Here is a 56,831-nt window from a genome sequence, read left to right as displayed (position 1 = left end):
GGCTTGATGAGGGTGAACCATGTGGGCGAAATTTGTGCACAAGCGCTTTATCAAGCGCAGTCGCTGGCCAGCAATGACCCTGAGAAGAAAGCCTTGTTCGACCACGCGGCCAAAGAAGAGGCAGACCACCTGGCCTGGACTCAGGAACGGCTTGACCAGTTGGGGGCACGGCCCAGCCTGCTGAACCCGTTTTGGTACGGCGGAGCTTTTGCGCTTGGCTTTGTAGCAGGCACGTTGGGCGACAAGGTCAGCCTGGGCTTTATGGCGGAAACTGAAAAGCAGGTGGAAAAGCACTTGAACGACCACTTGGGCCGTTTGCCGGCGGGCGATGTGCAGTCGCGCGCCATTCTGGAGCAGATGCGACAAGACGAAATCGAGCACGGGCAAACCGCCATTGAACAAGGCGCGAATGTACTGCCCATGCCCGTGAAACTGGCCATGACCGCCATGTCGAAGGTCATGACCACGCTGGCACAGAAAATTTAGTCTTCAATAATTTCGTGGGTGAACACCAGCTCAGCCGTTTTGCCCAGCATCGCAGAAGCTGAACAATACTTTTCATGCGACAGCTTGATGGCCCGGTCGACAAGATTGGGCTTCAAGCCACGGCCAATGACCTGAAAATGGAAATTGATTTTGGTGAACACTTTGGGTGCCTCTTCGGCCCGCTCTGCACTCATTTTTACCTTGCAATCGCGAATATCCTGGCCGCTTTTGCGCAAAATCAACACCACATCGTAGGCTGTGCAAGCACCCGTGCCTGCCAACACCACTTCCATGGGACGAGGGGCAAGATTATTGCCACCACCATCGGGTGCGCCATCCATACAAAGCATGTGCCCGCTACCCGTGGTGGCAACAAACGACATCCCGGGTAACCCGGACCAGCTAACTTCCGCTTCCATATCACTCCTCATTTATGATTAACCGCTCATTATGCAGTGCACAATAATTATCAGATCGAACTTGAAAATTTACTCTATTTTGGTTAAATCATTTAACAAATAACCAGTCAGTCACTTTTAAATTTAACAACATATTGTTTTTAAACAATATTTTAAAACCTTTTTAAAATTGTGGAATAAGTTGCTATTTTCGGACAACAGAACCACACTCTTGCGCCGCAACAGAAAACTCTCTAGAATTTGAATTGTAGTCACATGGATGAACCACAAACACACTGTTTCAGAGCTTCTTCCACTGTGCAAAGTTGTCTCCTCCACCCTCCTCCTTTGGTGGATTAAACCCAAGCGCCTCACAGTGCTTGGGTTTTTTTTATTCTGAAGACCAAAAAGTTTAACCGAAAGCATAAAACTTTGCTAAAATCGCGGGTTACCTGTTGGGAGAGCCCTTCGGCTGCCGACCTGCAAATTAATTGTGGGCTGCATGTACAAGTGGGGAGACAGGTAAAAAAGCACTTTTTTATCTTTAAGGAAAAATCATGAAAACCTACTCAGCGAAACCCGGTGAGGTTAAACAAGAGTGGTTTGTGATCGACGGCACCGACAAGGTGTTGGGACGTGTAGCCAGTGAAGTTGCACGCCGCCTCCGTGGAAAACACAAACCTGAGTTCACACCGCACACCGATACAGGCGACTTCATTGTTGTTGTTAATGCCGGTAAATTGCGCGTTACAGGCACCAAAGGCCTGAACAAAAAGTATTTCCGCCACTCTGGTTACCCAGGCGGTATTTACGAAACGAACTTTGACAAGATGCAAGAACGCTTCCCCGGCCGCGCGCTGGAGAAGGCAGTGAAAGGCATGTTGCCAAAAGGTCCTCTGGGCTACGCGATGATCAAGAAATTGAAGATCTACGCTGAAGCAGAGCACCCGCATTCCGCACAACAACCCAAGCCACTTGATATCTGAGGTGAACCATGATTGGTGAATACAATTACGGAACCGGTCGCCGCAAAAGCTCAGTGGCCCGTGTTTTTATTAAGAAAGGTACCGGCCAGTTCATCGTGAACGGCAAACCTTTGACTGAATACTTCGCTCGTGAAACTGGCCAGATGGTTGCTCGTCAACCTTTGGTACTGACCGAAAACGTTGAAACTTTTGACATCAAAGTCAACGTGCGCGGCGGCGGCGAAACTGGTCAGGCTGGCGCAGTTCGTCACGGATTGACACGTGCCTTGATCGACTTCGACGCTGAGCTGAAGCCAACTCTGTCCAAAGCAGGTTTGGTTACGCGTGACGCTCGTGAAGTTGAACGTAAGAAAGTGGGTCTGCGTGGCGCGCGTCGTCGCAAGCAGTTCTCAAAGCGTTAATCAACAAATTACGCTTACACCCAGCAGCCCTCCCAGCTGGGTTACAATCGAAAGCCGCACAAATGTGCGGCTTTTTTTCTTTCCAGCACAAGGATTACACATGATCAAGGTAGGCATTGTCGGCGGAACCGGTTACACAGGCTCTGAACTTCTTCGCCTGTTGGCTCTGCACCCACAGGCTGAACTGAAGGCAATTACATCGCGTGGTGAAGTAGGCCAACCAGTGGCTGACATGTTTCCGGCGCTGCGCAAACGTGTGAATATTGCTTTTAGCGAACCCACATTTGAATCATTAAAAAACTGCGACGTGGTGTTTTTTGCAACACCCCATGGCGTGGCCATGGCCCAATCTGCAGAACTGGTAAAAGCAGGTATTCGTGTTGTGGACCTGGGAGCTGATTTCCGACTAAAGAACACAACCGAATTTGAAAGATGGTACGGCATGCCCCATTCGGAGCCTGAATTGCTTGGCCAAGCCTGTTACGGTCTGGTTGAATCGGCTCGAGAAGAATTAAAAAAAGCAAAGCTGGTGGGCTTGGCCGGTTGCTACCCCACGGCGGTTCAATTGGCACTGAAACCACTGATTAGCCTGACAGCCCCACTGATTGATGAAAGCAATATTATTGCGGACTGCAAATCGGGTGTTTCAGGCGCAGGTCGCAAGGCTGCTGTGGGCTCATTGTTTTCAGAGGCGGCTGAAAGCTTCAAAGCTTATGGTGTTAGCGGCCACCGCCATTTGCCTGAAATTGAGCAAGGGCTGGAATTGATTTCAGGCCGGAAAATGCAAATTACTTTCACACCGCATTTGGTGCCTATGGTGCGCGGCATTCTGGCCACCACCTATGTGAAACTAAGCGAACTGGGCAAGAACACTGACATTCAGGCCCTTTACGAGAAGCACTATGCCGATGAATATTTTGTGGATGTAATGCCTATGGGGTCACTACCAGAAACAAAGTCTGTGCGTGGATCCAACTTTGTACGGATTGCATTGCACCGCCCGCAAGGTCGCGACACATTGGTGATTGTTTCTGTCATCGACAACTTGGTGAAAGGTGCCGCAGGGCAAGCGGTTCAAGCCATGAATGCGATGTTTGATCTACCCGAAAACATGGGGCTTGAACAATTGCCCGTTTCACCTTAATAAAATAGGGACATTAAAGTTTGAACCCGAAGAAAACCCATCATTCACGCCGAACGCTGCTACCGGGAGTTCAACGCTCCTCCCGGTTTGCATTTGTCTACGGCCTATTGCTCGGGTTGATGCTGTTGGCCGCAAGCGCTGCATTTGCCATGTGGGGACCAGAAGACAATTTCATTCAAAAGCTTTTCTCCACCCAAGAAATAGCAGTGTTGAATGATCAACTGACCGAATTGCAAGCTACAACACGTGAATTGCAGGATGAAATTGCGCGCACCAACGAACTGGTAAAACTTGACAAAGAAGCGCTTGCAAAACTCAGCCTGTTGATTACCAACCTTGAATCTGAAAATGCAAGGTTAAAAGAAGACTTGGCTTTTTTTGAAGGATTTATTCCGGGAAGCTTGCAAGGCGCCATATCCTTGAAACGGTTACAGGTCAATAAAGACACCGTTCCAGACCAATACCGCTACAAAGCCCTTGTAATTCAGGGCAGCCAACGTCCGGAAATTACCCTGAATGTGCAGGTTCTGATTAAATTGTTGAACAAAGAGGGAAGCGATGTCATAGTTTTACCGAACGCTGACTCGTCTAACGACCCCCAATACAAAATCAAGCTAACCCGGTTTTCAAGGGTGTCGGGAACATTTTCCCTGCCGGAAGGCAGCAAATTGCTTAGCGTGGAAATGAGAATTTTGGATGCAGGCGCGATACGAGCTCAATCCACCATCAAACTTTGAAGGGGTTTAATCATGTTTTCTAAGAAGAACACCAAACGGCTTTTGCCCATACAGAGTTTGGTTGGAGCAGACATGCAACTCAAGGGCGACCTTCGCTTCAAGGGCGGTTTGCGAATTGATGGCGAAGTAGACGGCAATGTGATTGCGGATGAAAGTGCACAATCATTGCTGGTCATATCAGAAACAGGAAAGGTTCGGGGCAGCGTGCGTGTTGGGCATGTGGTAGTAAGTGGATTGATTGAAGGCCCTATTGAAGCAAATCAGCTTCTTGAACTGCACCCTTCCGCAAACGTCTCAGGTGACGTAAGATATAGGGCATTGGAGATGCATCCAGGTGCTGTTGTAGATGGTACATTGCATCACGAGAGCGAAGAAGTGATGCCGGGTAAGCTGGCGCTGGCATCAAGCAAGTAAATCCAGCAAATAGGCAGGACAAGATGGACGTAACGACAGAACAACCCAGCGTATTGGTTTTCACTGACGCAGCCGCAGGCAAAGTGCGCGACCTGATTAGCGAAGAAGGCAATCCGAACCTAAAACTGCGCGTGTTCGTGCAGGGAGGCGGATGCTCTGGTTTCCAGTACGGCTTTACTTTTGACGAAGACGTGAACGAAGACGACACAGCCTTGGACAAAGGCGGCGTGACACTTCTGATCGACTCGATGAGCTACCAGTACCTGACTGGCGCTGAAATCGATTACAAGGAAGACATCAACGGTGCGCAGTTTGTGATCAAAAATCCAAATGCTACGACGACATGTGGTTGCGGCTCATCGTTCTCGGTTTAATTTGAAACCGGGTAGAGCCTGATCGACAAAACCCACCTTCGGGTGGGTTTTTTTATTGACACAACGAATAACACCTAAAGTGTCTCCACTTCTACTTTTCCCCGACTTTGCCATCATTGCGCTGGGCTACCTGCTGCGACGCTTCTGGATGGCTCCTGCCGCTTGGGTCACCATCGAAAAACTGGTGTATTTCGTACTGTTCCCTTGTTTGTTGTTTTTCTCGGTGGTATCCAGTAATTTCAACGTGAACACTGTGGGTGCTTTTGCACTGGGTGGGCCAACAATCATCGCGGTGGCATTTCTGTTCGGTTGGCTAGGCTTGCTGGTCAGCAAAATGGGGCGGGTGGATTTTGCCTCGGGACTTCAAACAGCTTATCGGTTTAATTCTTACATTGGGCTTGCTTTGGCCAGCCGCCTGGGCGGGCAATCGGCAGTGGCCAACCTGGCCATCCTGTTGGCGCTGGGTGTGCCACTGTGCAACGTGCTAGCCGTGGGCACAATGAGCAAAAGTGGCCGGCTGGGTGCTTTTCTCGACATTCTGAAGAACCCCTTGATCATTGGCACCAGTTTGGGAATTGTGGCCAAGTTGATGGGCTTTCAGGTTCCTGAGCCCGTGATGTTGACGCTGGAACGGCTGGCTCAGGCTGCGGTGTCGCTCGGCCTGTTGGCGGTGGGTGCGGGATTGGTGTTTTCAGGCTTGAAGGGCAACTGGGCCGTGTCGGTTTGGTGGTTAAGTATCAAGTTGCTGGTTTCGCCTTTGGTGGCGGTGATGTATGCACACTTCACGGGTTTGCCTTCGGAACAAGCCATGGTGCTGTTGGTGTTCTCGGCCATACCATCGGCTTCGAGTGCTTATATTTTGGCAGCGCGAATGGGCGGCAATGCGCCGCTGGTTGCTTGCCTGATTTCCATGTCGACTGTGGGGGCGGCGATTACCCTGCCCTTGGTGTTTGCGGCTGTGCAGCGATTTCCGCTTTGACCTGTGAAATGAAACCATGGCGGTTAAGCCAACCCGTCTTGGATTGCCAGTTCCGCACTGAAAACCGCTTCATCCCTTTTTGAACGAGGACATTCAATTCACCCAAGCCCGACAAAAAAGATGGTCGGGTCTTGGGTGTCGCCTGTAGGCGAGCATTGAAGCCTTCATTCAAACGGGGCGGTTTTCTTGAAGTGCGAAACAAGCAAACCCACTGCCGAGTTGGTTGAACCAACGGTAGCGAATCAACGCCGTGTGCGCCAATCGCGCGTGCGTGATCAATCACCGACGAATTTTCAGCGCAGATGTTAGCCCAATCGGCAGCGAGATCCCAATCGCTTCGCCATAAAGAAAACCTGCCCGTTTGACTCAGCGCCCTGCGTGTGCCCGCAGGGCAACACCGAAGCTCGGCCATTATTTTTGCCGAGTTCGGTGAGCAGTGCGATGAGATCAATAAGGGATCAACAGATTTTCAGGCGAAGTATTGGGACTCGCGCCGATTGGGTGTTTAACTCGCATCGATTTAGGCAGTCAGCCAAGCCGCAGAACTATCTTGGCAACAACAAGTCCATTTGCCGCTGAATCCACGGTTTCGCAGACACCAACCAATCCGTCTGAAGAGGGTCAACGACTTCTTTATTTGCAGTGGAACGCAACCAGGTTATTTGCCGTTTGGCCAATTGCCGGGTGGCTGCAACGCCCCGGTCAATCATTTCCGTGCGCGTGCTTTGCCCATGCAAATGCTCCCACACCTGCCGATAGCCCACACACCGCATGGAAGGCATGGTTTCGTCCAACACATAGTTGTGGCGCAGCTCGATCACCTCATCAATCAAACCTTGCTCTAGCATATTGAGGAAGCGATCTTCGATGCGCTTGTGCAACACCGCGCGGTCAGAGGGCTCAATGGCCAAAGTCGGAATAACCGCATCGGCTTGCTGGCTTCGCTGATGAAAGCTCGACAATGGTTTTCCGGTAATTTGAAAAACTTCAAGTGCGCGTTGCAAGCGCTGGGAATCATTGGGCTTCAAGCGCTCTGCTGTCACAGGGTCAACCGCAGCAAGCTGCGCATGAATGGCTGGCCACCCTTCCTGCAAGGCCTGCTGCTCAATGGCTTGGCGTATTTCTGCATTGGCTGTGGGCAAATCATCAATACCGCTCACCAGGGTTTTGTAATACATCAAGGTGCCGCCCAGAATCACGGGTACTTTGCCACGGGCACGAATGTCAATAATTAACGCATGGCATGCGGTAACAAATTCGGCGGCGCTGAAAGTGTCGCTTGGGCTGATGATGTCGATCAAGTGGTGCGGCACCACGGCCAATTCTTGTGGCGTGGGTTTTGCAGTGCCGATGTTCATGTCGCGAAAAACCAGCGCGGAATCTAGGCTGATAATTTCAATCGGAAAACCTTGGTCGGCCATCCACAATCCCAATGCAGACTTGCCCGATGCAGTGGGCCCCAACACAGCAAGTGCCGGAATGTTTATGCATTCCTGTTCAGCCACACATTCCCCCTACTGACCGCGCAAAAACCACTTGTCCATCTCAGACATACTGAAATGCCGCCAAGTAGGCCTGCCATGGTTGCATTGGTCTGAACGCTCGGTACGCTCCATGGAACGCAGCAAGGCATTCATTTCAGGAATGGTCAGTTTGCGATTGGCGCGCACTGCGGTGTGGCATGCAAGCCCGGCCAGCCATTCATTTCGTTGGCGTTCCAGTACATGGGCAACACCATACTGGTGAAGGTCTTCCAGCCATTGCTGAAGCAGCGCCGAGAGGTCTTGACCCGCCAGCATGGTGGGCACTGCACGCACCGCAATTTCTTGCGTGGAAATTAAACTCAACCTGAAGCCCAGCTTTTCCCAAAGGTGCTGCCCGTTGTCCACCTCGCTGGCCAGCCGCGGGTCAATTTGAACCAGCAAAGGGACCAGCAGTTCTTGAGACGAAATGGTTTCCTGAGTATCCAGTGCATTCTTGAATTGTTCATACAACACACGCTCGTGTGCAGCGTGCATGTCGACCACCACCATGCCATCGGGCCGCAAGGCCAGAATATACACGCCATGCACCTGGGCAATGGCTTGTCCCAAATACTCAGATTCCTCGGCTGAACTGGGTTGCGGCTCAGCAAAAGCTGTTTTGGGCTGCGCGGTAATTTGTGTAGGCCGAGGTGCGGCTTCCAGCGGTCTGTAGGCCTGAATGTAATCAGCCAGTTCTTCGCGTAGAAACGGCAAAGCTGCGCTTTTGGGCTGCACTTGAACCGCTTGTTGGTAAGCACTGCTTGAGGCACGCCAAGTGTTGCCTACATTGCTTGAATTTTCAGCCACTGGCTGTGCTCCAGCCACTGGTTCGCTCAATGGCGCCACAGCCCGAGAAGGTGCAAGGCTGGCCTGAATGGAATGACGCACCCACTGGTGCACTGCACGCGCATTGCGAAAACGCACCTCCGTTTTGGCGGGGTGCACATTCACATCCACTTCAGTGGCCGGCAAATTCAAAAACAACACAAAGGCTGGAAATTTGTCACCGTGCAGCACATCTTCATAGGCGGAACGCACAGCGTGGTTGATCAGCTTGTCTTTCACAAACCGGCCATTCACATAGAAATATTGCATGTCGCCCTTGCCCCGGGCTGCATCGGGCAGGCCGATTGCACCATGCAACTGCATATCGGCCACTTGTACATCAATCGGTTTGGACGCACCGTTGGCCATCGCTTCCAGAATGCTGAACACCCGGGCGCTCCAGCTGCTTTCCTGAAAACGGCTTTGTAGTTTTCCATCGCGGTACACCAGCCAGTTCACTGCCGGGTTGGCCAAGGCCATGCGCTTGACTACATCCAGACAATGAAAGAATTCCGTTTGTTCAGTTTTTAGGAACTTGCGGCGGGCTGGTGTGCTGAAGTACAAGGATTGAACATCGATCGTGGTGCCAGGGCTGGCCGGTGATGGCTCGATTTGCCAAGCGCCGCTGTGGTTGCTGATGCTGTAGGCGCATTCCTGCCCTTGCGGGTAGCTGCTTAAAGTGAACTGGCTGACCGACGCGATTGAAGCAAGCGCCTCGCCGCGAAAGCCAAGGCTCATCACGCTTTCAAGTTCATTCAAAGATTGAATTTTTGAGGTTGCGTGCCGCGTTACTGCCAATTCAAGTTCGTCTTTGGGAATACCTTTGCCGTTGTCTTGAATGCAAATGCGCTGAATGCCACCACCGTCGATGCGAATGGTAATTTCAGTGGCACCCGCATCAAGCGAATTCTCAAGAAGCTCTTTTACAACAGACGCAGGGCGATCAACCACCTCGCCAGCGGCAATCTGGCTGATCAGTACATCGGGTAACAGGGAAATTGGGCGCTGGTTCATCCGCCCATTATAAGTGGCTGAACGCCGCTTTTAGGTTAGCGGGGTGCGGGCCACAGGCGGGTTCTTGGCGAAGTAGTTCGCAATGCCTTTGGCAATGGCTTCCGCAAGCTTTTGTTGATGCGCGGCATTGGTTAACTGCTTTTCTTCGGCCGGGTTACTAATGAACGCTGTTTCAATCAATATTGACGGAATATCCGGTGCCCTTAGCACAGCAAAGCCTGCCTGCTCCACACGGGGTTTGTGCAAGCGGTTTACCTTGCCCAAATTGCCCAACACGGCGTCGCCCAGCTTCAAGCTGTCGTTAATTTGTGCGGTGGTGGAAAGGTCGAGCAACACCTTGGCCAGTTGTGCATCGGTGCCTTTGATGTTCACGCCACCGATCAGATCCGACGCATTTTCCTTGTTGGCAATCCACTTGGCCGCGGTGCTGGTTGCTCCACGTTCGGACAACACGTAGACCGAAGATCCACCGGCGGTGGGGCGTATGAAGGCATCTGCATGAACAGACACAAACAAATCAGCATTCACGCTGCGGGCTTTCTTGACACGTGTGTTCAGAGGCACAAAAAAATCACCATTGCGGGTTAGCATTGCCCTCATGCCTGGCATCTTGTCGATTTCTGTTTTCAGGCGTTTGCTGATGGCCAGCACCACATTCTTCTCGTAAGTACCACCCTTCCCAATTGCGCCGGGGTCTTCACCGCCATGACCCGGATCAATCGCCACGGTAATCATGCGCCTTACTTCGAACTTGGGCTTGGAATTGACGGGTGCATTGGGTTCAGTTTTCGCTACTTCAGTGTTAGGCGCACTGCCAGCTGAGCCGCTTTCCAACTTCAATGTGCCATTGGTTTCGGCTTCAGCCAAACGCAAGGCGCGTGAAATCTCGTCCTCGCGCAGCATCGGGTCTTCTTTTTGCAGCAAGGCAAGCAATGGGTCGTTCGGGTACTTGGGATAAAAATCAACTACGAATCGGTTCTTGTATTCAGCAATGGGTTCTATCGTGAAAATTTCGGGTTTCACTTCGGTTTTCAGGTCGAACACCAAACGCACAGTGTTGGCGTCGTACTGCGCCACTCGAATTTGCTGAACGAATGGGTCATCTGCCTGCAAGCGGCTTGTAAGGTCTTTCAGCGTGGTGTCCAGGCGCATGTCGAGCAGGTCGATCACCATGCGCCACGGGTTTTCAATCAGAAAATGTTTGTACTTGATGGCGCCAGCATGTTCCAGCGTAACGCGAGTGTATTCATCGGCGGGCCACAGGCGAACGTCCACAAACTTCACCAGATCGGCGGCAAAGGCACCCACAGGGATCAGCTTCAGGAGCATTCCTGCTCCAACAGTTTTCAACAAGTCGCGACGCGAATTCATAGGCTATTGTTGTTCGTTCAGTTGTTCTACCAATGTTTGCCCTTTCACAGAAAGGGCGCTTACTTTAATGCGCCGCCCTGTTGATTCAGGGTTGGCCTGCGGGCCTGGTTCAAGCTTATAACTCAAACTAATTTCAAGATCTGCATCGGGAAGTAAACCACCCGCTTTCTCCGGCCACTCGACCAAGCAGATGGCATTTTCCTCAAAGTAATCCCGAAAACCCGACTCTTCCCACTCATTCTGATCGAAGAATCGATAAAAATCAAAGTGATACACAGAATAATTCGAGAAATTGTAAGGTTCTACCAACGTGTAGCTTGGACTCTTTATTGCGCCTTGTACACCCAAAGTGCGCAAAAAAGCCCTTACCAGCGCTGTTTTTCCTGCGCCCAAGGGACCGGAAAGGTAGATGCGAAGCGGGGCTTGGGCCAGTTTGGCCAACTTTTCCCCTACACTGTGAGTTGCGGCGTCATCGGGTAAATAGCGGGTATAACTTTTCATGCAGGCTCATCAAGAACAAGAGAACTGGGCGTTGTTGCAAAGTGTAGCCCAAGCACAGGGCTTGGACTGCATGGGGGTCAGCGACACCAATTTACAAGCCTGCAAGCCCCATTTAAAAGCATGGCTTGACCAGGGCATGCACGGCGAAATGGCTTATATGGAGCGCCATGGACTCAATCGCCTGAATGCTGAGACGGTGTTTCCCGGTGCGATTCGAATCGTATCACTGCGAATACCTTACGTACCTGTAGAAACGTTGAACCAACCTGATGCGGCGACATTCACCGAGAAAACCCTGAGTGAAATCGAATCACGCAAGAAACCCTATGTAAGTTTGTACGCCAGGGGGCGCGATTACCACAAGGTGATTCGCCAGCGCTTGAAACGGTTTGCCGATGCCGTGAATGCCGAAGTGGCGGGGTTTGGGTTTCGCGTGACTGTAGACAGCGCACCCACTGCCGAGGTGGAAATTGCACGCAAGGCTGGGCTGGGTTGGCGTGGCAAACACACCTTGTTGATTCACCCTGATGAAGGTTCGCTGTTTTTCTTGGGCGAAGTGTTTACCAACATGCCTTTGCCAGTCAGCAATTCATTTGAGAAAAACCACTGCGGCACCTGCAACAGCTGCATGACCGCCTGCCCCACCCATGCAATTGTGAAACCCTACCAAGTGGATGCACGGCTTTGTATTTCATATTTAACAATTGAACATGACAGTGAAATACCTGTTGAACTGCGCCCACTTGTGGGCACCCGCATTTACGGTTGCGACGACTGCCAATTGGCCTGCCCGTGGAACAAGTTTGCCAAACCGGCGCAATATGCTGACTTCAATCCACGCAAAGAATTTAATCAGCCTGACTGGTTTGCGATGATGCGCTGGACCGAAGACGAGTTTTTGAAACTGACCGAAGGCAGTGCCATTCGGCGAATTGGTTACAAGCGTTTCAGACGTAATTTGGCAGTGGCCGCAGGCAACAGCGCAGGCGTTGCTGGGATGCAGGAAGCTTTGTTGAAAATGCGTGAAAGCGCAGATGCTTTTTTGGCTGAGCACATTGATTGGGCACTGGGTCGGGTGAATTGAGCAGTTGAATTGAGCTCGAAGTGGTAATACTCATTCAAACCTGAACCCAGTCCAATTCGCTTGGCATCAAGGTTTGGCCCACCGTTCGGCCTGCGAAGAAATGGATTGGCCTGAAAGGCCCCGAAAGCCGCCATTGCGGTTCCGGAATCCATTTCAAGCGGGGTAAGAACGGGTGTTTTAGGGCGAACCAGCCAAGCAAGTTGGGCTGGTTCAGGTTTGAACTGGTGCTACATCAACGAGCAATTTGCTACGTCAATACGCGTTTATTTAGCAGGATTAACGATCGTATGCGCTTCACCATCTACACGTGGGCGAACCACGCCAACTTGGTAAACCTTCTCGCCTGCCGCACTCAACAAATCCATGGCCGCCTTCGCTTGTTCTGCGGGCAGCACCACAATCATGCCAATGCCGCAATTGAACACGCGGTTCATTTCATCGAACGGTACTTGCCCGTTTTGTTGCAGCCACTTGAACAATTCTGTTTCGGGCCAGGTACCACGGTCTAGCTCCGCCACCAAATTGTCGGGCAACACGCGGGGAATGTTTTCTACCAAACCACCGCCTGTGATATGCGCCAAAGCATGCACGGGCACTTTCTTGATCAGCTCCAGCACAGGTTTTACATACATGCGCGTGGGGGCCATGATGGCTTCGCGGAGTGGCATGCCATCGCACAGCTGGGTCAAATCTGGCTTGGCACGTTCCAGAATTTTGCGCACCAGCGAAAAACCATTGGAATGAATACCGTTGGAGGCCAAACCTAAAATTACATCGCCTGCTTTTACTTTGCTGGCATCCAGAATTTCAGACTTTTCAACAATGCCCACTGCAAAACCAGCCAAATCGTATTCACCATCGGGGTACATGCCGGGCATTTCAGCAGTTTCACCGCCAATCAACGCGCAACCAGCCTGTTCACAGCCGTAAGCAATACCACCCACCACGCTGGCGGCCGTTTTTACGTCCAGCTTGCCGCAGGCGAAATAATCAAGAAAATAAAGAGGCTCAGCACCCTGCACCAGAATGTCGTTGGCGCTCATTGCCACTAAATCAATGCCCACGGTGTTGTGAATGTTCCATTCAAACGCCAAACGCAGCTTGGTGCCCACGCCATCGGTGCCGGACACCAGCACAGGCTCTTTAAAGCCCTTGGGCACTTCAAACATGGCGCCAAATCCGCCAATACCTGCCAAAACGCCAGGGCGCATGGTGCGTTTGGCCAAGGGTTTGATGGCATCTACCAAATCGTCACCAGCTTGCATGTCGACGCCGGCGTCTTTGTAGGTCAAGGGAGAATTCATTGAAATTCAATCCGAAAAATAGTGGGGCTGGTTGCTTGCTTCAGGTTTTCAACCGCAAGCGCGAGTAGCCGTATTTTAACCGAGACGAGGCTTTAAAAGTGCCATTCAGGGGTATTATTGAGGGCTGCTTGATTCCCCTCCGCCTTGGCAATGCCCATGCAACAGTTGCTTCTCGATGTGTTCACGCCGCCAAGGCCCACGCTGTCCAATTTTTTGGTGGGTCAGAATGGTCAGCTTGTGCATGAACTGCAGCTGATGTTGAACAAGCAGGGTACAAGTCCTTTCATGTTTATTTATGGCCCGAAGGGCTGTGGCAAAAGCCACTTGCTGCGGGGTGTGGCAACCCAGTTGGGCGTAACAGTAACAGCAGGCAGCAACCGCTTTGTGTTTAAACAGGGCGAGCAGGCCTTGGTGATCGACAACATCGACCTGCTCACTCCCTATTCCCAGGTTCAGCTGTTCAATGCCTTTAATTCAAGCCTGGCAGAGAACAAACCCGGTAAAATCATTTTGGCCAGTGAGTTTCCAACACCTGATTTAAAGCTGCGTGACGACTTGCGCACGCGCATTGAAGCGGGCCTTTGCCTGCGGGTGCAACCACTTAGTGATCAGGAAAAACACGAAGCCTTGCAAGCCGTTGCGAGATCGCGCGGCCTGCAACTTAGCGAAGAAGTGATTGAATACGCCTTGCGCTACTTTCAACGGGACATGGGTTCCCTGATGGCGGTAATGGATGGTTTGGATCGCTTTTCCCTTGAACAACAAAAACCAGTCAGCGTGCATTTGCTGCGACACTGGATGAAACGACGAGAAAGTCTGGTAATTCGAGAATATGAAACTCGCACTGTTTGACCTGGACAACACCCTGTTGCCCATTGATTCTGACCATGGATGGTCGCAATTCCTGATCAACAAAGGAGTGCTGGACCGCGCTGAATTTGAAGCCCGCAACGACCAGTTTTTCGCGGACTACAAAGCGGGCACGCTCAATATCAATGAATTCTTAGACTTCCAGTTGCGCCCGCTGCGCGACAACAAACGTTCGCAACTGGCTGTTTGGCACAATGAGTTCATGGCAGAAGTGATTCGCCCCAACATCAAAGCCAGTGCGCTTGAATTGGTTAAACAGCACCAAGCTGAAAATGCAGTCTGCGTGATCATTACCGCCACCAACAGCTTCATTACCCAGCCCATTGCCAACGCCTTTGGCATTGAAGCCTTGATTGCTACTGAACCCGAACAAATTGACGGCGAATACACCGGAAAGGTGGTGGGCATACCCAGTTTTCGTGAGGGTAAAGTAGCGCGACTGAACGATTGGCTGGCCGAGAAAAACTGGACCATGGACAGCTTCGAAAGCAGCCATTTTTACAGTGACTCCATCAACGACTTACCGCTGCTTGAATGCGTAACACACCCAGTGGCCGCAAACCCCGACAACAAACTGACCGAGATCGCGAATGCCCGCGGCTGGCCAGTACTCGAATTGTTCAAATGATCAAAAAACTATTCAAGCGCATGTTTGCCAAGCCCGCCACGCTGGGGCGTGAGGCACCAAAACCCGCGGCCCACTTGAACATGGGTGAAACCAGAAAAGTGAAAGCCAGCTACGGTGTGCACAAACCCAAGGTGTGGGGCGTTGCTGAACACAAAATTGACCGCCATTTGGTTAGCCACAATGCCATTCGCGTGTGCGAAACTCTGCAAAGCAAGGGCTACAAGGCGTTTGTGGTCGGTGGAGCGGTGCGCGACCTGTTGCTGGGCATGCGCCCGAAAGATTTCGATGTGGCCACCGACGCCAGCCCTGAACAAACGCAACGCCTGTTTCGCCGCGCGCGGGTAATTGGGCGGCGCTTTCAGATTGTGCATGTCATGTTCGGCCCGGAAACCATTGAAACATCGACCTTCCGTGCGCTGGCCAGTGCCAGTAACGAGAAAGACGAACACGGCCGTGTGCTGCGCGACAATGAATTCGGCCGGCAAGATGAAGATGCGTCCCGCCGAGATTTCACTGTCAATGCAATGTACTACGACCCCAGTACTGAAACAGTTTGGGACTACCACCACGGCATGGAAGACCTGCGCGCCCACACCCTTCGCATGATTGGCGAGCCCAGCCTGCGATACCGCGAAGACCCTGTGCGAATGCTGCGCGTGGTTCGTTTTGCAGCCAAGCTGAATTTTTCAATTGAACCCGCCACTTACGCGCCGATTGCCGAGCTTTCAGGCCTGCTGCGCAATGTACCGGCTTCCCGCCTGTTCGATGAAATGCTAAAACTGCTGATGAGCGGTTCCGCCATGGCCTGCCTGAAAGGCCTTCGCGAAGCGGGTTTGCACCATGGCGTGTTCCCCTTGCTTGATGCCATTTTGGAACACCAACGCGGCGAGCCCTTCCTTACCGAGGCATTGGCCCGAACCGACAAACGCGTGAAAGACGGTAAACCACTAAGCCCCGGTTTCCTGTTTGCCTGCTTGCTGTGGCATTTGGTCCTTGAAAGCTGGGAAGAAAAACTGGAGCAAGGCGAATTGAAATTCCCCGCCCTGTTTGCCGCCATGGACGATGTATTGGCCGAGCAAGCCGAGCGCACTGCAATTCCGCGTCGCCTGACTGGTGACATGCGTGAAATTTGGGCATTTCAGCCCAGGTTTGAGAAACGCGCTGGCAAAGCCCCGTTTCGCATGCTGGAACAGCAAAAATTCCGCGCATCACTTGATTTTTATGAATTGCGCGCCATGGTTGGCGACATTGATGCCGACACCGAGCTTGCCGAGTGGTGGCGTGAATTCAGTGATGGGGACGTGAACAATCGCCAAAACATGCTGGACGCGCTGCGGGGCACACCCGCCGGTACAGATGGCGCAGCCAAGAAAAAACGACGACGCAGAAAACCAAAAAGCGCACAGGGCGAAAGTCAACGCACACCCGCTGAGCAAGGGCAGCAAGGCGAGTGAACTGTACTGACCAGCAAACCGTTTGTTACCTGGGTTTGGGTGGCAATTTGGGCCACCCCATGGCCTTGTTCGATGAAGTGGTGGAAAATTTCCGGCTGCATCCCTTGGCTGCCGGGGTAAAGGAATCACCACGCTATCGAAGTGCTCCGGTGGACGCCACCGGACCTGACTATGTCAATTCCGTGCTTGAAGTGTATTGGCTGGGAAATGCCGAAGAGCTGTTGCAAGCGTGCCTTGGTCTGGAGGCACAACTTGGCCGGGTAAGAACCACGCGCAATGCCCCCCGCCCCATTGATGTGGATGTGCTCTTGGTGGGCATACAAACCGTTAATACCGAAAGCCTGACAGTGCCGCACCCGCGCATGCACCTACGCCGCTTTGTGCTTGAACCCTTGTTGAAATTAAACCCAACCGCACAAATACCGGGCAAAGGTTTCGCAGAGGGTTTTTTGCCAGCTACACAGGACCAGATCGTCACGGCAATTTGAGCTATTTTTCCAATACCCGCTTCACCCGTGCGCTACACTGAGGCCGCGCGCAAGCCATCGACCGGAGAATTAATTTGTTGTCTGAAAAGTATCGCCACATTGTGATTGAAGGCCCGATTGGCGTGGGGAAAACCTCACTGGCCCGATTGATCGCCCAGCGATTCCAGGCTGAACTGCTGCTTGAAAAACCGGAAGACAACCCCTTTCTAGAAAAGTTTTACCAGGAACCGGCCCGCTACGCCCTGCCCACGCAATTGTTTTTCCTGTTTCAACGCATTGGCCAGTTGCGTGATTTAACCCAGCGCGACTTTTTCGAGAACATGGTGATCAGTGATTTTTTGCTGGAAAAAGACCGTATGTTCGCCAGCCTGACGCTGGACGAAGAAGAACTTAAACTGTACCAACAAATTTACCAACACCAAAGCCCGCAAACCAGCGTGCCCGATTTAGTGATTTACCTGCAAGCCTCGCCACAGGCCTTAATCGAGCGCGTTCAAAAGCGGGCGACACCTTTTGAGGCCAACATCACCGAGGCGTATTTGTCGCAACTCAGCGATGCTTACAGCCGCTTTTTCTACCACTACGACGACGCGCCGCTGTTGATCGTGAACACAGAACACCTGAACCCGGTTGACCATTCTGAAGACTTCGAATTGCTGTTGAATCAAATCGATGGCATGAAAGGCCGTCGCGAATTTTTCAACTGGTCCGAATAAACACCCTGAGAGAATCACCATGAGCGCACAGCCCCAAGCCTCAGCAACAAATGCCCGCAAGGCCATTACCTTGCCCGCACTGCTTGAGATGAAGAAGAATCAGGAAAAGATTGCCATGCTGACCTGCTACGACGCCTGCTTCGCAAGCGTATTGGATGCCAGCGGTGTCGATATTTTACTGATTGGCGATTCACTAGGTATGGTGCTTGCCGGCATGCCCAGTACCCTGCCGGTGACCATGGACATGATGGAATATCATACCCGTTGCGTGGCGGCGGGCAGCAAGAATGCGTTTGTGGTGGCTGACATGCCATTTGGCAGCTACCAGGAAAGCGTTGAGCAAGCGTATAAAAACGCTGCACGACTGATGGCCGCAGGCGCGAACATGGTGAAACTGGAAGGAACTGCCTGGCTTGCACCCACAGTGGAATACCTGACCACCCGCGACATTCCGGTGTGTGCACACTTGGGCTTGACACCGCAATCGGTCAGCGCACTGGGCGGCTACCGTGTACAGGGCCGCGACGCCAAGGCTGCAAAAATATTGAAAGTGAATGCCAAAGCCATGCAGGAAGCAGGCGCGCAACTGGTGTTGTTTGAATTGATACCGGGCAAACTGGCTGCCGATATTTCTAAAAGCCTGACCGTGCCCACCATTGGTATTGGCGCCGGGGTTGATTGTGACGGACAAGTTTTGGTGCTTCACGACATGTTGAATGTGTTCCCAGGCAAGAAACCCAAGTTTGTACGTAATTTCATGGATAATCAGCCCTCGATTCAAGCCGCCGTGCAGGCCTATGTGTCTGCGGTGAAAGACAAGACTTTCCCGACGGTCGAACACACATTCTGAGCAATTAATGAGACAGATTTCTTCCATTACCGAGCTGCGCGATCAGTTGCGTGGCCAAAACCGGGTGGCCTTTGTGCCCACCATGGGCAATTTGCATGAAGGGCACATGTCGCTGATGCGCATTGCCGCCAAACATGGCGACCCCGTGGTGGCCAGCGTATTCGTTAACCGCCTGCAGTTTGGCCCCAATGAGGACTTCGACAAATACCCGCGCACCATGCAAGAAGATGCGGAGAAGCTGGAAAAAGAACAGGTGTACGTGATGTTCGCGCCCACCGAGCGCGACCTGTACCCTGAACCGCAAGACTACCGGGTGAAACCGCCAGATGACCTGGGCGGCACGCTGGAAGGTGAGTTTCGCCCCGGGTTTTTTGAAGGTGTAAGCACGGTGGTGACCAAGCTTTTCAACTGCGTGCAGCCCAAAGTGGCGGTGTTCGGCAAGAAAGACTACCAACAGTTAATGATTATTCGCCGCTTGGTGGCGCAATTGGCCATGCCCATTGAAATTATTGCCGCACCCACAGTACGGGCTGAAGATGGTTTGGCACTGTCTTCGCGCAACCGCTACCTAAGTGAACAAGACCGTGCCGAAGCACCGTTTTTGTATCAACTTTTGAATGATCTCTCGAATCAGGTAAAATCGGGTCGCCCGAATTTGGCGCAGTTGGTACAATTGGAAGTTAAGTGCGCAGAAACATTAGAGAATCGTGGCTGGAAGCCCGATTATTTCGAGGTACGCAGGCAAGCCGACCTGCAGCGCCCCACCGACGAAAACCTGTCCGATCAAACGCCGCTGGTTATTTTGGCCGCGGCCAAGCTGGGTCAAACTCGCCTGATCGACAATCTGGAGATTAACTGATGCATCGTGAGATGTTGCTCGGAAAAATTCACCGAGCCAAAGTAACCCACTGCGAACTGCACTACGAAGGTTCTTGCGCGATTGATGAAAATCTACTTGAAGCATCGGGCATTATCGAGTTTCAACGCATTGATATCTATGTGATCGACAACGGCGAGCGCTTCTCCACCTATGCCATCAAGGGCGAGCGTGGAAGCGGCATGGTTTCGTTGAACGGCGCAGCAGCGCGCCGGGCCCAGAAAGGCGACTTGGTGATTATTGCAGCGTATGGCACCCTAGACGATGCGGAATGCAAAACATTCCAGCCAAAGCTCGTGTTCGTGGACGACAACAATGTGATTGCCGAGCAGCGGGGCCATATTCCTACACAACAGATGTAAACAAACGCCGCCGTCACCCTCCGTTTAAACGGTAAGGACGGCAACGTCAATTGTCGTTACTTCAACTTATGTTGCTGCCGACACCTCATACAAATCGGCTGTTGATTCAGGGTTCGGTTCAATCCTGAAATCAATCGGCTTGTACTTAAAGTTATTCGACTGCCCTGCGGAACAGGCTGTCAAGCCGACCACCAAATCCATTTCTGCACGCAATCGAATGTAATCACCGGGCTTGCTTAATGGTGGCCGCACCGAAATTTTTCCGGTCTCGGCACTCATTTCCACATTCATAAAAACATTGAATGCGATGGGAATGCGATCCACGCCAATGCCGTACTTCTCCAGAACTTTGACCAGGTTGCCTTCGCACCCAGGGCGCCATTGGGTTTCGCCGTAAAGAATAAAAAACGTTTCTTTTGAACAGGGTGTCAGCGTGAAATCGTGCCGCCCGCAGGTGTCTTCAAGAATGGTGAACATCGGTTTGCTTCGGTTGGAATACAAAACGTCTCCCGCGCTGAGCCACATTTTAGATGCGTAATCGATTGATCGACCCGACGACATGAATTCGCTCAAATTGCCTTTGGAAAAGGCAACCAGATCACCAACTTGCTCGCCTTGCGGATCAATGATGACAAGTTCTTCCCCTGCACTTACTTCGAAGGAGTGGGCAGAACAAGGTCTTATGCGCGTATTCAGCTGTACTTCTTCCAGAATACTGCTCATGATGTGCGCGCCTCTTCGAAATTAAACGGACATTCCCAGTCAGCACCAACCTTGCGACCACTGTATTGCCTTGCTTCGCTGTTGCTACCGAAATCGGCAAGATTGGGATTGATTGTGCCCTGCAGGGCAACATCGCGTTTGCGTGTGGCCTTTTGCATTTTGGCGTACCGCCCATCGGCGCGCAGCCTTTCAAACTGTGTGTGAGAATTGAAAACAAGCACTGGGCATTGAAACTGTCTTGCCATTCGGGACGAATCCGGGTGCAAACCAATCACAAAGAAGGGGTGCCCCGCCAAACTCAAACTGAAGTGAGGGCTGGCTGCATCGCTGCTAATGCTGGATGCGGCTGGTGCCCCACGTTCCACATCAAGAATGTGAAGGTTATACAGCTGAGTCCACAACATGTTTTCAAATTGAAGCTCATTAAGTCGACTCGGCCCAGAAAACAAAGCAACAAAAGAATGCACCTTTGAAGTGTCAGACTCGCAAGCCTCCATCATTGCCACAAATTCCTCCAAAGAATTCAGCAATGCGGGGCCATTGCCTGAATCGTCCAAATTTCCGAATTCATAGACATGAATTTCCCCACGGGCCAAAGCGGCCTTTGCACCCACGCACGGAAAGGAATCATCATCCACAAACTCAAAAAATTGGTCGACCAAGGATTCGTCATTATTTGGACGCTTAAAAAGCCCTCGACCTTCCCCACGATAAACAGGTTGAACGCGCGCCAAAGCGCTGTGATTTGAAACAATTGCTGAAACTGGGTGCATATCGGCTCCGTTTAGTTTTGTATAAACTAATCGTAACTGCCTGAATTTTCGGTGTATGTGGGACGAATACGAAAGCGATGTAGGCGAATTCTTGCAGAATTCGGCCTTATGCAGCGGCGCGTTTTAACCGGTCACTTACGGCTTCCCAATCTGTGTGGCTGGCTGGTTTTTCAAACAAAATCTGCTTGCAAGCCAGTTCATCAGCCTGCCGCAAAGTGGCATACAGGGCTTTTGCTACCTCGGCTGCATTGTTATTCAAGGCTTCTATCTGCACATCCGCATTCAGTTCTCGCAGTGTGTTGGCCTGTGTCAAAAACTCATCTGACCAACCCACGCACAATGTTTTCTGATTTACGGACCAATGAATCAAATCGCTGGCTGAAAGAATCAAAACCTTTGCATCCGGACTGTAATGCTTTTCCAAAGCGCCCGACACGCGTGGATTGGCATTCGGAGTTTTAGACACTTCGCTGTGGGTTTTCACTTGAACACCCAACACCGCTTCGATCTGCGCAGCAGTAATTGCACCGGGTCGCAGTATGGCGGGCTGGTCGTTCAACAGCGAAACTATGGTGGACTCAATGCCCACTTCAGGCACCTCACCATCAAGAATGTAAGGGATGCGATTACCGAGTTCTGCGACCACATGGGCCGCGCGAGTTGGGCTTACTCGCCCGAACCGGTTGGCAGAGGGCGCCGCCACCGGCACGCCCACCGCCTTTAACAACGACATGGCCACCGGGTGCGATGGGCATCGAATACCAACCGAATTCTGCCCGCCGGTGACTTCCAAAGGCATGCGTTCACCTTTCGGCACAACCAGGGTTAGGGGCCCCGGCCAAAAAGCATCAATCAGCTTTTGCATGGTGGGTGTAACTCGATCAACCCAGCCGGTTAAATCCGCACCTGGCGCAATGTGTGCGATCAGCGGGTGTTCAGAAGGGCGGCCTTTGGCTTTGAAAATTTCATGAATAGCAGGTAACTCAGTGACCGCAGCCCCCAAGCCAAATACGGTTTCTGTGGGAAATGCCACCAATTGCCCTTGCAGCAAAGCCTTGGCACCACGCTGGATATTGGCCAATGTGGCGGGCATTAACTCGGCGTACGAAAGGTGTGGGTCAGTCGTCGTCATCACCAATGCCCAAAATATCGCGCACTTCCTGGGCAACGGTTAAAGCACGGTCCAGTGTTTCGGCAATCACTGTGATGTGGCCCATTTTGCGCCCCACTCTGGCTTGTTCTTTCCCGTACAAATGCAGTTTCACTTCAGGTATGGCCAATACTTTTTCCCAAGCGGGTTCACGCTCCATGCCTTCTTCGCTGTACCAAAGGTCGCCCAACAAATTCACCATCACGGCTGGGCTGTGTTGGCGAGTGTCCCCCAAAGGCAGGCCGGCAAGCACACGGGCCTGCTGCTCGAATTGGCAGGTTACACAAGCATCAATGGAGTAATGTCCGCTGTTGTGGGGGCGCGGTGCAATTTCATTGACCACCAGGCCCAATTCATCAACCACAAAAAACTCCACGCAGAGCACACCGACGTAATCGAGCGCGCCAGCAATGGCGATCGCATTGGAACGGGCTTGCGCAGCCATTGCATCGTCAATTCGTGCCGGCACAATTGTGGTGGCCAGTATGCCTTTGCGGTGGTGGTTTTCGGCCACGGGAAAAGTGGCACATTCTCCCTTGTGATCGCGGGCCACGATTACCGACATTTCTTTTTGAAGCGTCAGGCGCTTTTCCAGCACGCATTCGACTTCATTCAAATCAGCGAATGCCTTTCGCACTTCATCCAGCGTTTTGACACGGACCTGACCTTTGCCGTCATAGCCGAGCCTTGCTGTTTTAACAATGCCGGGCATCAAATCAGACAGTGTGTCTGTGATGTCGGCCTTGCTGCGAATTGCCACATGAGGGGCCACAGGCACGCCGCACCCGCTAATGTACGCTTTTTCTTCAATTCGGTTTTGAGCAATGCCCACGGAAAAAGCCGACGGGCTAACGGGAATGCTTTTCGACAGGGTATCGAGCGCCAAAGCAGGCACGTTCTCGAATTCAGTGGTTACACCAATGCAGCGCTGGGCAAGTTTGGCCAAGCCTTGATCGTCCATGTAATCAGCCAACACCTGGTCGTCGGCCACCGAACCGGCCGGACCGTTGGCCACGGGATCTAGCACCAATACACGGTAACCCATGCTTTGCGCGGCCATGCAGAACATGCGGCCCAATTGGCCACCACCCAACAAGCCCAGCCATTGGCCGGGTTTGGCTGTTTTGAATTCGATCTTGCTCATGTGTGTGGTTTAGATAATCAACGCAATGGGGGCAGTGCCATTTCGCGGGCCACATTGGACTGGGCCACACGGAATTCCTGCAATTTCTGATTCAATTCAGCATTGGTCAAGGCCAAAATAGCCACTGCACCCAAAGCTGCATTGGCCGCGCCCGCTTCACCGATTGCGAAGGTGTGCACCGGGATGCCCTTGGGCATTTGTACAATCGACAATAGCGAATCTTCACCACGCAAATACTTGGATGGCACAGGCACACCCATCACAGGCACAATCGTTTTGGCTGCCAACATGCCTGGTAAATGCGCAGCACCACCGGCTCCGGCGATAATCACTTGTATGCCCCGTGTACTGGCTGTTTCCGCGTAGGCAAACATTTCATCGGGCATGCGGTGGGCAGAGACCACACGCGCCTCGTAATCCACGCCAAAATCGCGCAGCACCTGCACGGCGTTTTTCATCACTTCCCAGTCGGAAGACGAACCCATGACCACGCCCACTTTGGGATGGTCAGATGTGTGCATGTGTGTGACTTCTGTCATGTGCTTATCCAATCCAAAGGCGGCCAGTCAAAATTTCATAGGCCTGGCGATACTTGGCCGCTGTTTTTTCAATGATGTCTTGTGGCAGTGTAGGCGCTGGCGCCTTTTTGTTCCAGCCCGGCACGCCTTCGAGGTAATCTCGCACAAACTGTTTGTCGTAAGAAGGTGGGGAAATGCCCACCTGGTATTGATCTGCGGGCCAAAAACGTGATGAATCAGCGGTTAGCACTTCATCCATCAGGGTCAAAGTGCCGTTTTCATCCAGACCAAATTCGAATTTGGTGTCGGCAATAATAATGCCTTGGCGCGCTGCATAGTCGCTGGCCTTGGTGTACAGCGCAATCGACACTTCCCGAATTTGTTTGGCCAGGTCGCAGCCCACCACGTCGCTCATGGTGTCAAAGTCGATGTTTTCATCGTGTTCGCCCATGGCTGCTTTGGTGGCTGGCGTGAATATGGGTTCTTCAAGCTTGGCGGCCATCTGCATGCCCGAGGGCAGTTTGATACCGCACACCGCACCGGTGGACTGGTAGTCTTTCCAACCCGAACCGATCAAATAACCACGCACCACGGCCTCAATGGGCAGGGCTTTCAGCTTTTTCACCACCATTGAGCGGCCTTTGATGTGCGCGGCTTCATCGGCAGACACCACGTTCTCAGGAGCAATACCGGTCAAATGATTGGGCACTACATCAGCCAGAATATCGAACCAGAACTGGGCCATTTGGGTCAATACCATGCCTTTTTCGGGAATGGGTTGATCCAGAATGACATCGAATGCAGACAAGCGGTCGCTGGCCACAATCAACATTTTGTCGTCGCCGACTGAAAAATTTTCCCGTACCTTTCCTCGGTGCAGCAAAGGCAGGGAAGTCAGCTTGGTTTCAAACACAGTACTCATTCAACAGGCCTCGTGATATTCAGGCTTTTAAAATAAAACACGCGGGGCATTGCCCGCGTGAGCTTCTACAGGCATTAAACGCCGCTTACTGTACGATTTGGGCCAACTCGCCCCGTGCGTATTTTTGCGCAATTTCACTCATTGCGATGGGCTTGATCTTGGCCCCCTGACCTTCACAACCAAATTCCATGTAGCGCTGCTTGCACACCTGCTTGGCCGCTTCGCGAGCGGGCTTTAACCATTCACGCGCGTCAAACTTGTCGGGGTTTTCAAACAGGAATTTGCGCACCGCACCTGTCATGGCCAGACGAATGTCGGTGTCGATGTTGATTTTGCGCACACCGTACTTAATGGCTTCCTGAATTTCTTCTACGGGCACACCGTAGGTTTCTTTCATTTTTCCGCCGTACTGGTTGATGATGGCCAACAATTCGGCAGGCACTGACGATGAACCATGCATTACCAAGTGGGTATTCGGGATGCGGGCGTGAATTTCTTTAACCCGTGAAATGGCCAGAATATCGCCTGTGGGCTTGCGGCTGAACTTGTAAGCGCCATGGCTGGTACCAATGGCAATCGCCAATGCGTCAAGTTGCGTACCTTTTACAAACACTGCAGCCTCTTCAGGGTCAGTCAGCATTTGACTGTGGTCCAGTTTTACATCAGCGCCAATGCCGTCTTCCTCACCAGCTTCGCCAGTTTCCAGATTACCCAGGCAACCCAATTCGCCTTCAACGGTCACGCCAACTTTGTGAGCCATTTCAACCACTTTGCGGGTTACTTCCAGGTTGTAATCAAATGAGGCCGGGGTTTTGCCATCTTCCATCAGGGAGCCGTCCATCATCACTGAGCCAAAGCCCAAATCGATTGCGCCTTGGCAAATCTTGGGGCTGGTGCCGTGGTCTTGATGCATCACCAAAGGAATGTGTGGGAAGGCTTCTACAGCAGCCTGAATCAGGTGTTTGATAAAAGGCTCACCTGCGTATTTGCGGGCACCCGCACTGGCTTGCAAAATAACGGGGGCACCCACTTCATCAGCGGCGGCCATTACAGCTTGAACCTGTTCAAGGTTGTTTACGTTGAAGGCGGGAATGCCATAGCCGTTTTCAGCGGCATGGTCCAGCAGTTGGCGCATGGATACTAAAGGCATTTCAGAATCTCCGAAAAATAAAATGAATAAATAACTTAATTCAGCAGGCCGATGTGTTCGCCAACGCGAACAATCTTCATGGTGTTGGTACCGCCCGATTTACCGATCGGTTCACCGATAGTAATTACAATCAGGTCGCCCAGTTCCACCACTTTGGCGTCCAGCAAGGCCTGTTCGGATTTGGCAAGCAACAATTCACGGTCTTCAGTTTCATACTGCATCATGACAGTGCGTACATCGCGGTACATCGACAAGCGGCGGCGGGTTTTTTCTTCAGGCGTTAGCGCAAAGATGGGCACACCGCTGTTCAGACGCGACATCCACAAGGCTGTTGACCCCGACTGAGTAAGTGCAGCAATCGCCTTCACTTCCAGATGATGTGCCGTGAAAAGGGCCGCCATGGCAATGGATTGATCCACCCGCTTGAACTTGCGATTCAGAAAATCGGTGTCGAGGCTGATGGTGGCTGACTTTTCAGCCTCTACGCACACCCGGGCCATTGCCACAATGGTTTCTACCGGGAACTTGCCTGCAGCAGTTTCAGCAGACAACATTACAGCATCGGTGCCATCCAGCACCGCATTCGCCACATCCGAGACCTCGGCACGCGTGGGCACTGGGCTTTCAATCATGCTTTCCATCATTTGCGTGGCAGTGATAGTTAGCTTGTTGGCTTCACGGGCTGCGCGAATAAGCCGCTTTTGGGCAGCAGGCACGGCTGCATCGCCGATTTCAACGGCCAGGTCGCCACGGGCCACCATCAGGCCGTCGCATGAACGAATAAGGTCATCCAGATTTTCAAGTGCTTCACAACGTTCAATCTTTGCGATCATGAAGGCATGACCACCGGCGGCGCGCGTAAGCTCGCGGGCCATGTACATGTCAGCGCCACTTTTCGGGAAGCTGACCGCAATGTAATCAGCTTCAAAAGCAACTGCCGTGCGAATGTCTTCCATGTCTTTGGAAGTCAGCGCTGGTGCGGACAAGCCTCCACCCAGCTTGTTGATGCCCTTTCGGTTTTTCAGCACACCGCCTACTTCAGTTTCACAATGAATTTGCGTGGGGGTGACCTTCTTTACTTTAAGTACAATTTTGCCGTCGTCCAGCAACAGTGTGTCGCCAGCTTTTACATCATTGACCAATTCGGGATAATCCAGACCAACACGCTCGTCGTTACCGGAATCGCATTTGGCTTCCAGCACGAAGGGGGTACCGTTCACCAGCGTGGTTGAACCGTTTGCAAACACACCAATTCGAATTTTCGGGCCCTGCAAGTCGGCCATCACAGCAATGTCACGTTTCAATCGTGCAGCAATCTCACGCACTGTTTTCACGCGATCAATGTGTTCCTGAGCCGTGCCGTGCGAGAAATTGACACGCACCACATTCATGCCAGCGGCAATCATGCGTTCGAGGACTACCGGATCGGTCGAGGCCGGCCCCAGTGTGGCCACAATTTTGGTTTGACGGGGCACGTATTCGTAGTTCTCTAGGTTGGCCATTAAGCAGCTCGCTGTTGAAGAATTTCGACCGCTGGCAACGTTTTGCCTTCCAGAAACTCAAGGAATGCGCCACCACCGGTGGAAATGTAACCGACCTGCTCGCCAATGTTGTATTTGGCGATTGCAGCCAGGGTATCGCCGCCACCCGCAATCGAAAACGCTTTGGAATTGGCAATCGCCATGGCCAGGCGTTCAGTGCCTTTGCCAAACTGATCAAATTCAAACACACCCACTGGTCCATTCCAAACGATGGTCCCTGCTTTGTCCAAGATGGCAGCCAGTTCTTCGGCAGTGTTCGGGCCAATGTCGAAAATCATGTCATCTGCCGCCACGTCTGCAACCGGCTTGGTCGTGGCCTGCGCAGTGGGCGAAAATTCCTTGCCCACCACCACATCGGTGGGAATGGGCACGGCAGCACCGCGTGACTTCAACTTGTCAATAATGGTTTTAGCCTCATCGACCAAATCATGTTCCGCCAGCGATTTACCAATGGGCATACCCAAGGCCTTCATGAAGGTATTGGCAATGCCTCCACCGACAATCAACTGGTCTACCTTATCAGCCAGGCTATTCAAAATGGTCAGCTTGGTAGACACCTTGGAGCCCGCCACAATTGCCACCATGGGGCGTTTGGGTGCAGAGAGCGCTGCGCCCAAAGCGTCAAGTTCAGCGGCAAGCAAAGGACCTGCACAGGCGATGGGAGCGAATCTAGCGGCGCCATGCGTGGTCGCTTCAGCGCGATGCGCTGTGCCAAAGGCATCGTTCACGTAGATGTCGCAGAGGGCTGCAATTTTGGTCGCAAGTGCCTCGTTGTTGTTCTTCTCACCTTTATTGAAGCGGCAGTTTTCGAGCAACAGCACTTCACCGGCCTTCGCGTCCACACCGTCCACCCAATCTTTTACTACGCGAACGGGTCGACCCAGCAGCTCACCGAGACGAGTGGCCACAGGCGCTAAACTCAGTTTGTTGTCGTACTCGCCTTCAATAGGGCGGCCGAAGTGACTTGTCAACATCAGCGCGGCGTTGTTGTTTAGGCAGTATTCAATGCCGGGCAAAGATGCACGAATGCGGGTGTCTTCCGTGATGTTGCCATTTGCATCCACTGGCACGTTAAAATCGACGCGGATCAGTACACGCTTGTTGGATACGTTTTGGTCAGTAAGGCGCAGGAAACGCAACATCGTTTTTAACTCTCAAGGAAGGTTATTGGAAACAATCCGGAATTATAACGCCACCAGCCCGCTTTTCCTTGGGATTGCATCTTCCTTGGTGATTGGAATCGCAGCGGTGTTCGGGCAGGTTCTTGCTGCCGACTTCCCGCAGCAAGGGCTTGATTTAATTGACTCATTCTTCATTTATGCCCTGCTTGCGCAATTCACGCACTTGGGCTGGGCGCACCTTGGCTTGAACCTTGCAGGTTTGGCCATGCTGACATGGGGATTTGCAAGCCAGCGCACTTCGTTGGAATGGACCACGATACAGGCTGTGTCATTGGTCTGGGTAGCTGTTTACCTTGCCGGGATTGAGCCTCTGGATTGGTATTGTGGGCTAAGTGGTGCCCTGCACTTTCAGTTCACGGCCTGCCTGGTACTTGCCCTTCAAAGAAGCCCTAGAAACCTAAAAATCGCTTGGCCATTGTGGGCAATGGCACTGGGTTTGATCGCAAAACTGGCACTGGAATGGAATTTGGGCCACAGCACCGATTCATTGGTGGGCGGCCCCGTCGCCTATGAAGCTCACCGGGGCGGAGCCTTGGGGGGCCTCGTTGCCGGCGTCTTGTTTATCGTGCTTTCACACTTTCGAAAGCGCGACGGTTCAAATTAAACAGGGTGAGCAAGAGGGCCAGGCCCAACAAGCCAGCCAACGTATTTGCACCGCCACCTCCACCACCTCCGCCGGCAGAAACTGAAGCAGTCGAGCCCGAGCTGTTGTCTGTGGTGGGTGCTGTGGTTCCACCTGAATTCGCGCTGGCGATTGAACTAGGCGAGCTACCATCGTCCCCATTTGCCACTACACGAATCGATGTGAAGCCACTGTGGCTTTCACCCACGGAATCGGTCACCGTGAGCTGGAAAACAAGATCAGATGTTGAGCTGGCTGCGGGCAAATCTACATCGGCAGTGGTTTGCGTGCCTGTCATCACTTGTTCACCTGAGACCTGAGTCCAGGCATAGGAAGCCACGCTGCGACCTGACAGTACACTGCTTGCTGAACCCCTCAAACGGATGGGGTTCAAACCATTCGCGCTTTCCTGAAAACCGCTTCCCAACAAACCATTCGCAGAAACTGAGGCATTGGCCACTGGGCGAGTGCCCCGCACTGAAGATACCGCTGCGTAGGCATCAAGCATGCCCGCACCACAAAGGGCCGTGGTGCAGTTACAGCTTCCCGAACCTTGGTTCGCCACACACGTGCTGCTGCGCGGGCTTAAAAAACCAGAAACATTGTTTAAAATCTGGCTGCGCAACTGCGCAGTGGTCAACGTGGGGTCGATGGCACGCATCAAACCAGCGGTGGCGGCCACCAACGGTGAGGCAAATGAAGTTCCTGTTTTGCTGACGAGGCTGGATGCGGCTGGGTTAGTGGTACCCGAATTACCCAGACCAACCAAACCATTGTTAAAGCCGCCAGGTGCCATCAAACTGACGTTGGCCCCTATGGCGCTGTAACTTGCGCGGCTGCCATCCCGATCCAAAGCGCCCACTGAAAGAACATTGCTGCAATTGGCGGGGGAATCAACTGCGCCGCCGCTGTTGCCCGCAGCTGCCACAACCAAAGAGCCAGCTGCATTCACCCGGTTTACCACGGTTTGCTCAAAAGAACTACAAGATGTGGAACTACCCAGACTCAAATTGATGACATCGGCGGGGTTTGGATTGCGGGGTATTCCTGGAACATCAAGCCCGGCCGACCACACCATGGCGTCCAGCACATCAGACAACAGCCCACCACATTTGCCCAACACGCGCACTGGCAGCACTTTCACGTTCCAATCGGCGCCTGCCACATCAGAATCGCTGTGTGTGTTCGCCGCAATTTGACCGGCCACGAATGTGCCATGCCAGCTTGAGCTTCTTACCGTGCAACCCGAAAACGCGGATGTTTCTGCATCAGCACTGCTGATCCAGTTGCCCGGGTCAGCAGCGTTGGCGTCGCGGCCATTTCCATCGTTGGCGGTGAGCACATCGGAAACAAAGTCGTAACCACTGAGTAAACGCCCCCTCAAATCGGGCGTTTCGAATACCACGCCGGTGTCCAACACAGCCACCACCACATCAGCACTGCCCCGAACAATGTCCCAAGCTTGGTCAAATTTCGCACCCGCCGTGTTTGCAGTAGAGCGCAAGGACCATTGATTTGAAAATGTCGGGTCGTTTGGCGTGGCAAATGCACGCATGGGTCGGTCTTCGATTGCAAATTCCACCTCGGGGTCGCTGGCCAAACGGTTCAACATGGATTGTTGATCAGATTGCCGCACGCCGCTGCCCCACCTCATCACATGAGTGCCCACTGTGCCGGCACGCAGCCAGGTGGCATGCACGTTGTTGCGGTCCACCACCTCGGCCAAAAATTCACCTTCTTTTTCAAGGCGACGCACGGTAGGCGCATTACTTAATTCCACTGAATTTTTCAGCTTAATGATAAATTGACCCCCACCGCTTTGTGCATGGGCCGGTGATGTCAAAACAAACCAAAATATGAACAGCACGCACAGCACCACAATTCGGGTCGGTGTTAATTTTTGCTTTTTGGGTCTGAACGTCAACATGGCATTACTCACTTGTCTGGATAAGTTCAGGTTACCGAGCGAGCAGCGCAATCATTTTGTCGAATAGAAAGCAGAACGGAGTCTACTTCTCACTCACTGCATGTGGAACCTTTGAATACCTGTAAAACGGCATGAAACGTGGGTTCCGCGATGGTCAATAGGGGTGGGGATACCCGCAAAAGGGGGAGGTTTCTTGAAGAAAAAAGGAATAAAAAAACCGGGCGCTTGGCCCGGTTTCTTTTTGAAGAACCGCTTTGGGATTTACTTGGCGTTCATCAGTGCGACTGTGGTGTCCAACATGCGGTTGGAGAAACCCCACTCGTTGTCGTACCAGCTGGACACTTTCACCAGCCTGCCGCTGACCTTGGTCAGTGTGGCATCAAACGAGCTGGAAGCCGGATTGTGGTTGAAGTCGATCGACACCAAAGGTGCTTCGTTGTACTCCAGCACGCCTTTCAAGGGGCCTTCCGCAGCGGCTTTCAAAATGCTGTTTACTTCTTCCACTGTGGTGTCGCGCTTGGCAATGAACGACAAATCAACCATTGAAACGTTGATGGTGGGTACGCGCACGGCGTAGCCGTCCAGCTTTCCATTCAGTTCTGGCAACACCAAGCCGACTGCTGCTGCCGCACCAGTTTTGGTGGGGATCATGCTCATGGTGGCTGAACGCGCGCGGCGCAGGTCTTCGTGGTACACATCGGTCAACACTTGGTCGTTGGTGTAGGCGTGAATGGTAGTCATCAAACCTGTTTCCAGGCCGATTACATCATTCAAAGGCTTAACCATCGGGGCCAGGCAGTTGGTGGTGCAAGAGGCATTGGAAATCACCGTGTCTGTGCTTTTCAGAACATTGTGGTTTACGCCGAATACAACAGTGGCGTCGACATCTTTACCGCCGGGAGCGGAAATGATCACTTTCTTGGCGCCGCCTTTCAGGTGGGCAGATGCTTTTTCCTTGGAAGTGAAAAAGCCGGTGCATTCCATCACTACATCCACGCCCAACTCACCCCATGGCAGTTCAGCCGGGTTGCGGTTGGCCAACACCTTGATTTTGTCGCCATTTACAACCATGTAATCGCCATCGACAGCCACAGTGCCCGGAAAACGGCCATGAGCAGTGTCATATTGAGTCAAGTGGGCATTGGTGTTGGGGTCGCCCAAGTCGTTAATTGCCACGATTTGAATGTCGTGTTTTTTACCGCCCTCGTAATGGGCACGCAGTACATTTCGGCCGATGCGGCCATAGCCGTTAATCGCTACGCGAATGGTCATGACAAATCTCCTTAAAGTAAATCGAATAATGTGTTTCTTAGGCTGTGTTTATTGCGTAAGCAACGCCAGCGCTGCCTCAGTGAATTTTTCAGAAGTCAAACCAAAGTGCTTGAACAAAGCGCCCGCAGGTGCTGATTCACCAAAGGTGCTCATGCCCAGTACAGTACCTTTTACGCCAGCCTGCGCAATGTACTTGTACCAGCCGTCGGTCATACCGGCTTCAATCACCGCAATTGGCGCTGTCCCCAGCACTTCTGCCTTGTAAGCAGCGCTTTGACGATCGAATACATTGGTTGAAGGCATCGAAACCACGCGTGCAGCAACGCCCTTTTCAGTCAGGGCTTTTTGCGTGTTCATGGCGATTTCAATTTCAGAACCTGTGGCAATCAAGGTGATTTTGGCATTCGGCGCATCGGCCAACACGTAGCCGCCCTTGGCAATTGAATTCAACACCACTTCGGAACGAGCCAGGAATGGCAGATTTTGGCGGCTGAACAACAAAGAACTTGGACCGTCTCTCCGCATCACGGCTGAATTCCAGGCAGCCATTGATTCCACTGAATCGGCCGGGCGCCACACGTCCATATTGGGCAGCAAGCGCAAAGTGGCTGCATGCTCTACAGGCTGGTGAGTTGGGCCGTCTTCACCCAAGCCGATTGAATCGTGGGTGAATACGAAAATATTGCGCTTTTTCATTAACGCTGCCATGCGCAAGGCATTGCGGCTGTAATCCGAGAATGTCAGGAATGTGGCACCAAAAGGAATGTAGCCACCGTGCAGGGCCACGCCATTCAAAGCAGCGCTCATGCCGAACTCACGCACACCCCAGTTCACATGGTTACCTGCGGTGAAGCCTTCCGCATTGCGGCGCACTGCCACACACTTGGCCCAGTTGGTCAGGTTTGAACCTGTCAGGTCGGCAGAACCGCCCAGCAGTTCAGGCAATTCGGCAGCCAGCAAGGTAATTGCGTTTTGGCTGGCTTTGCGGGTGGCGATGGTTTCGCCTTTGGCGGCCACTTCAGCCAGCAAACGCGCCGCAGTTTGTTCAAACTGGGCAGGCAGGTCGCCGGCCATACGGCGCTTGAATTCAGCGGACTTGGCCGGGAATTTGGCGCTGTAAGCAGCAAACAGTTTGTCCCAAGCGGACTGGCGGGCCGCGCCTTCAACCTGCGCATCCCAAGCGTTGTAAACCTCGGCGGGAATATCAAATGGTCCGTGTTCCCAGCCAATCGCAGCGCGCGTCGCTGCAATTTCAGCATCGCCTAAAGGTGCGCCGTGTACTTTGTCAGTTCCCGCCAAATTGGGCGAACCTTCGCCGATATTGGTTTTGCAGCAAATCAGGGTGGGGCCTTTGTCCAGCGCAGCGTTCTGCTTGGCCTGTGCGATGGCGGTATCCACGGCGTCTACATCGTGCCCATTCACATTGGGAATAACGTTCCAGCCGTAAGCCTCAAAGCGCTTGGGCGTGTTGTCGGCAAACCAGTGTTCCACTTCACCGTCAATTGAAATGCCGTTGTCGTCGTACATCACGATGAGTTTGGACAATCCCAAAGTACCCGCCAGCGAGCAGGCTTCATGGGAAATACCTTCCATCAAACAACCATCGCCCAAAAACACGTAGGTATTGTGATCCACCACCGGGAAGCCTGCTTCATTGAATTCAGCGGCCAGCAGTTTTTCAGCCAAGGCAAAACCCACCGCGTTGGCAATACCCTGCCCCAGCGGGCCAGTTGTGGTTTCTATACCGGGGGTGATGTCCACTTCGGGGTGGCCGGGTGTTTTAGAATGCAACTGGCGGAAATTTTTCAATTCTTCGATCGGCAGGTCGTAACCGGTCAAATGCAGCAGCGCATACAACAGCATGGAACCGTGGCCGTTGGACAACACGAAGCGGTCGCGATCAGCCCAAAGCGGGTTTTGCGGATTGTGCTTCAGGTGGCGCGCCCACAGGGCAACAGCGATTTCGGCCATGCCCATTGGCATGCCGGGGTGACCGGATTTGGCGGCTTGAACTGCATCCATGGCGAGCGCGCGAATCGCGTTGGCCATGTTCTTTGACGAAGAGGACATAGGTATGGGGATTGAGGGTTATGCCTGTGGCAAAGTTGGAAAAAAATGAATTTTATCAAAGCTATCCGTGTAAAGCGCCCCCTCGCGGACAAACCACTGAATAAAGACTGGTAAACATGAAACAAGACAATGGCAAGCGGCTGCCCCGCTTCCTGCTAGAACACTGCAACAGCGTGGGCCAAGTGCTTGATCTGCCTGATGACTTGATGCATTACGCCTCGCGGGTTCTGCGTTTACGCGACGGCGAAGTACTTCGGGTGTGGAATGGCCATGGGGCTGAATTCAAAGCCAGCGTGCATTACCTTTCGAAAAAGCTGGCCCAGGTACACATTGGCGAGCAACTAATCACGACTGATACAGAATTGAACAGGTCTGTGCATGTGCTTCAAGCCCTGCCGGAAAGCGACAAAATGGACTGGGTGCTTGAAAAATGCACGGAATTGGGCGTTGCAGGCTTTCACCCCGTGCAGGCCCAGCGCAGCGTGGTTAAACTGGAAGGCGAGCGGGCCAGCAAACGGCAAAGCCATTGGGAACGCGTGGTACTGGCCGCCAGCCTGCAAAGCGAGAGGGTACAGTTGCCCAAGGTGGAATCGGTAAAATCACTGAAAACCGCTTTCGAAACAATTGTTGAAACCTGGCCCAACGCCCAAGTGCTTTGGTTTACGCCACAGGCAACCAATCCCCTTAGGCAGTGGGCCGCCGAAATTGTGCCGAATGTTACTAATGCGCCCTTGTTCATCTGTGTGGGCCCGGAAGGTGGCTGGTCGCCTGAAGAAACAGCCCTGGCCTCTGAAATGGGTGCATTGCCGCTGAACTTTTCGCAACGCATATTACGAACTGAAACATTTGCAGTGGCCTGTGTAGCGCAACTTACCGCCCTGCTAAACCTAGAAGCAAACCAATCAGAGAGACAGAAATGAGCAGTACCATCGAATTTAAGAACCCAAGCCTGTTGCAAACCAACCCTTTTGTGTATGGCAGCTTTCATGAATGCGAAAGCCACTTCCCCGTTGACAATCCCTCTACCGGTGAAACCATTGCACAGGTGGGTAACGCGTCCATTGCGTTAACACACGACGCTATTTTGTGTGCTGAAAAAGCCCTGGTGAACTGGCGCAATACCACCGCCAAAAGCCGTGCACAAATAATGCGAAAGTGGTTCGATTTGATCATTGAGAATGCCGATGATCTTGCGTTTTTGATGACCCTGGAACAAGGCAAACCCCTGGCCGAGGCCAAAGGCGAAGTAATTTACGGCGCCAGTTTTGTAGAATGGTTTGCCGAGCAGGCCAAGCGAATTGAAGGCAGCGTGCTTGAATCGCCCCAACTGGGCCGTGAACTGCTGGTACTGAAACAGGGCATTGGGGTTTGCGCTGCCATTACGCCATGGAACTTCCCAATTGCCATGATTACCCGCAAGGTGGCGCCTGCCTTGGCCGCAGGCTGCACCGTGGTCATCAAGCCTGCGGAGCAAACCCCACTTAGCGCCTTGGCTTTGGCTGAATTGTCCCGCCAAGCCGGTTTTCCTGCAGGCGTGCTAAATGTAATTACAGGCGATGCCGATCAATCCATCGAAATTGGCAAAGTACTGTGTGAAAGCGACATTGTGCGCAAACTTACCTTCACCGGCAGCACCGAAGTGGGTCGAATCTTGATGCAGCAATGCGCCCCAACGATTAAGAAACTGAGCCTTGAACTGGGTGGTCACGCGCCATTCATCGTCTTCGAGGACGCTGATTTGGACAAAGCTGTCGAAGGCCTTGTGGCTTCGAAATTCCGCAACGCTGGCCAAACCTGCGTGTGCACCAACCGTATTTACGTGCACCGCAGTGTGCAAACAGCGTTTGCTGAAAAATTACTGGCCAAAGTGGCCGCACTGGAAGTCGGCGATGGCCTGAAAACCAAGGCAAGCATTGGCCCCATGATTGATGAACACGCAATTGCCAAAGTTCAAAAGCACGTGGATGACGCGCTGGAAAAAGGTGCCAAATTGCTGCATGGCGGCAAGCCTCATGAATTGGGCGGTCGCTTTTTCCAGCCCACCTTGATCGACAATGCAGACCACCGCATGCTGGTGGCGCAGGAGGAAACGTTTGGGCCACTTGCCGCCATCTTTCCTTTCGACACAGAGGAACAAGCAATCAACCACGCCAACAACACCCCCTTTGGCTTGGCCGCTTACTTTTACACCGAAAATTCGGCCCGCACTTTCCGTGTGGGTCGTGCGCTGGAATATGGCATGGTCGGCATCAATGTGGGCGTGTTTTCCAATGAGGTTGGGCCGTTTGGCGGCGTGAAGCAGTCGGGCCTGGGGCGGGAAGGTTCGGTGTGGGGCATTGAGGAGTTTCTAGAAATGAAGTACCTGTGCATTGGCACGCTTTAAGTTCGAAAACCCTGCCCAACCATTACAATACGGCGTAACTGAAGTACAAACACTGATTCACGAAGGACATTGGCGCACATGCAAAAGAAACCGTTGACCTTTCAACAGGCCATTTTGACCCTGCAAAATTACTGGGACCAACAAGGTTGCGCCCTGTTGCAACCCTTTGACATGGAAGTGGGCGCGGGAACAAGCCACACTGCCACCTTCTTGCGCGCCCTAGGCCCCGAGCCCTGGAACGCAGCATATGTGCAACCTTCTCGCCGCCCCAAAGATGGCCGCTATGGCGAAAACCCCAACCGCTTGCAGCATTACTACCAGTTTCAAGTGGTGCTAAAGCCATCGCCTGAGAACATCATTGATTTGTACTTGGGCAGCCTTGAAGCCCTGGGCATCGACACACAGCAAAATGACATTCGCTTTGTAGAAGACAACTGGGAAAACCCAACCTTGGGTGCGTGGGGACTGGGTTGGGAAGTGTGGTTGAACGGCATGGAAGTGACCCAATTCACCTACTTTCAGCAAGTGGGTGGCTTGGACTGCTCGCCCATTCTTGGCGAAATCACATACGGCATTGAACGCCTCACCATGTATTTGCAAGGCAAAGAAAATGTCTACGACCTGGTGTGGACCGAACGTGAAGAAAAAGGCGTTAAGAAAGTGCTGACTTATGGTGATGTGTTTCATCAAAACGAGGTGGAACAATCCACGTATAACTTTGAACACAGCAATGCCGACATGTTGTTCCGCCACTTTGGCGAATACGAAGCTGAAGCAAAGAACCTGATTGAAGTGGGCTTGGCCCTGCCCGCCTATGAAATGATTTTGAAAGCTGCACACACATTCAACCTGCTGGATGCACGTGGCGCCATTTCTGTGACTGAACGCGCTGCCTACATCGGCCGCATTCGTGCATTGTCTCGTGCTGTAGCGCAGGCTTACTTTGATTCCCGCGAAAAGCTGGGTTTCCCCATGTGCAACACCCCCAACACACAAGCTGCCTGAACACAATGAATCCTACTTTACTGGTTGAGCTGTTTACAGAAGAGTTGCCCCCCAAAGCCCTAAAATCGCTGGGCGACGCTTTTTCTGAACTTTTGAGTAAAACCCTACGCGACGAAGGGCATCTTTCTGATTCCAGCGTCGTGGAAAGTTTTGCGAGCCCCCGCAGGCTGGCCTGCCGAATAAGCGATGTGGCCGCGTTAAGTCCCGAGAAGAAAATTCAGGAACGCTTGCTGCCCGTTAAAATTGGTCTGGATGCCAATGGCCTGCCCACCCCGCCCTTGCAGAAAAAACTCGAGTCTCTGGGATTGGGATCAATAGGCGTAGATCAACTTGAAACCGTCAACGATGGCAAACAGGATGTACTCCACATTTCGCGCACGCAGGCTGGCAAGGCACTGGAAGAATCACTGAACAAAGCGCTTGAAGTGGCCACCACCAAGCTGCCCATTCCCAAAGTAATGAGCTACCAGCGCCCAGATGGCAGTACTGTGCACTTCGTACGCCCAGCCCACCGCCTAAGTTGCCTGCATGGTGAGCAGGTGGTGCGTGCCCAACTGCTGGGTTTGGAAAGCAACCGCATTACGCTTGGCCACCGGTTTTTAAGCAGCGGTGTGATCAACATTACGAGCGCCGACACTTATGAAGAACAGCTGGAGAAAGAAGGCAAGGTAATTGCCAACTTTAATAAGCGCAAAGCCTTCATTGTGAAAGCCTTGGCCAATCAAGCCGCAGGCGACAAAGTGATTCAGCCTGAAGAACTGGTCGATGAAGTGTGCGCGCTGGTGGAATGGCCAGTGGTGTATGAAGCCAGCTTCGAAAAAGAATTTCTGGAGGTGCCACAAGAATGTTTGATTCTGACCATGCAGGCCAACCAGAAATACTTCGCGATTACCGACCAACACGGCAAGATGAAAAACCGCTTCTTGCTGGTTTCTAATCTGCTGACGACCACGCCGGAACTGATCACCACGGGCAATGAACGCGTTCTGCGCGCACGCCTGGCCGACGCGAAATTCTTCTTTGACCAAGACCGCAAAAAAACGCTGGAAAGCCGCCTGCCAGGCTTGGCCAACGTGGTGTACCACAACAAACTGGGCACCCAGAAAGACCGCAATGGTCGCTTGGTTGAACTGGCTGCAGCACTTGCACCAGTGTGCGGTGCTGATGTGGAACAAGCCAAGCGCGCCGCCCAGCTATGCAAGGCTGACCTGCTCACTGACATGGTGGGTGAATTTCCGGAACTGCAAGGCAATATGGGTGAACACTATGCCCACCACGATGGTGAACATGCTGATGTGGCTCAAGCCATTGCCGACCACTACAGCCCTCGATTTGCTGGTGACCAACTGCCCCGCAACCCCGTGGGTGTGTCCACCGCACTGGCAGACAAAATTGAAACCATGGTGGGTATTTACGGCATTGGCTTAATCCCCACCGGCGATAAAGATCCGTTCGCATTGCGACGTCACGCCTTGGGCGTGATTCGCATGGTGATCGAGAAAAACCTGCCACTTGATTTGAAAGAGATGTTGGCCGCAGCAAGCTTGCTGTTCACAAATTATCCTGATTTCAAAATTGATCTCGATGGTTTGGAGAAATTCATTCAAGACCGCCTGCGCGGTTACTTGAAAGACCAAGGCTATTCCGCCGCAGAAGTTGAATCGGTGCTTAGCCAAAGCCCCAGCCAGTTCGCAGACTTGCCAAAACGCCTTGAAGCAGTTCGCGCCTTCTCACAATTGCCCGAAGCACAAGCGCTGGCAGCGGCCAACAAACGCATCAGCAATATTTTGAAGAAGACTGAAGTCGCTTCTTCAAATGTTGACGCAAACCTGCTGCAAGTGGACGCTGAAAAAGCACTGGCAGCGCAAGTAAAAGAGGTTGGGCCACACGCCACCAGGGCGTTCGAACAAGGCGACTACCAACAGGCGCTTATGGTGCTTGCACCGTTGAAAGCCAACGTTGACGCATTTTTCGAAAATGTGATGGTGATGGACAACAACGACGCCTTGAAAAATAACCGCCTGGCATTGTTGAAACACATGCATGGTTTGATGAACCGCGTGGCCGACATATCGCAATTGGCCAACTAAGCTGGCCACTTAAACATCACCACTGAGCAAGGAAAAACCCATGAAACTCATTGTGCTGGACCGTGATGGCGTCATCAACGAAGACTCAGATGAATACATCAAGTCGGTCGATGAGTGGGTGCCGATTGCCGGCAGCATGGACGCCATTGCCCGGCTGAACCGGGGCGGCTACCGGGTGGTGGTGGCCACCAACCAAAGTGGTATATCGCGCGGCATGTTCGACCTTGAAACACTTTCAGCAATGCACAAAAAGATGCATGAGCTGGCCAGTGTGGCAGGTGCACACATTGAAGGAATATTTTTCTGCCCCCACGGCCCCGATGACAAATGCGGTTGCCGCAAACCCAAACCCGGTCTTTTTCAGGAAATTCAAGCGCGAACAGGTTTTGACCTCGACGGCGTGCCCTGCGTGGGCGATTCCCTGCGCGACTTGCAAGCCGGTGCCAGCATGGGCTGTGCGCCTTTCTTGGTAAAAAGCGGCAAAGGCAAAAAAACTTTTGATAAAAACAAAGAAGAATTGCCAGCAGGTACCTTGGTGTTCGACAATCTGGCTGCAGTGGCCGAGCACCTGGTGCCCGATGACCCTTTTGCAAACAATCGATAACAATTAAAACTATCGGAGGCCTTTGGTGAGATCCTTCATCGGTTCTATCCTGTTTTTCATCTATGTGGTGGTTTACACACCCATTCATGCAACCATCTTGCTGCTTGTTTCACCCTTCATTTCAATTCGTAATCGGTATGTTTTCGCATGCTGGTGGAATGCGTTGAACATCAAAATGCTTCGCCTACTGTGCAACATTCAGTACAAAGTCGAGGGCATGGATCAACTGCCCAACACCGGTGCCATCATTCTTGCGAAGCATCAATCCGCTTGGGAAACCTTTGGCATACCAGCCAATTTGCTGCCACGTCAGCTGTGCCTGGTGTACAAAAAAGAATTGCAGTACGTGCCTTTTTTCGGGTGGGCATTGTGGGTGCTGCGCATGGTACCCATTGATCGCAAGAATGGTGTCGAAGCTTTTGAGCAAGTGAAGACCATGGCCGGTCAACGCATGCGCGAAGGGGCGTGGATGATGTTTTTCCCAGAGGGCACACGCGTACCGGTGGGCTACAAACGCCGCTACAAAACAGGTGGAACCCGCCTGGCTGTTGCCACAGGCACCCCCGTGGTTCCGGTGGCGCACGATGCTGGCGAGTACTGGAAGCGCAAGGGCTTTTTTAAAAAAGCAGGCACAGTCACATTGCGTTTCGGCCCACCCATTTCCCCGGAAGGCCACGATGCCGACAGCCTGATGAAAGTGGTTGAAGACTGGATTGAAAACGAAATGCACAAGATCAGCCCACATCGCTACACCAGTAGTGAAACTCCCTTAGTCGGCAAGAACGACAAATAAATACCAGATGAATTCGGCAGCACAACCCCCCAATGAGATTCGCAGCATCGAGCTGCCGTGGGGGGTGTGCAGCTATGTTTTGAAAAGAAGCAAACGAAGATCTGTCGGTTTTCTAATTGGCGACAACGGCCTGCAAATTTCAGCCCCCCTTCGCTTGTCGGTTACAGAACTTCACAACATCATCCAGACCAAATCGCGATGGATTCAACAACGCCTAAGCCAGTGGGAAACACGCAGCAAACAGACCATGCCGCTTGCAATCTTGCTGGCAGAAGGCAAACCAATTCCCGTACGTGGCGAAGCGTACCAACTGCAAACACTGCCGACCCGCAGCAAAGCGCTGCTAAACCCATGGACCAAGAGCATTGCCTTGCCTGCCTGCGAGAATATCGAACAACGCATCAAAGCGATTGAAAAAGTACTCCGAGCGCATGCCAAAGAAGTATTTACCCACATGGCGGCAAAGCTTGTCGAACGCCAAGCGCTGACCCAACTGTTGCCCAATTTTTCAATTCATTTGAGCAGCCCCGCCTCACGTTGGGGTAGCTGCAACAGCAAGCGTGAAGTGCGTTTGAACTGGCGTTTGGTGCATTATCCGACGCCGCTGATCGAATATGTAATTGCGCATGAATTGGCACACCTGGTTGAAATGAACCACAGCGCGCGCTTCTGGGCTGTGGTGGAAAGCCTGATGCCTGACTACAAGGAACCTCACAAAACCTTGTCGAAAATGAACCCGGCAGAGGTACCGACAATATTGTTATAAATTCGCTGTAGTTAGCTAGGTTCGGAACTTTGACCACCACTTCGATCACATACCATGGTCGGTCAAAAAGGTCAGTATGCGCAGCATCTCGTCAACCCAAACCATCACCCACAATCCATCCATACCTGCGAATGAAACCGAGCACAGAGGGTTGGGACGTGTTACCCAAAGTTTGTCTCGTTTGTTATTTCGAAACACATTGTGTGGTGGAAAAAGTACCGCTGCACTATTTCCCCGTGAATGTGAAACTGGCAAACTTTAAGCCCCCGCGCCATTTGATGAATTCAAGTTGAATAACAAACAGCTTCATCAGCTGGCATTGCGACTTCGCAATAAAGGGGTTTGCACCATCGCCGCAAGCGAGGTGAGCAAACAATTTCTAAACTCAATTTCTAACAATGGTGAAGACTGGGAAATCGGTACTTCCAGAGTGAGGTCCAAGAAAATACCTGACATTGCGCTTAAGTCAGGCATGACAGAAAACCTTGAAAGGCTTTTAAGTGTACTTACAAAAAAGCCTTATCACTTGAAGTCAAAAGACTTTGAGCTTCGCCAACCTAGCGGCAAAGACGCGGCTGAATGGCACAAAGACAGCGCCCTTCATACGATTGTTGTGCTTTACACGCTGAAAGGGGCAGGCACTGAATATGTATCTCTGCCCGTTGGGAAGAAAAATCTCCAGGTCTCGCCGTATCATCCAAACGCCTACCTACCTATCGAAGGAAAATTTTCGCCAAAGCAAATTCAATACGCCCCAGACGGTGAATTTCTTATTTTTCTGGGCATGGGAATGAAGACGCCTGAGCTGGAAAAACTGATTCACCGTGCCCCCGCAGAACCTGGACGAGAAATTGTATTAATACGATGTAGCAACTCAACACAGTCTGTCGATGGAACCCTGACTTGATCGCCCGTACAATAATTGACTTGTTGAATACTATTGGGGGCTAACTGTTCATGAGAATTCTTCACACCATGCTTCGCGTCGGCGACCTGCAACGTTCCATTCACTTTTATACGCATGTCATGGGCATGAAAGTCATACGCACCACCGAACGTGCAGACCAAGGTTATTCACTGGCCTTCGTGGGCTACGGCACAGAACAGGATGGCGCAGTGCTTGAACTGACCTACAACCACGGGGTTGAACACTACGAATTGGGCACAGCGTATGGTCACATTGCAATTGCAGTTGAAGACGCCTATGCCCAGTGTGAACGAATTGCACAAGCAGGTGGAAAGGTATCGCGTGCAGCAGGCCCCGTGAAAGGAGGCAGCACAGTCATTGCATTTGTCGAAGACCCGGATGGTTACAAAATCGAGCTAATCCAGACAAGTCGTTAGCACGATTCGAATTACTTTTCCATGCACTGTGCCTAGTCTGCCAGCAATGCAGGCAAGGCCTTGCGGCCCACTTTGACAAACAGAAGTCAAGTAAAAAATTTCCATTTTTTTCCGGATTTAGGGTCGAATAAAATCGCAGTGCCCGTTACAATGGGCTGCTCGAAATTTGCTTAAATTTTGTGCAACGTGCGCATCGCTCATTTAACACTTCCAAATAATCTGTTCTTGGCCCCAATGGCCGGTGTAACAGATCGCCCCTTTCGCCAGTTGTGTAAAACACTGGGCGCGGGGCATGCTGTGTCTGAAATGGCTGCGAGCAACCCTGCCCTGTGGAAAACAGACAAAAGCACACGCCGCCTGAACCATTACGGCGAAACCAAACCCATCGCTGTACAAATTGCCGGGGCTGACCCTGACATGATGGCGCACGCAGCCGCTTACAACATTGAGCGTGGCGCGCAAATTATCGACATCAACATGGGCTGTCCTGCCAAAAAAGTGTGTGCCGTCGCTGCAGGGTCTGCACTGCTTCAGAACGAAGCTTTGGTTGAACGCATTTTGAGAGCAGTGCACGCCGAATGCGCCCAACGCGGCGTACCGCTTACCTTGAAGTACCGCACCGGCTGGTCGCCTGAACACAAGAACGCGATTCACATTGCACAAATGGCGGAATCCATCGGCGTTTCGCTGTTGACCTTGCATGGCCGCACACGCGCCTGCGGGTACACCGGCCATGCGGAATACGACACAATCAAAGCCGTGAAGCAATCAGTGAATATTCCGGTAATCGCCAATGGCGACATCACCAGCCCAGAGAAAGCAAAGTTTGTTCTGGATTACACCGGGGCTGATGGTCTGATGATAGGCCGGGCTGCACAGGGCAACCCCTGGATTTTTAGAGAAGTACTGCATTACCTGAAAACTGGTTCGTATCTTAACGCACCGACACTTGAAGAAGCCCATGAAATCATGATGGACCACTTGCGTGATCACCATGAATTTTATGGAGAAAAAACGGGCCTGCTCACCGCCCGAAAGCATTTGCAATGGTATCTTTGCGGCCCAGCCGGAAAAAACAACAGCGTGGTCGACCAGCTTATGCTGGCGCAATCCACAGGCGAACAATTGCGCATTGTTGATGAATTTTTTCTGGCATGGAAACAAAGCGGTCAAGTGTATTTCACCGCTGCAAACGATTCACTCCAACCAACACCAAAAAGAAGATTGGCAGCATGAAACCCAATGACAGCGACCTAAGCCCTATTACAATTTCCGAATGCATTCGCAGCAACCTGGACAAGTTTTTTGACGACCTGGAAGGCGAATGTGCCAAGTCGGTGTACGACATGGTGCTGTCTGCCGTGGAACGCCCCATGCTGGAAGTGGTCATGGAAAAAGCCAACTCGAATCAAACCATCGCAAGCCAAATGCTGGGCATTAACCGCAACACCTTGCGCAAAAAATTGCAGCAGCACGGCCTCATTTAATTTTCTTTCTTCAGTCGGCTTAGCCCGGCCAAATTGCCATGACATCAAATCCAACCATCAAACGCGCGCTGCTCAGCGTGTCCGACAAAACCGGCATTCTTGAACTGGCCAAAGCATTGGCTGAACAAGGTGTGGAAATTCTGTCCACCGGCGGCACCGCAAAACTGTTGAGCGAAAAAGGCCTCGTGGTCAAAGAAGTCAGCAGCCACACCGGCTTTCCTGAAATTATGGATGGCCGTGTAAAAACACTGCACCCGAAAATTCATGGTGGCATTCTGGCGCGTCGCGATTTGCAAAGCCACTTGGATGCGATGAAAGAACACGGCATTGGCGCAATCGATTTGGTGGCAGTGAACTTGTACCCCTTTGACAAAGCCACCGCCGGCGACAAGGTAAAGCTGGAAGATGCAATCGAAAACATCGACATTGGCGGCCCAGCCATGGTGCGTGCTTCAGCAAAAAACTACACCGGCGTGACCATCATTGTTGACCCTTCCGATTACGGCAAAGTAATCGATGAAATCAAGGCCAACAGTGGTGCAACCACATTAAAAACACGCAGCGGCCTGGCAGCCAAAGCCTATGCACACACCGCCCGCTACGATGGCGCAATTGCTGCATTCCTGACCAGCCTTCAAGGCACTGAAGGCGTACTGGAAGACACCCCCACACGCGCAGAATACCCTGAAGTACTCAGCATGCAGTTTCACAAAGTGCAAGACATGCGCTACGGCGAGAATCCGCATCAAAGTGCCGCCTTCTACCGCGAAGCCAAAGCACCTGTGGGCTTGCTGGCCAACTACCGCCAGTTGCAGGGCAAAGAATTGAGCTTTAACAACATTGCCGATTCCGACGCCGCTTGGGAATGTGTAAAAACATTTGAAGCGGCTGCCTGTGTGATCATCAAACACGCCAACCCCTGCGGCGTGGCTGTGGCCGAAGGCCCCCTGAACGCCTACCACAAGGCATTTAAAACAGACCCTACTTCAGCATTCGGCGGCATTATTGCATTCAACCGTTCCGTGGATGAATCCACCGCGCAAGCCGTGGCCAAACAGTTTGTTGAAGTGGTGATTGCGCCTGCCTTTGATGAATCAGCCCGTGCAGTTTTTGCGGCCAAGCAAAACGTTCGCCTGCTTGAAATTCCAGTGGAAACCGGCATGCACAAGTTTGACTACAAACGCGTGGGTGGTGGCTTGCTGGTGCAAAGCCCGGACGAACGCAATGTGCAGCAAAGCGAAATCAAGGTGGTCAGCAAACGCCAGCCCACCGAACAACAGTGGAATGATTTGATGTTTGCCTGGCGCTGCGCCAAGTTTGTGAAAAGCAACGCAATCGTGTTCTGCAAGGACGGTATGACCATGGGCGTGGGCGCAGGGCAAATGAGCCGTGTGGATTCCGCACGCATTGCATCCATCAAGGCACAAAATGCTGGCCTTACTTTGGCGGATAGCGCAGTGGCGTCTGACGCATTCTTCCCATTCCGCGATGGGTTGGATGTGGTGGTGGATGCTGGAGCAAGCTGCGTCATTCAGCCCGGCGGTTCCATGCGCGATGAGGAAGTAATTTCCGCAGCAGATGAACGAGATATTGTGATGGTGCTAACCGGTGTGCGCCATTTCCGCCACTAATTCGCACCGCTTGTGATGCGCATACTTGGCATAGACCCGGGCTTGCGCATCACCGGTTATGGCGTTGTCGACATTGTTGAAAGCCAGCAAATCTATGTGGCCAGTGGTGTAATTCGTTCGAATTCCGATGCTTCCCTGCCCGACCGCTTGCACACCTTGTTTACCGGGCTGTGCGAATTGGCTGAATTGTACAAACCCCAAGTGGCCGTGGTTGAAAAGGTATTCGTTAACGTGAACCCGCAATCAACCCTGCTGCTGGGGCAAGCGCGGGGCGCAGTGCTTACGGCGCTGACCCACAGCGGCATTGCGGTGACCGAATACACTGCGTTGCAAATTAAGCAGGCAATCGTGGGGCACGGCAAAGCCAACAAAGAACAGGTGCAGGAAATGGTAAAGCGTTTGCTGAAACTGCCCGCCCACCCTTCTGCCGATGCAGCAGATGCCCTGGCCGCCGCCTTAACCCATGCGCAAAGCAGCAAACTGCTGGGTGCACTGGCTGCCAAAGACCTGCCCACCAGTATTTTCAAAACCCGCACCCGAAAGGGCCGCACCAGCTGGAAATGAATTCGCTTGGCGTATAATCGAATTCAGTTTACTGTGATTATGAACAGTGTGGAGAAACTGCAATGATTGGTCGCTTGAAAGGCACCTTGCTGGAAAAAAATGCACCGTGGATCCTGGTCGATGTTCAGGGTGTGGGCTATGAACTTCAAGTACCCATGAGCACCCTGTTCAACCTGCCGGAAATCAATGGCATCTGCACCTTGCTGACCCACCTTGTGGTACGCGAAGACGCGCACACGCTGTACGGCTTTCAAAACATTGCTGAAAAAAACCTGTTCAAAACCCTGATTAAAGTGTCGGGCATCGGGCCACGCACCGCGCTGGCCATTTTGTCTTCCATTTCCACCAACGACTTTCTGTTGGCTGTACAAAGCCAAGAAACAGCGCGCTTGGTGAAAATTCCGGGCATCGGCAAAAAAACTGCCGAGCGCTTGCTGCTGGAACTGAAAGGTCAAATCGTGGCGCTTGGCGGCACCGCCAATATCGCAGAGGGCATGCCACTGCCGGTGGGCAATCAAAGCGAAATTGTTCAAGCACTGTGCGCACTGGGTTATTCTGACAAAGAAGCTGCATTGGCCTGCAAAGGCCTGCCTGAAGGCAGCAGTGTGACCGATGGCCTGAAGCTGGCCTTGCGCAATTTGTCAAAAGGCTAATAGAGAACACTCACAATGATTGAACCCGATCGCCTGATCAGCCCTGTCAAAACCACGCCAGCCGAAGAAGCCTTCGAGCGCGCCCTGCGTCCCAAGCATCTGGACGAGTATGTGGGGCAACAAAAAATACGCGATCAACTCGATATATTCATCGCAGCGGCGCGCGCCCGAAAAGAGGCGCTTGACCACGTTCTGTTATTTGGCCCACCCGGCCTGGGCAAAACCACGCTGGCCCATATTCTGGCCCGCGAAATGGGTGTGAACCTGCGTCAAACTTCCGGCCCCGTACTGGAACGGCCCGGTGATCTGGCTGCATTGTTGACCAACCTTGAAGCCAACGATGTGTTGTTCATCGATGAAATTCACCGCCTTTCGCCTGTGGTCGAAGAAATTCTGTATCCGGCGCTTGAAGACTATCAAATCGACATCATGATTGGCGAAGGCCCAGCAGCCCGCAGTGTAAAACTCGACTTGCAACCCTTCACCTTGGTGGGTGCTACCACCCGCGCAGGCATGTTGACCAACCCGCTGCGGGATCGTTTCGGCATTGTGTCGCGGCTGGAGTTTTACACACCGGAAGAACTGTCGCGCATTGTGGCCCGTTCCGCGAATTTGCTGGATACACCTGCAGAGGCCTCCGGTTGCCTTGAAATAGCACGCCGCTCACGCGGCACTCCCCGCATTGCCAACCGCTTGCTGCGCCGCGTGCGCGATTACGCACAAGTGAAAGCCGATGGTGTGATTACCGCCGCAGTGGCAGACGCAGCACTCACCATGCTGGATGTTGACAAAGTGGGCCTGGACCCCATGGATCGCCGTTTGCTTGAAACCATCATTCACAAGTTTGGTGGTGGACCAGTGGGGCTTGAAAGCGTGGCGGCTGCTATTGGTGAAGAGAAAGACACGATTGAAGATGTGCTTGAGCCCTATTTGATTCAGCAAGGCTACATTCAACGCACTCCAAGGGGGCGCATTGCCACACTGAATACCTACGCGCATTTTGGGCTGACTGCACCGGCGAGTTTGGCGGGCACACATGCGGCGAATGTTCAGCAAGGTGATTTGCTCTAGCCGATGTTGTCGCCAACTTGGCGTGGTTTGATCGCCAACCCGGTTAGGGTGGTATTCCAACCCGGCGTGGTTCACTGGCCGGTACACACGCAATCAGCAGCGATGTCCTAGTCGCTTCGCCTTCAAGAAGACCTGCCCGTTTGTTGAATTTCCCATCCGCTCGGCAAAGCCGAAAGCGCAGCCCGCCCGCTTTGTTAGCGGGTGCGCTTAGGATGGTGAATTCAATAAAAAGGGAACTACAGGTTTTCTGGCGAATGATTGGGACTCGCGCTGATTGTGCAATGAACGAGGCCATGGACGGGACACTTGCGCTGATTGCGCGACAAACCCGCACAATCAGTCTTCCGGCGTTTTCACCGGCTTGCCTGCCCCAACCTTGGCCGTAGCCGGTTTACGAACAACAGGCTTCCTCGCAGCAGCGGGACGCTTTTCATTGGCCATCTTTTGAGCAGCAGGCCTTTGCACAATCGGCTTGGTTTTCGCAACAGGTTCGGCACGCTTGCTTTCCCACTTCACACCCAGCATCGCTTCAAGCTCTTCCAGAGCCTCACCGGTGTAAACCGACAAACGCTGCATGGAAGGCAATGCGTCGTGATCACCAGTAAACGCCACATTGAATTGGCCGGAGTAACTGACCACAGTAATATTTAAGGCCTGACCGTGCGGAATAAGGGAGATGGGATAAAACTGCTCTAGCCTGCAACCCGAGAAATACAAATCGCGAGACGGGCCAGGCACATTGGAAATCACAGTATTGAAAATTGGCCGGGTCAACCCACCCAAGCCCGACACCAGCTGCAACATCATCGGTGCCATCAACATAATGGTGTAGTTGTTAATGGCCTCTTTGGGCATGGCCTGTAAATTGGCTTTGGCCATCTGCGTGGAACGGTGAATTTCGTTCAAGCGCACCAAGGGATCACTTTCCGTGGTGTACAGGTTGGCGATAATAAAACTAATTGCATTGCCACCGTCCAGATCGTCGGCTGGGCGAACCGACACTGGCAAACCAGCGGTGAGCGATTCCGAAGGCAATGCATCGCGTTCCAGCAGGTAGCGGCGAATTGAACTGGAGCAAATCGCCAGAAAAATATCATTCACACTCACCTTGGCAGCCTCTGCCACCGCGCGAACCCTCTCCAGCGGGTAGGTTTGTGTTGCCAAACGACGGGCGCCGCCAACGCGCTTGTTCACAATCGACTTTGGGCCCGAGAATGGCGTGGCCAAGGCAGAATCTGTGGGTTTTACAGCCTCGCGCATCAAATCCATCAAGGCGCGACCCGCAGCAGGAAGAGATTGTCCACTCAGCTTCGCGGCCTCCCAGGCCTCGCGGGCCTGGTCTGCAAAATGTTGTGGTTCGCTGCTCTTTTTCTTTTTGCTGATGGTGCCCACCGACCAAGGCGCAGGTAAGCCCAGGCTTTCCTTGGCGGTTTTACCAAAAATTCTTTCCATCAGCCGCATCCCACCCACACCATCCATCAATGAATGATGCATTTTTGTGTACAGGGCAAAACGGTTGCCGTACAAGCCTTCAATCAAGTGCATTTCCCACAGCGGTTTTCGAAAATCCAGTGGGTGGGAATGCAAGCGGGAAATCAAGGTGCCCAATTCCCGTTCACCGCCTGGTGCGGGCAAGGCACTGTGGCGGAAATGGTAGTCCAAATCAATTTTGTCGGCCTCAATCCACTTTGGCATCAGCGTCAATAAGCGGGGGCTGGACAATCTGTAATTGAAAGGCGGCGCAAATTCTAGTGAATTACGCAGCATTTGAACAATTCGGGAAATGGCCTGCTGAGAAGTTTCACCCTCGGGTACTGCAAAAATCGCCATGCTGCCCACATGCATGGGCGCTTCTTTTGATTCAACATAAAGCCAGGATGCATCCAGCAGGGGAATATTTCGTGCCATGTCAGCGGTCTCCACTTCTCGTTGTTGTTGGTTTATTTAGTTACGCATTAATTTAATGTCGCAGCGCTCTCCCGGCCACCGGGGCGGCCCCTCTCCTGCATACAATATCGTTAGCATACTCGACACAGGCCATTTCATGACATTCAAGTTTTCAGTGCGCGTGTATTTCGAAGACACCGACGCCGGCGGCATCGTGTACTACGGCAACTACCTCAAGTTTATGGAGCGCGCGCGCAGCGAATACTTCCTGCAAAAAAGTATCGGCATGAAATCACTGATGAACGACCATGAATTGGTGTTCGTTGTCAGCCGGACAGAATTGAACTACCTGCGCTCTGCTAAACTTGAGGATGTACTTGAAATATCGGTGGAACTTGCTGAACTTAAGCGAGTTTCTGCGGTCTTCAAGCAAGTCGTAACGTGCAATGGCGAGGTACTTTGCGAGGGCAAAACCAAGGTGGCTTGTGTGAATACGCAAACCATGAAACCCAGTGCCATGCCACCGGTTGTGTATCAACAACTCAACCAATTGCTGGCCTAGTGCGTTACACGATACAAATCATTTTTCTTACCGCGGATTGTTAATGGATATTTCTACTGACATGTCATTCATGTCCTTGGTCGCTCAGGCCAGCCTGGTTGTTCAGCTGGTTATGTTGATTTTGGTCATGATTTCCCTGTTGTCTTGGGCCACTATTTTCAAGAAATGGGCTGTGCTAAAGCGCACCAAACAGCAAGCAGACAAGTTCGAAGAAGAATTTTGGTCAGGTGGCGACTTGAATACCCTGTTTCAGCGCGCCGGCATGCGCCGCAATGAAGCAGGCCCGTTGGAACGAATATTCGAGGCAGGCATGAGCGAATTCCTTCGCGCCCGCGACAAAAAAGGGTTGACTGACAATTCCCTGATCATTGACGGCGCGCGCCGCGCGATGAAAGCTGCTTTCCAGCGCGAAAACGAAATTCTTGAACGCAACCTGCCCTTTCTGGCATCAGCAGGTTCCGTAAGTCCTTACATTGGCCTGTTTGGAACAGTGTGGGGCATCATGCACGCCTTTGTGGGCCTGGCCAATGTACAACAAGCCACCTTGGCATCGGTTGCACCGGGCATTGCGGAAGCGCTGATTGCAACCGCGATTGGTCTGTTTGCTGCTATTCCAGCTGTGGTTGCGTACAACCGCTATGCCAACGACATAGACCGCTTGTCGACCCAGTTTGAATCTTTCGTTGAAGAGTTTTTGAACATCCTGCAACGTCAGCATTGATGACAGCATCGAGGCCAGCAATGAGCAACAGGAAATTTAATCAATGAAAGCCGAACTTGGACGAAAATCCAGACGCGCCATGAACGAAATCAATGTGGTGCCCTACATCGATGTGATGTTGGTACTGCTGATTATTTTTATGGTTACGGCGCCCATGATCACCCCGTCGGTGATCGACCTGCCGTCCATGGCCAACACCAACCCGCCCAAGCCCATGCGCCCCATTGAAGTGACAGTGCGTCAGGTGGGTGACTTGGTGGTGAAAGACATGAAAACCAACCAAAGCACTGAGGTACCACTTGAGGGATTGGCTGCGGAAGTAAAAAAACTCCAGGGCGACGAGCCCGAACGGCCCGTAGTTATATCTGCTGAGAAAGCGATTCAATACCAGGCCGTGGTTGAAGCCATGGACGCGCTGCAAAGCGCACAAATCCAGAAAGTCGGCCTGTTGGTGAAGCCAAAAAGCAAATGAGTGCAGACATAGCCCGCCCACGCAACGGCTGGGAATTTACCCCCGCCCACCAAGCACTGCTTTCCAAGATGAGCAAGGAAAGCGGCTTGGAGTCGCGCGTGGAACCGCCCGAAGATCACACCGGAGAAAAAGCCGGCTTGACTGTTTCATTGTTCGCCCACTTGGCACTCGCGGCTTTTTTTGTGGTGGGTTTGAGCTGGAATACTGAGGAACCTGCCGCCTTTGAGGCCGTGCTGTGGTCGGAACTGCCGGCCAATGAACCCATTGTCGTCCAAAAGCCCGAACCAAAACCCGAGCCTGTTCCGGAGCCACCAAAGCCTGTGGTCGAAACACCCCCACCCCCCAAGCCAGTAGAGCCTCCCAAGGCTGATATAGAACTGCCCAAGCCCGAGCCCAAAAAACCGGAACCCAAGAAACCCGAGCCCAAGCCCGAGCCAAAAAAGCCAGAGCCAAAACCTGAGCCGAAGAAACCGGAACCCAAGCCGCAACCGAAAATTGACCCTGAGCTGGCGAAAAAACTCCGGCAGGAAGAAATGGCCCGAATTATGGGAGGCGCACCCAACACAGGCAGCACTTCGGCGGGCACCAGCAGGAACAAAGCCATGTACAGTGATCGCATACGACAATATGTGCGCAGTAAACTTGTGTTTCCGGGCGCCGACGCTGTCGATGGAAACCCTGAAGCAGTTTTCGAAGTCAGGCAACTTCCGACCGGAGAGATTGTCTCAATCACACAGAAAAAAAGCAGTGGCTTGGCCGCGTGGGACAGCGCGGTAGAGCGTGCCTTACAGCGCTCAAGTCCACTACCCAGGGCTGAAGATGGTTCAGTTGAACCAGTCCTTGTACTCTCGTTTCGTCCAAAGGACGTTTAATTTACAGTGAAACAATGAACGCCAACACAGCCATGCAATTACAAACTTCCCCCGTATTTTGGGGCCGCCTGCGCCGAGCAGCAAAGGCTGCACTTGCAACTTTTGCCCTAGCGATTTTTGTCACACCAGTCCAGGCTCAATTAAAAATTGACATCACGGGGGTGGGTGCCAATCAAATTGCCTTTTCAGCGGCACCATTTCAGGGCAATCAAGGCCTGCCCGAGGATATCAAAAAGATCATCGAAGCCGACTTGGTGCGAAGCGGTTTCTTCCGTTCCATCAACACCAGCAGTAATGTCGACTTAAACGAAGCAACGTTAATTGATCCCACCGCCTGGAAATCGATTGGCGTAGACGCCCTAATCGTGGGCTCGGTCAAAAAGCTGCCCGATGGTCGTCTCGATTTGCGTTTTAATTTGCATGACACCGCGCAACAAAAATCGCTGGGCAAGTTCAGTTACGTAATAGCACCATCAGCCTTACGCCTGCATGCCCACAAAATCGCAGATTTTGTGTACGAAAAAATGCTGGGTGAAAAAGGGGTCTTTGCAACCCGTATCGCCTATGTAGAAAAATCTCCCGGCCGCTATCGCCTCATTATCGCTGATTCGGACGGTGAGAACCCGCAAGTCGCGCTGGCTTCCAAAGAACCCATTATTTCTCCATCTTGGTCACCTGATGGCGCCCAACTTGCTTACGTATCTTTCGAAACCCGCAAACCTGTGGTCTTTGTGCATACCCTCGCTACGGGTCGCCGCAAAGCGCTGGCCAACTTCAAAGGCAGCAACAGCGCGCCCGCTTGGTCTGCCAATGGTCAACAGCTTGCGGTTGTGCTGACCAAAGACGGTGGCTCACAAATATTCACGATGGGTGCAGACGGCGGCGGCTTGACCCGAATTACAAGCACCGGTGGAATCAATACGGAACCAGCTTTTAGCCACGATGGTCGAAGTATTTTCTTTACATCTGACCGTGGGGGTGGCCCGCAAGTTTATAGAATGGCTGTAAATGGCGGCGGTGCCACACGAGTCACCTTCGAAGGTAGCTACAATATCTCGCCTCGAATCAGTCCCGATGACAAAACATTGACGTATGTGACGCGTCGAGACGGGCAGTTCAAAATTGCAGCCCTAGACCTGGCGAGTGGCACTGACATGCTTCTAACCAGTACTGGGCGTGATGAAAGTCCAAGTTTCTCACCCAATGGCCGCTATATTTTGTACGCGACCAAGTCAGGTGGAAAAGGAACACTTGCAGTGGTGTCGAAAGACGGAAGGATCAAGTACAGCTTGAGCAGCTCCGGCGCCGACATTTCGGAACCCACATGGGGTCCGTTCTTAAACGATTGATTTTGAATTTGTTTTAATTGGTTTTACACTCACACTTTTTAGGTTTTTGGAGATTAGATAATGAAACACTCGATGGTCAAGTACTTGGCGATTTCAGCAATGGTGGCTGTATTGGCCGCGTGTAGCTCTGCTGTTCCTTTGAACGACAAGCCCGCAGTAGAATCAAAAACTGGCACTGCACCCGGATCTGGTGATGGCCGTGCAGTTCCAACCGTAACCCCTGGTGACGCTGATCCATTGAACGACCCACAAGGCGTTCTGGCCAAGCGCAGCGTGTATTTCGACTATGACAGCTTCACCGTTAAAGCCGAATACAACAGCCTAGTTCAAAATCATGCGCGCTACCTGGTTGCCAACCCCAACCGCAAAGTAGTTATTCAAGGCAACACCGATGAACGTGGTGGCGCGGAATATAACTTGGCATTGGGTCAGCGCCGCGCTGATGCAGTGAAAACCGTGATGCTGGCTTTGGGCGTTAAAGAAGCTCAAATCGAAACAGTGAGCTTGGGCAAAGAAAAGCCAAAAGCAATTGGCAGCAATGAGGCAGCGTACGCTGAAAACCGTCGTTCAGACATCGTTTACCAGTAATCAAGGAACCCATTCGAAATGACTTTGAACTTCAAGCAAACCGCCTGGACTGCAGCCCTGCTCTGCGTCTTCGTCTCAAATTCCGCTTTTGCGCTGTTTGATGACACCGAAGCACGCAAGGCGATCGTGGATCTGCGCCAACAGGTGAAAACGCTTGAAGACCGCGTCGCTCGAATGGAATCTGCGGCTCAGGGGCAACTGTCCCTGGTTCAGTCCCTGAGTGAAAAAGACCAAGAGATCGCCCGCTTGCGCGGCGATCTTGAGGTTGCCAACAACAACATTCGAAAACTTCAAGAAGACAACAAACTCCTGTACACGAATCTTGACGAGCGCATCAAAAAGTTTGAGCCCAAAGCGGTTCAACTCGATGGTGAAGAGCTCTCGGTTCCACCCGAACAATTTACGCAATACCAGGCTGGTCTTGATCATTTCAAGGCGGGCAACTACAAAGACGCTGCAGCCCAGTTTCAACAATTCCTTGGCAAATACCCGCAAAGCAAGCTTGAGCCGCAAGTGCGTTACTTCCTTGGCAGCACGCAGTTTGCCCAAGGCGAATACAAAACCGCGCTGGTTACTCAGCGCGATTTGGCCAAAGACTTTCCCGAAAGCCCACGCGCACCTGATGCGCTGCTGAGCATGGCGAGCTCCCAGCTTGAGTTGAAGAGCATTCCTGGTGCCAAGAAAACCCTGGGCGAATTGATTGCCAGATACCCCGACAGCCCCGCCGCGGCCAGCGCAAAAACCCGTCTCGCAGCATTGAAATAAACCGAACACCCACACGCCAGTCCCAGCGCAATAGCGCATGGGCGGGTAAAATACCGGCACTTCAACACAAAGGTGCCCGGTCATGGAAGAAATCAACGTCGGAAGTATTCAAAGCACTGTGCTCTGGGCCACATTCGCTGTTGGCTTGGCGTTCGGCGCCATCTCCCATCGAACTCACTTTTGCACCATGGGTGCAGTGGCAGACGTTTTCAACTTTGGCGACTGGAATCGCATGCGCATGTGGATCGTTGCAATTTCTGTTGCCACCCTTGGATTACAGGGCATGTCACTCGCGGGACTTGCCAACCTGAATGACACAATTTATTTGAACAATCAATGGTCATGGTTGTCCGGTATTTTGGGTGGTGTCATGTTTGGTGCGGGCATGGTGCTGGCTTCAGGGTGCGGCAGTAAAACATTGATTCGCCTGGGTGCTGGAAACCTG

At 52.4% G+C, this 56,831-nt stretch carries 60 protein-coding genes (2 of these 60 only partly in view); 41 read left to right on the top strand and 19 right to left on the bottom strand.

Annotated features, from left to right (window positions below):
* Positions 1-486, top strand: the 3' portion of a protein-coding gene (gene coq7, locus NSP04_RS06920; protein ID WP_257511611.1) for a 2-polyprenyl-3-methyl-6-methoxy-1,4-benzoquinone monooxygenase. 201 nt of this gene lie to the left of the window's left edge; 486 of the gene's 687 nt are visible here — the last part of the coding sequence; its start codon lies off the left edge, out of view; its stop codon occupies positions 484-486.
* Here coq7 and NSP04_RS06915 read toward each other — a convergent pair.
* Positions 483-905: an OsmC family protein gene (locus NSP04_RS06915; protein ID WP_008251459.1), complete on the bottom strand. Its 423-nt coding sequence runs from the start codon at positions 903-905 to the stop codon at positions 483-485. The two genes, coq7 and NSP04_RS06915, sit on opposite strands and share 4 nt — an antisense overlap.
* A gap of 536 nt (positions 906-1,441) precedes the next feature.
* Here NSP04_RS06915 and rplM point away from each other — a divergent pair.
* The 7 genes from rplM (at position 1,442) to NSP04_RS06880 (ending at position 5,919) form a co-directional block, all read left to right on the top strand.
* Positions 1,442-1,870 (top strand): 50S ribosomal protein L13, encoded by a 429-nt coding sequence (gene rplM, locus NSP04_RS06910; RefSeq protein ID WP_257511610.1) that lies wholly within the window; start codon positions 1,442-1,444, stop codon positions 1,868-1,870.
* Positions 1,871-1,878: 8 nt separating this feature from the next.
* Positions 1,879-2,271, top strand: coding sequence for a 30S ribosomal protein S9 (gene rpsI / locus NSP04_RS06905; RefSeq protein ID WP_105027036.1), 393 nt, complete (start codon positions 1,879-1,881; stop codon positions 2,269-2,271).
* Positions 2,272-2,371: 100 nt separating this feature from the next.
* Positions 2,372-3,415, top strand: a complete 1,044-nt coding sequence (gene argC, locus NSP04_RS06900) for an N-acetyl-gamma-glutamyl-phosphate reductase (RefSeq protein ID WP_257511609.1) — start codon at positions 2,372-2,374, stop codon at positions 3,413-3,415.
* 119 nt (positions 3,416-3,534) lie between these two features.
* A complete protein-coding gene (locus NSP04_RS06895) occupies positions 3,535-4,152 on the top strand; it encodes a DUF6776 family protein (protein WP_257511608.1) in 618 nt (205 codons plus the stop codon).
* 12 nt (positions 4,153-4,164) lie between these two features.
* Complete coding sequence (locus tag NSP04_RS06890) at positions 4,165-4,566, top strand: bactofilin family protein (RefSeq protein WP_257511607.1); 402 nt, start codon at positions 4,165-4,167, stop codon at positions 4,564-4,566.
* Positions 4,567-4,589: 23 nt separating this feature from the next.
* A complete protein-coding gene (erpA, locus tag NSP04_RS06885) occupies positions 4,590-4,940 on the top strand; it encodes an iron-sulfur cluster insertion protein ErpA (RefSeq protein WP_257511606.1) in 351 nt (116 codons plus the stop codon).
* 79 nt (positions 4,941-5,019) lie between these two features.
* Complete coding sequence (locus NSP04_RS06880) at positions 5,020-5,919, top strand: AEC family transporter (RefSeq protein ID WP_257511605.1); 900 nt, start codon at positions 5,020-5,022, stop codon at positions 5,917-5,919.
* A 545-nt stretch (positions 5,920-6,464) separates the two neighbouring features.
* Here the strand turns inward: NSP04_RS06880 and miaA are convergent.
* Genes miaA through tsaE form a run of 4 tightly spaced genes read right to left on the bottom strand, consistent with a single transcriptional unit; the run spans position 6,465 to position 11,153 of the window.
* Positions 6,465-7,424, bottom strand: coding sequence for a tRNA (adenosine(37)-N6)-dimethylallyltransferase MiaA (miaA, locus tag NSP04_RS06875; protein ID WP_257511604.1), 960 nt, complete (start codon positions 7,422-7,424; stop codon positions 6,465-6,467).
* A gap of 9 nt (positions 7,425-7,433) precedes the next feature.
* A complete protein-coding gene (gene mutL, locus NSP04_RS06870; RefSeq protein ID WP_257511603.1) occupies positions 7,434-9,281 on the bottom strand; it encodes a DNA mismatch repair endonuclease MutL in 1,848 nt (615 codons plus the stop codon).
* Between the two features lie 30 nt (positions 9,282-9,311).
* Positions 9,312-10,610: an N-acetylmuramoyl-L-alanine amidase gene (locus NSP04_RS06865; protein WP_371825000.1), complete on the bottom strand. Its 1,299-nt coding sequence runs from the start codon at positions 10,608-10,610 to the stop codon at positions 9,312-9,314.
* Between the two features lie 45 nt (positions 10,611-10,655).
* A complete protein-coding gene (tsaE, locus tag NSP04_RS06860; protein ID WP_257511601.1) occupies positions 10,656-11,153 on the bottom strand; it encodes a tRNA (adenosine(37)-N6)-threonylcarbamoyltransferase complex ATPase subunit type 1 TsaE in 498 nt (165 codons plus the stop codon).
* On the opposite strand from tsaE, the gene queG reads away from it, so the two are divergent.
* A complete protein-coding gene (queG, locus tag NSP04_RS06855) occupies positions 11,152-12,237 on the top strand; it encodes a tRNA epoxyqueuosine(34) reductase QueG (protein ID WP_257511600.1) in 1,086 nt (361 codons plus the stop codon). The genes tsaE and queG overlap by 2 nt on opposite strands.
* Positions 12,238-12,500: 263 nt before the next feature.
* Here the strand turns inward: queG and purM are convergent, their stop codons facing one another.
* The gene (gene purM / locus NSP04_RS06850; RefSeq protein WP_257511599.1) at positions 12,501-13,541 is read right to left on the bottom strand and encodes a phosphoribosylformylglycinamidine cyclo-ligase; all 1,041 of its coding nucleotides are present in this window, start codon (positions 13,539-13,541) and stop codon (positions 12,501-12,503) included.
* A 156-nt stretch (positions 13,542-13,697) separates the two neighbouring features.
* Between purM and NSP04_RS06845 the strand changes: the two genes are divergently transcribed.
* From NSP04_RS06845 to panD, 8 genes are all read left to right on the top strand, one after another.
* Positions 13,698-14,393: an HdaA/DnaA family protein gene (locus NSP04_RS06845; protein ID WP_257511598.1), complete on the top strand. Its 696-nt coding sequence runs from the start codon at positions 13,698-13,700 to the stop codon at positions 14,391-14,393.
* A complete protein-coding gene (locus NSP04_RS06840) occupies positions 14,374-15,039 on the top strand; it encodes a histidinol-phosphatase (protein WP_257511597.1) in 666 nt (221 codons plus the stop codon). Before NSP04_RS06845 ends, NSP04_RS06840 begins: the two co-directional genes overlap by 20 nt.
* Positions 15,036-16,493, top strand: a complete 1,458-nt coding sequence (pcnB, locus tag NSP04_RS06835) for a polynucleotide adenylyltransferase PcnB (RefSeq protein ID WP_257511596.1) — start codon at positions 15,036-15,038, stop codon at positions 16,491-16,493. The genes NSP04_RS06840 and pcnB overlap by 4 nt, the downstream gene beginning before the upstream one ends.
* The gene (folK, locus tag NSP04_RS06830; RefSeq protein ID WP_257511595.1) at positions 16,490-16,981 is read left to right on the top strand and encodes a 2-amino-4-hydroxy-6-hydroxymethyldihydropteridine diphosphokinase; all 492 of its coding nucleotides are present in this window, start codon (positions 16,490-16,492) and stop codon (positions 16,979-16,981) included. Before pcnB ends, folK begins: the two co-directional genes overlap by 4 nt.
* Positions 16,982-17,055: 74 nt before the next feature.
* Positions 17,056-17,697 carry a deoxynucleoside kinase gene (locus NSP04_RS06825; RefSeq protein ID WP_257511594.1) on the top strand — a complete coding sequence of 214 codons (642 nt, stop codon included), beginning with the start codon at positions 17,056-17,058 and terminating at the stop codon, positions 17,695-17,697.
* 19 nt (positions 17,698-17,716) lie between these two features.
* A complete protein-coding gene (panB, locus tag NSP04_RS06820) occupies positions 17,717-18,547 on the top strand; it encodes a 3-methyl-2-oxobutanoate hydroxymethyltransferase (RefSeq protein ID WP_257511593.1) in 831 nt (276 codons plus the stop codon).
* 7 nt (positions 18,548-18,554) lie between these two features.
* On the top strand, positions 18,555-19,406 hold the full coding sequence (gene panC, locus NSP04_RS06815) for a pantoate--beta-alanine ligase (protein WP_257511592.1): 852 nt from the start codon (positions 18,555-18,557) through the stop codon (positions 19,404-19,406).
* Positions 19,406-19,786: an aspartate 1-decarboxylase gene (panD, locus tag NSP04_RS06810; protein WP_257511591.1), complete on the top strand. Its 381-nt coding sequence runs from the start codon at positions 19,406-19,408 to the stop codon at positions 19,784-19,786. Before panC ends, panD begins: the two co-directional genes overlap by 1 nt.
* Before the next feature lie 66 nt (positions 19,787-19,852).
* Here panD and NSP04_RS06805 read toward each other — a convergent pair whose 3' ends face one another.
* The 9 genes from NSP04_RS06805 to NSP04_RS06765 form a co-directional block, all read right to left on the bottom strand.
* Positions 19,853-20,509 (bottom strand): DUF1989 domain-containing protein, encoded by a 657-nt coding sequence (locus NSP04_RS06805; RefSeq protein WP_257511590.1) that lies wholly within the window; start codon positions 20,507-20,509, stop codon positions 19,853-19,855.
* On the bottom strand, positions 20,506-21,282 hold the full coding sequence (gntA, locus tag NSP04_RS06800; protein ID WP_257511589.1) for a guanitoxin biosynthesis heme-dependent pre-guanitoxin N-hydroxylase GntA: 777 nt from the start codon (positions 21,280-21,282) through the stop codon (positions 20,506-20,508). Before gntA ends, NSP04_RS06805 begins: the two co-directional genes overlap by 4 nt.
* 106 nt (positions 21,283-21,388) lie before the next feature.
* A complete protein-coding gene (locus NSP04_RS06795; protein ID WP_257511588.1) occupies positions 21,389-22,414 on the bottom strand; it encodes an L-threonylcarbamoyladenylate synthase in 1,026 nt (341 codons plus the stop codon).
* Complete coding sequence (locus NSP04_RS06790) at positions 22,401-23,576, bottom strand: 5-(carboxyamino)imidazole ribonucleotide synthase (protein WP_257511587.1); 1,176 nt, start codon at positions 23,574-23,576, stop codon at positions 22,401-22,403. The genes NSP04_RS06795 and NSP04_RS06790 overlap by 14 nt, the downstream gene beginning before the upstream one ends.
* A gap of 17 nt (positions 23,577-23,593) precedes the next feature.
* A complete protein-coding gene (gene purE, locus NSP04_RS06785) occupies positions 23,594-24,115 on the bottom strand; it encodes a 5-(carboxyamino)imidazole ribonucleotide mutase (protein WP_257511586.1) in 522 nt (173 codons plus the stop codon).
* Positions 24,116-24,119: 4 nt separating this feature from the next.
* Positions 24,120-25,016, bottom strand: a complete 897-nt coding sequence (locus NSP04_RS06780; protein WP_257511585.1) for a phosphoribosylaminoimidazolesuccinocarboxamide synthase — start codon at positions 25,014-25,016, stop codon at positions 24,120-24,122.
* An 85-nt stretch (positions 25,017-25,101) separates the two neighbouring features.
* Entirely contained in the window at positions 25,102-26,166 is a 1,065-nt protein-coding gene (gene fba, locus NSP04_RS06775; protein WP_257511584.1) for a class II fructose-bisphosphate aldolase, read from the bottom strand.
* 35 nt (positions 26,167-26,201) lie between these two features.
* On the bottom strand, positions 26,202-27,668 hold the full coding sequence (gene pyk, locus NSP04_RS06770; protein ID WP_257511583.1) for a pyruvate kinase: 1,467 nt from the start codon (positions 27,666-27,668) through the stop codon (positions 26,202-26,204).
* Positions 27,668-28,849: a phosphoglycerate kinase gene (locus NSP04_RS06765; protein ID WP_306815275.1), complete on the bottom strand. Its 1,182-nt coding sequence runs from the start codon at positions 28,847-28,849 to the stop codon at positions 27,668-27,670. Before NSP04_RS06765 ends, pyk begins: the two co-directional genes overlap by 1 nt.
* Positions 28,850-28,874: 25 nt before the next feature.
* Between NSP04_RS06765 and NSP04_RS06760 the strand changes: the two genes are divergently transcribed.
* A complete protein-coding gene (locus NSP04_RS06760; protein ID WP_257511582.1) occupies positions 28,875-29,492 on the top strand; it encodes a rhomboid family intramembrane serine protease in 618 nt (205 codons plus the stop codon).
* Here the strand turns inward: NSP04_RS06760 and NSP04_RS06755 are convergent.
* The 3 genes from NSP04_RS06755 to tkt all read right to left on the bottom strand — a co-directional run bounded on the left by NSP04_RS06755 (position 29,449) and on the right by tkt (position 34,758).
* Complete coding sequence (locus NSP04_RS06755) at positions 29,449-31,290, bottom strand: S8 family peptidase (RefSeq protein ID WP_257511581.1); 1,842 nt, start codon at positions 31,288-31,290, stop codon at positions 29,449-29,451. The genes NSP04_RS06760 and NSP04_RS06755 overlap by 44 nt on opposite strands.
* A 408-nt stretch (positions 31,291-31,698) precedes the next feature.
* Positions 31,699-32,709: a type I glyceraldehyde-3-phosphate dehydrogenase gene (gene gap, locus NSP04_RS06750; protein ID WP_257511580.1), complete on the bottom strand. Its 1,011-nt coding sequence runs from the start codon at positions 32,707-32,709 to the stop codon at positions 31,699-31,701.
* 48 nt (positions 32,710-32,757) lie between these two features.
* Positions 32,758-34,758 carry a transketolase gene (gene tkt / locus NSP04_RS06745; protein WP_371824999.1) on the bottom strand — a complete coding sequence of 667 codons (2,001 nt, stop codon included), beginning with the start codon at positions 34,756-34,758 and terminating at the stop codon, positions 32,758-32,760.
* Between the two features lie 137 nt (positions 34,759-34,895).
* On the opposite strand from tkt, the gene NSP04_RS06740 reads away from it, so the two are divergent.
* The 15 genes from NSP04_RS06740 to ruvB all read left to right on the top strand — a co-directional run bounded on the left by NSP04_RS06740 (position 34,896) and on the right by ruvB (position 49,170).
* The gene (locus NSP04_RS06740; protein ID WP_257511578.1) at positions 34,896-35,699 is read left to right on the top strand and encodes a 16S rRNA (uracil(1498)-N(3))-methyltransferase; all 804 of its coding nucleotides are present in this window, start codon (positions 34,896-34,898) and stop codon (positions 35,697-35,699) included.
* Entirely contained in the window at positions 35,696-37,162 is a 1,467-nt protein-coding gene (locus tag NSP04_RS06735) for an NAD-dependent succinate-semialdehyde dehydrogenase (protein ID WP_257511577.1), read from the top strand. Before NSP04_RS06740 ends, NSP04_RS06735 begins: the two co-directional genes overlap by 4 nt.
* Positions 37,163-37,240: 78 nt before the next feature.
* Positions 37,241-38,167: a glycine--tRNA ligase subunit alpha gene (gene glyQ, locus NSP04_RS06730; RefSeq protein ID WP_257511576.1), complete on the top strand. Its 927-nt coding sequence runs from the start codon at positions 37,241-37,243 to the stop codon at positions 38,165-38,167.
* Between the two features lie 5 nt (positions 38,168-38,172).
* A complete protein-coding gene (gene glyS / locus NSP04_RS06725; RefSeq protein ID WP_257511575.1) occupies positions 38,173-40,257 on the top strand; it encodes a glycine--tRNA ligase subunit beta in 2,085 nt (694 codons plus the stop codon).
* A 40-nt stretch (positions 40,258-40,297) separates the two neighbouring features.
* Positions 40,298-40,861 (top strand): D-glycero-beta-D-manno-heptose 1,7-bisphosphate 7-phosphatase, encoded by a 564-nt coding sequence (gmhB, locus tag NSP04_RS06720; protein WP_257511574.1) that lies wholly within the window; start codon positions 40,298-40,300, stop codon positions 40,859-40,861.
* Between the two features lie 25 nt (positions 40,862-40,886).
* Positions 40,887-41,654, top strand: a complete 768-nt coding sequence (locus tag NSP04_RS06715) for a lysophospholipid acyltransferase family protein (RefSeq protein WP_257511573.1) — start codon at positions 40,887-40,889, stop codon at positions 41,652-41,654.
* 7 nt (positions 41,655-41,661) lie between these two features.
* Positions 41,662-42,420: a M48 family metallopeptidase gene (locus NSP04_RS06710; RefSeq protein ID WP_257511572.1), complete on the top strand. Its 759-nt coding sequence runs from the start codon at positions 41,662-41,664 to the stop codon at positions 42,418-42,420.
* Between the two features lie 289 nt (positions 42,421-42,709).
* The gene (locus NSP04_RS06705) at positions 42,710-43,327 is read left to right on the top strand and encodes a hypothetical protein (RefSeq protein ID WP_257511571.1); all 618 of its coding nucleotides are present in this window, start codon (positions 42,710-42,712) and stop codon (positions 43,325-43,327) included.
* A 50-nt stretch (positions 43,328-43,377) separates the two neighbouring features.
* A complete protein-coding gene (gene gloA, locus NSP04_RS06700) occupies positions 43,378-43,764 on the top strand; it encodes a lactoylglutathione lyase (protein ID WP_257511570.1) in 387 nt (128 codons plus the stop codon).
* Positions 43,765-43,950: 186 nt separating this feature from the next.
* A complete protein-coding gene (gene dusB, locus NSP04_RS06695) occupies positions 43,951-45,000 on the top strand; it encodes a tRNA dihydrouridine synthase DusB (RefSeq protein WP_257511569.1) in 1,050 nt (349 codons plus the stop codon).
* The gene (locus NSP04_RS06690; RefSeq protein ID WP_257511568.1) at positions 44,997-45,251 is read left to right on the top strand and encodes a Fis family transcriptional regulator; all 255 of its coding nucleotides are present in this window, start codon (positions 44,997-44,999) and stop codon (positions 45,249-45,251) included. The genes dusB and NSP04_RS06690 overlap by 4 nt, the downstream gene beginning before the upstream one ends.
* A gap of 38 nt (positions 45,252-45,289) precedes the next feature.
* Positions 45,290-46,882 carry a bifunctional phosphoribosylaminoimidazolecarboxamide formyltransferase/IMP cyclohydrolase gene (gene purH / locus NSP04_RS06685; protein ID WP_257511567.1) on the top strand — a complete coding sequence of 531 codons (1,593 nt, stop codon included), beginning with the start codon at positions 45,290-45,292 and terminating at the stop codon, positions 46,880-46,882.
* 15 nt (positions 46,883-46,897) lie between these two features.
* Positions 46,898-47,446 (top strand): crossover junction endodeoxyribonuclease RuvC, encoded by a 549-nt coding sequence (gene ruvC / locus NSP04_RS06680; RefSeq protein ID WP_257511566.1) that lies wholly within the window; start codon positions 46,898-46,900, stop codon positions 47,444-47,446.
* A 62-nt stretch (positions 47,447-47,508) separates the two neighbouring features.
* The gene (gene ruvA / locus NSP04_RS06675; protein WP_257511565.1) at positions 47,509-48,099 is read left to right on the top strand and encodes a Holliday junction branch migration protein RuvA; all 591 of its coding nucleotides are present in this window, start codon (positions 47,509-47,511) and stop codon (positions 48,097-48,099) included.
* A 15-nt stretch (positions 48,100-48,114) separates the two neighbouring features.
* Positions 48,115-49,170, top strand: coding sequence for a Holliday junction branch migration DNA helicase RuvB (gene ruvB, locus NSP04_RS06670; RefSeq protein ID WP_257511564.1), 1,056 nt, complete (start codon positions 48,115-48,117; stop codon positions 49,168-49,170).
* Between the two features lie 336 nt (positions 49,171-49,506).
* Here ruvB and NSP04_RS06665 read toward each other — a convergent pair whose 3' ends face one another.
* Positions 49,507-51,078 (bottom strand): wax ester/triacylglycerol synthase family O-acyltransferase, encoded by a 1,572-nt coding sequence (locus NSP04_RS06665; protein ID WP_257511563.1) that lies wholly within the window; start codon positions 51,076-51,078, stop codon positions 49,507-49,509.
* A gap of 136 nt (positions 51,079-51,214) precedes the next feature.
* Between NSP04_RS06665 and ybgC the strand changes: the two genes are divergently transcribed.
* From ybgC to NSP04_RS06625, 8 genes are all read left to right on the top strand, one after another.
* Positions 51,215-51,619 carry a tol-pal system-associated acyl-CoA thioesterase gene (gene ybgC, locus NSP04_RS06660; protein ID WP_257511562.1) on the top strand — a complete coding sequence of 135 codons (405 nt, stop codon included), beginning with the start codon at positions 51,215-51,217 and terminating at the stop codon, positions 51,617-51,619.
* A gap of 43 nt (positions 51,620-51,662) precedes the next feature.
* Complete coding sequence (gene tolQ, locus NSP04_RS06655) at positions 51,663-52,340, top strand: protein TolQ (protein WP_257511561.1); 678 nt, start codon at positions 51,663-51,665, stop codon at positions 52,338-52,340.
* 43 nt (positions 52,341-52,383) lie between these two features.
* Entirely contained in the window at positions 52,384-52,812 is a 429-nt protein-coding gene (gene tolR, locus NSP04_RS06650; protein ID WP_257511560.1) for a protein TolR, read from the top strand.
* A complete protein-coding gene (locus NSP04_RS06645; protein WP_257511559.1) occupies positions 52,809-53,684 on the top strand; it encodes an energy transducer TonB in 876 nt (291 codons plus the stop codon). The genes tolR and NSP04_RS06645 overlap by 4 nt, the downstream gene beginning before the upstream one ends.
* Positions 53,685-53,698: 14 nt before the next feature.
* Positions 53,699-55,033, top strand: a complete 1,335-nt coding sequence (tolB, locus tag NSP04_RS06640) for a Tol-Pal system beta propeller repeat protein TolB (RefSeq protein WP_257511558.1) — start codon at positions 53,699-53,701, stop codon at positions 55,031-55,033.
* 60 nt (positions 55,034-55,093) lie between these two features.
* Positions 55,094-55,621 (top strand): peptidoglycan-associated lipoprotein Pal, encoded by a 528-nt coding sequence (gene pal, locus NSP04_RS06635; RefSeq protein ID WP_257511557.1) that lies wholly within the window; start codon positions 55,094-55,096, stop codon positions 55,619-55,621.
* A gap of 18 nt (positions 55,622-55,639) precedes the next feature.
* Entirely contained in the window at positions 55,640-56,386 is a 747-nt protein-coding gene (ybgF, locus tag NSP04_RS06630; protein WP_257511556.1) for a tol-pal system protein YbgF, read from the top strand.
* A gap of 82 nt (positions 56,387-56,468) precedes the next feature.
* Positions 56,469-56,831, top strand: partial view of a YeeE/YedE family protein gene (locus NSP04_RS06625; RefSeq protein ID WP_257511555.1) — the 5' end (the start) only. 753 nt of this gene lie beyond the right edge of the window; the window shows 363 of its 1,116 coding nt (coding positions 1-363); its start codon is at positions 56,469-56,471; its stop codon lies beyond the right edge, outside the window.

Source organism: Limnobacter parvus (assembly GCF_024623725.1).
GTDB classification, from domain to species: Bacteria; Pseudomonadota; Gammaproteobacteria; order Burkholderiales; family Burkholderiaceae_B; genus Limnobacter; species Limnobacter parvus.
Note: the sequence above shows the minus strand (reverse complement) of the source record. Positions and strands in the feature narration are given on the sequence as shown.

Coding starts and splice junctions, on each gene's coding strand:
- gmhB (WP_257511574.1), top strand. CDS start 40,298: ATGAAACTCATTGTGCTGGACCGTGATGGCGTCATCAACGAAGACTCA.
- NSP04_RS06895 (WP_257511608.1), top strand. CDS start 3,535: ATGCTGTTGGCCGCAAGCGCTGCATTTGCCATGTGGGGACCAGAAGAC.
- pyk (WP_257511583.1), bottom strand. CDS start 27,668: ATGGCCAACCTAGAGAACTACGAATACGTGCCCCGTCAAACCAAAATT.
- purH (WP_257511567.1), top strand. CDS start 45,290: ATGACATCAAATCCAACCATCAAACGCGCGCTGCTCAGCGTGTCCGAC.
- ybgF (WP_257511556.1), top strand. CDS start 55,640: ATGACTTTGAACTTCAAGCAAACCGCCTGGACTGCAGCCCTGCTCTGC.
- ybgC (WP_257511562.1), top strand. CDS start 51,215: ATGACATTCAAGTTTTCAGTGCGCGTGTATTTCGAAGACACCGACGCC.
- NSP04_RS06740 (WP_257511578.1), top strand. CDS start 34,896: ATGAAACAAGACAATGGCAAGCGGCTGCCCCGCTTCCTGCTAGAACAC.
- gloA (WP_257511570.1), top strand. CDS start 43,378: ATGAGAATTCTTCACACCATGCTTCGCGTCGGCGACCTGCAACGTTCC.
- NSP04_RS06840 (WP_257511597.1), top strand. CDS start 14,374: ATGAAACTCGCACTGTTTGACCTGGACAACACCCTGTTGCCCATTGAT.
- tkt (WP_371824999.1), bottom strand. CDS start 34,758: ATGGCCAACGCGATTCGCGCGCTCGCCATGGATGCAGTTCAAGCCGCC.
- pal (WP_257511557.1), top strand. CDS start 55,094: ATGAAACACTCGATGGTCAAGTACTTGGCGATTTCAGCAATGGTGGCT.
- NSP04_RS06845 (WP_257511598.1), top strand. CDS start 13,698: ATGCAACAGTTGCTTCTCGATGTGTTCACGCCGCCAAGGCCCACGCTG.
- erpA (WP_257511606.1), top strand. CDS start 4,590: ATGGACGTAACGACAGAACAACCCAGCGTATTGGTTTTCACTGACGCA.
- purM (WP_257511599.1), bottom strand. CDS start 13,541: ATGAATTCTCCCTTGACCTACAAAGACGCCGGCGTCGACATGCAAGCT.
- gntA (WP_257511589.1), bottom strand. CDS start 21,282: ATGCACCCAGTTTCAGCAATTGTTTCAAATCACAGCGCTTTGGCGCGC.
- NSP04_RS06780 (WP_257511585.1), bottom strand. CDS start 25,016: ATGAGTACTGTGTTTGAAACCAAGCTGACTTCCCTGCCTTTGCTGCAC.
- NSP04_RS06795 (WP_257511588.1), bottom strand. CDS start 22,414: ATGACGACGACTGACCCACACCTTTCGTACGCCGAGTTAATGCCCGCC.
- panC (WP_257511592.1), top strand. CDS start 18,555: ATGAGACAGATTTCTTCCATTACCGAGCTGCGCGATCAGTTGCGTGGC.
- NSP04_RS06735 (WP_257511577.1), top strand. CDS start 35,696: ATGAGCAGTACCATCGAATTTAAGAACCCAAGCCTGTTGCAAACCAAC.
- fba (WP_257511584.1), bottom strand. CDS start 26,166: ATGCCTTTAGTATCCATGCGCCAACTGCTGGACCATGCCGCTGAAAAC.
- tolR (WP_257511560.1), top strand. CDS start 52,384: ATGAAAGCCGAACTTGGACGAAAATCCAGACGCGCCATGAACGAAATC.
- NSP04_RS06690 (WP_257511568.1), top strand. CDS start 44,997: ATGAAACCCAATGACAGCGACCTAAGCCCTATTACAATTTCCGAATGC.
- glyS (WP_257511575.1), top strand. CDS start 38,173: ATGAATCCTACTTTACTGGTTGAGCTGTTTACAGAAGAGTTGCCCCCC.
- gap (WP_257511580.1), bottom strand. CDS start 32,709: ATGACCATTCGCGTAGCGATTAACGGCTATGGCCGCATCGGCCGAAAT.
- ruvA (WP_257511565.1), top strand. CDS start 47,509: ATGATTGGTCGCTTGAAAGGCACCTTGCTGGAAAAAAATGCACCGTGG.
- NSP04_RS06665 (WP_257511563.1), bottom strand. CDS start 51,078: ATGGCACGAAATATTCCCCTGCTGGATGCATCCTGGCTTTATGTTGAA.
- NSP04_RS06865 (WP_371825000.1), bottom strand. CDS start 10,610: ATGCTCCTGAAGCTGATCCCTGTGGGTGCCTTTGCCGCCGATCTGGTG.
- tolQ (WP_257511561.1), top strand. CDS start 51,663: ATGGATATTTCTACTGACATGTCATTCATGTCCTTGGTCGCTCAGGCC.
- tolB (WP_257511558.1), top strand. CDS start 53,699: ATGAACGCCAACACAGCCATGCAATTACAAACTTCCCCCGTATTTTGG.
- NSP04_RS06790 (WP_257511587.1), bottom strand. CDS start 23,576: ATGAGCAAGATCGAATTCAAAACAGCCAAACCCGGCCAATGGCTGGGC.
- rpsI (WP_105027036.1), top strand. CDS start 1,879: ATGATTGGTGAATACAATTACGGAACCGGTCGCCGCAAAAGCTCAGTG.
- purE (WP_257511586.1), bottom strand. CDS start 24,115: ATGACAGAAGTCACACACATGCACACATCTGACCATCCCAAAGTGGGC.
- mutL (WP_257511603.1), bottom strand. CDS start 9,281: ATGAACCAGCGCCCAATTTCCCTGTTACCCGATGTACTGATCAGCCAG.
- queG (WP_257511600.1), top strand. CDS start 11,152: ATGCAGGCTCATCAAGAACAAGAGAACTGGGCGTTGTTGCAAAGTGTA.
- panD (WP_257511591.1), top strand. CDS start 19,406: ATGCATCGTGAGATGTTGCTCGGAAAAATTCACCGAGCCAAAGTAACC.
- rplM (WP_257511610.1), top strand. CDS start 1,442: ATGAAAACCTACTCAGCGAAACCCGGTGAGGTTAAACAAGAGTGGTTT.
- NSP04_RS06890 (WP_257511607.1), top strand. CDS start 4,165: ATGTTTTCTAAGAAGAACACCAAACGGCTTTTGCCCATACAGAGTTTG.
- NSP04_RS06915 (WP_008251459.1), bottom strand. CDS start 905: ATGGAAGCGGAAGTTAGCTGGTCCGGGTTACCCGGGATGTCGTTTGTT.
- NSP04_RS06805 (WP_257511590.1), bottom strand. CDS start 20,509: ATGAGCAGTATTCTGGAAGAAGTACAGCTGAATACGCGCATAAGACCT.
- ruvC (WP_257511566.1), top strand. CDS start 46,898: ATGCGCATACTTGGCATAGACCCGGGCTTGCGCATCACCGGTTATGGC.
- NSP04_RS06645 (WP_257511559.1), top strand. CDS start 52,809: ATGAGTGCAGACATAGCCCGCCCACGCAACGGCTGGGAATTTACCCCC.
- pcnB (WP_257511596.1), top strand. CDS start 15,036: ATGATCAAAAAACTATTCAAGCGCATGTTTGCCAAGCCCGCCACGCTG.
- tsaE (WP_257511601.1), bottom strand. CDS start 11,153: ATGAAAAGTTATACCCGCTATTTACCCGATGACGCCGCAACTCACAGT.
- panB (WP_257511593.1), top strand. CDS start 17,717: ATGAGCGCACAGCCCCAAGCCTCAGCAACAAATGCCCGCAAGGCCATT.
- NSP04_RS06765 (WP_306815275.1), bottom strand. CDS start 28,849: ATGTTGCGTTTCCTGCGCCTTACTGACCAAAACGTATCCAACAAGCGT.
- ruvB (WP_257511564.1), top strand. CDS start 48,115: ATGATTGAACCCGATCGCCTGATCAGCCCTGTCAAAACCACGCCAGCC.
- NSP04_RS06710 (WP_257511572.1), top strand. CDS start 41,662: ATGAATTCGGCAGCACAACCCCCCAATGAGATTCGCAGCATCGAGCTG.
- argC (WP_257511609.1), top strand. CDS start 2,372: ATGATCAAGGTAGGCATTGTCGGCGGAACCGGTTACACAGGCTCTGAA.
- glyQ (WP_257511576.1), top strand. CDS start 37,241: ATGCAAAAGAAACCGTTGACCTTTCAACAGGCCATTTTGACCCTGCAA.